The organism is Xanthomonas sp. NCPPB 3174 (genome assembly GCF_056725205.1).
The window spans coordinates 1,466,851-1,524,521 of sequence record NZ_CM161517.1; the positions used below are offsets into that span (position 1 = coordinate 1,466,851).

The following is a 57,671-nucleotide window of genomic DNA, read 5'->3' on the forward strand; positions in this document are numbered from 1 at the left end:
ACTATCGATAATGCTCTTGTCTAGCCCCTTGCCATACCCCGGTTGTTCTTGCGCAAGATCGACGCTATCACTTGTTGACGTGCGTCACAAGTTAAAGGCCGCTCGGCGAACCGCCGGCGGCCTTAATTTGTAGACAAGTTGTTTGATTCCGCGCCATCCGGATTTACCGGACGGCACGCTTCTTGGAGAAGTCAGTTACTGGGCGTACTCCAAACCTGTCCCGTAACTCCCCGCACGCTCGCATCAGGCGCACTATCCAAATCAAACACAATCACACTATTCCCGCCCTTCTGCTGCCAAGGCGCCGGAAAATACAAAGCCCGCTGCGGCCCGATTTTCCAGTGCCTTCCCAGGTTATGGCCGTTTGCCCAGGCGAAGCCTTTGCCGAAGGCCTGCATGTCCAGGAACGTATCGGCAGGCGTGCCGATCTTCACCGTGCCTCGGTGGAAGGCGGGGCCGTCGACCTTGGCGGTGGTCCAGCCGGTGAGCTTGCTCGGGTCGTCCATCGGCAGGGGGAAGGTCTGCCAGCCGGTGAGTTGCTTGCCGTCGAGCAGCACGGGGTCGACCAGGCCGGCGTGGCCGTCGGGGAGGTGGGCGCCGTAGTTGATGCGGCCGGTGTTCTCCACCAGCACGTCGAGGGTGTGGGGGCCGGCGGGGATGTCCACGTCCACCGCCACTTGCTGCAGGCGGCGCTCGGCGCTGCCGGCCAGTGTCCGGTCGACGTAGACGCGGGCGTAGTCGCGTACCTCGCCCAGGTACAGGCTGCCCTTGCGCGGGCCGGTGACGGTGGTGCGGTAGAGGATGTAGCCGTAGGCCTGGCCGTAGCGCTCCATCGGCTGCGGGGTGTCGGTGGTGGCGGCCGGGGCGGGCAGGTTGTCCCAGAGCGAGGCAGATTCGCGCAGCGGCGTGGCGGGGAGTTCGGCGAAGCGGATCGGCTTGGGCAGGGTCGGCGGGGCGATGCCGGTGACGCGCTGGATGGCGTCGCGGAACAGGGTGAACTTGGGGGTGGGGCGGCCGGCTTCGTCGAGCACGGCGTCGTAGTCGTAGCTGGTGGTCTGCGGGGCGTAGTGGTCGCTGGGGTTCTTCTGGAAGTTGGCGCCATTCATGAACCCGAAACTGGTGCCGCCGACGAACATGTAGAGGTTCGCGGAGTGGCCCTGGCGCAGGATCCATTCGAATTCGCTGGCCTGCTTGGTGGCATCGGTGGCCGCGTGCTTCTCGCCCCATTGGTCGAACCAGCCGGCCCAGTATTCGCCGACCATCTGCGGTTGCCCGGGGCGGAACTTGGCCAGGGTCGCGAAGGCGTTCTTGGCGTCGCCGGGGGCGAAGTTCACCACGGCCAGGGTGTCGGGCAGGGTGCCGTTGGCGAGCACGTCGGGGCCGTCGGCGGTGAACAGCAGGGCCTTGTCGAAGCCGGCCTGCACGAACATGGCGCGGTTGCGGCGCATGTAGGCGTGGTCGTCGCCGTAGGAGCCGTATTCGTTCTCCACCTGCACGGCGACGATCGGGCCGCCGTTGCCGTTGAGCCGCGGTTTGACCTGGGCGGCGAGCGCGTCGAGGTAGGCCTGGCTGGCGGCGAGGAAGCGCGGATCCTGGCTGCGCACGCGCATGCCGGGTTCGGCAAACAGCCAGGCGGGATAGCCGCCGGCTTCCCATTCGGCGCACACGTACGGGCCGGGGCGCAGGATCACGTTGAGGCCTTGCGCGGCGGCTTCGTCGACGAAGGCGGCGATGTCGTTGTTGCCGCTGAAGTCGAACTGGCCCGGCCGCGGTTCCACCAGGTTCCAGAACACGTAGGTCTCCACCGTGTTCAGGCCCATCGCGCGCGCCTTCTGCAGGCGGTCCTTCCAGTAGGCGCGGGGAATGCGCTGGAAGTGGATGGCGCCGGAAATGACCTGGTACGGCTTGCCGTCGCGGATGAAGTGATCGCCCTGGGTGGCGAAGGCGGGCCAGGCGGTGGCGCTGTCGGCAGCGCGCACGTGGATGGCGGGCAGGGCGAACGCCAGGGCGAGGGCAAGGGCGGCGAGGGTCTTACGCGGCATGGGGGATTCTCAAAAAAAGCGATGCGATTGCGACAGTAGGACGACCGGAGCGCGCGCCAAATTGCATCGGGTCACGCACAGGCGCGGATGTGGGGAACCACCAATCCCGATTCCCCAATCCCCATTCCCGGCCGTCAGCTAAACGACGGCGGCAGATCGTCCTTGCCCGCACCGAACGCGGTGTTGGGCTTGGGCCCCATCTCCAGTTCCAGCGTGCCGCCGGCGGCGAGGTCGGCGTGGCGCAGCCAGCTGCGGGTGTAGGGCTTGCCGTTCCAGCGGGCGCTCTGGATGTAGACGTTGGCCGCGCTGTTGCCGTGGGCGACGATGCGCAGGGTGCGGCCGTTGCCCACGTCCAGTTCGGCGCGCTTGAACAGCGGGCTGCCCAGCACATAGTTGGCGCTGACCGGGTCCACCGCATACAGGCCCAGTGCGCTGAGCACGAACCAGGCGCTCATTTGCCCGCAGTCCTCGTTGCCGGACAGGCCGTTGCGCGCGTCGTGGTATTGCTCGCGCAGCAGCCGCCGCACCATCGCCTGGGTCTTGTACGGCTGCCCGGCGTAGGCGTAGAGATAGGCGACGTGGTGGCTGGGTTCGTTGCCGTGCGCGTACTGGCCGACCATGCCGTCGATGTCCGGCGGCGCGTCCGCCGGCAGTTCGGAGCTGGTGGTGAACAGTTCGTCGAGCTTGGCGACGAAGTTGTCGCGGCCGCCGAACAGGTCCATGTAGCCGTACAGGTCGTGCTGGTTGAGGAAGGTGGCCTGCCAGGCGTTGGACTCGGTGAAGTCGCGCCACTGCGCGCTGTGGCCCATCGCGCGCGGATCGAACGGGGTGGCCCACTGGCCGTCGCTCAGCCGCGGCTGCACGAAGGTGCTCTCGCGGTTGAACACGTTGCGGTACTGGCGCGAGCGTTCGCGCAGGTGCTTGGCATCGTCGTCGGCGCCGACCGCCTGCGCCAGGTGCGCCACCGCCCAGTCGTCGTAGGCGAATTCCAGGGTGCGGCTGACCGATTCGTCGACCTTGTCGCAGGGGATGTAGCCCATCTGCCGGTACAGCGCCAGGCCGTGCACGTCGTCGTCCATCGCGCGCTTGCGCCACGCCGGGTAGGCGGCTTTCCAGTCGATGCCGGTGAAGCCCTTGGCATGCGCCTCGGCCAGCACCACCGCGGAGTGGTAGCCGATCATGCAATCGGTCTCCACGCCCTGCAGCGGCCAGATGCCGACGCCCTGCGGCGATTCGTGGGCGCCGCGCACCAGGCACTGCACCAGGTCGGGCACGCGCTCGGGCTGCACCAGGGTCAGCAAGGGATGCAGGGCGCGGTAGGTGTCCCACAGCGAGTAGGTGCTGTAGTTGTGGTAACCGGCGGGCGCCTGGTGCACCTGCAGGTCCATGCCGCGGTAGCGGCCGTCGGTGTCGCTGAACAGGGTCGGCGCGATCAGGCTGTGGTACAGCGCGGTGTAGAAGATGCGGCGCTGCGCTTCGTCGTCGCTGTCGATGCGCACCCGCCCCAGTTCCTTCTCCCATTCGGCCACGGCGGCGGCGTGCACGCGGGCGAAGTCGAAGTCGGGCAGTTCCGCGTCGAGGTTGGCCAGGGCGTTCTCGGCGCTGACCGCGGAAATGCCGACCTTGACCAGCAGCGGCGCCTGCGCGGCATCGGGGTAGTGCAGGGCCAGTTTCAGCCGGTTGCCGTCGGCGCTGCGCGCGCTCGCGGCCAGCGGTTGGTCGTCGGCATACAGCTGCGCGCTGGCGAACGGCCGCGACAGGCGCATGGCGAAGTAGATGTAGCGGCCCTTGGCCCACTGGTAGACGCGGCGGCCGCCGGTGACGGTCTGCGCGTCGACCAGGCGCAGGCTCGCGTCTTCGACGCGGGCGGGGATCTCCGGCTTGTCCTGCATGCCGTGGCACAGGTCCAGCAGCAGGTGCGCCGGCTTGCCCTTGGGGAAGTGGTAGCGGTGCAGGCCGGCGCGCGCGGTGGCGGTGAGTTCGGCATGCACGCCGCTGTCCTTCAAGCGCACGCGGTAATAGCCGGGCGAGGCGGCTTCGTCTGCGTGGTCGTAGCGCGAGCGGTAGCCGGCCTCGGGGTTCTCGCGCGTGCCGGGCTGCAGCTTCACCTGGCCGGTGGCCGGCACCACCAGAAAATCGAGCATGTCGCCGATGCCGGTGCCGGACAGATGGGTGTGCGAGAAGCCCATGATCGAGCCGTCGTCGGCGTGGTAGCCGGAGCAGGCGTCCCAGTCGGCGTTGTAGGTGTCCGGGCTCAGTTGCACCATGCCGAACGGCAGCGTGGCGCCGGGGAAGGTGTGGCCGTGGCCGCCGGTGCCGATGAACACGTCGACGTTGCGGGTGAGCTCGGCCTTGGCGCGCGCATCGGCCGGCAGCGCGTAGCTGCCGGCGCGTGCCTGCGCCAGGCGCGCGATGCCGCTGCTGCCGAACAGGGCCAGGGCGATGGCGCCCTGCAGGAAACCGCGTCGTGTGGCCATGGTGCTGTCCTCGGGGTGTGCGGCGGTGCGGTGGGGTTTGGTTTTTCTGTAGGAGCGGCTCCAGCCGCGATGGGCGTTACCGGTAAAGCCCGGTCGCGGCTGAAGCCGCTCCTACGACAGCAAATGCGGCTTGCGCTGATGCAGGTCGATGATCAACTCGCCGAACAAGGTGTTGGCCCAGGCGAACCAGGGGCGAGTGAAGGTGCTCGGGTTGTCCTTGTCGAAGGCCTCGTGCATGAAGCCGCTGCCGGCGTCGGTGGTCTTGAGCCACTGCAGGCACTGGCGGATCTGCGCGTCGTCGTCGCTGGCCAGCGCGTACTGCATCAGCGACATCGGCCAGATCGTGCCGAGGCCGCTGTGCGGGCTGCCCACGCCCTCGGCGGCGCGGCCGCGATAGAAGTACGGGTTGCGCTCGCTCCAGGCCAGTTGCCGGGTGCGCAGGAACACGGGGTCGCGGCGATCGCAGCAGCCCAGGTAGGCCAGGCTCAGCAGGCCGGGCGCGTTGGCGTCGTCGATGAACAACTGGTTGCCGTAGCCGTCCACCTCGTAGGCCCAGAACGGCTGGCCGTCGGCATCGCGCATCTGCCCGAACTGGCGGGTGGCGGTCTCGACCTGGTCGGCCAGGGCGCGGCATTCGCCGGCGAAGGCGGCGTCGTGGTGCAGCGCCTCGCTTATCGTCGCCAGTTGCCGCAGCGAGGTCACTGCGAACAGGTTGGCGGGGACGAACAGCGGGTACAGGCAGGCGTCGTCAGACGGGCGGAACATCGAGTGGATCATGCCGTTGGGCCGGGTCGGCTGCCCGTAGCCGTCCAGCACCAGGGTTTCGGTGGCCAGCGGCGAGGGCCGCTGGAAACTGTACGGGCCGCGGCCGTGCAGGCGCTGCTGTTCGCGGAAGGTGCGCACCACCACGTGCATGGCCTCGCGCCAGTCGTCGTCGAACGGCGCGGCATCGCCGCTGGCGCGCCAGTACTCGTGCGCCAGGCGGATCGGGTAGCACAGCGAATCCACTTCCCATTTGCGCTCGCCGACGCCGGGCTTCATCTCGGTGATGTCGGCCACCGACCACTTCAGGCGCTGGCTGGTGCCGTCGGGCAGGAACGCGTTGGCGTAGGGATCCAGGCGGATGCAGGCGGCCTGGCGCTGGATCAGCCCATGGAACATGCGCCGCAGCGCCGGGTCGCGCTTGGCCAGCGGCACGTAGGGATGCACCTGCGCGGAGGAGTCGCGCAGCCACATCGCCTCGATGTCGCCGGTGATGACGAAGGTGTCCGGCTTGCCGTTGCGGGTGCCGGTCTCGACGGTGGTGTCGAGGGTGTTGGGGTAGCAGTTCTCGAACAGCCAGGCCAGGCGCGGATCGGCGATGCCCGCCTTGACCGTGCGCAACTGGCGCTCGACCGCAGCGCTGACGAAGCGGCGCTTGCCCGGCGGCGGCCGCTTGCTGGGCAGGGCGTCGGAGGCCGATGCCGCGGCGGCGGCCGGCAGCGCCCCGCTCAGCAGCGCGGCGCCGGCGCTGGCGCCGAGGAAGTGGAGGATGTCGCGGCGGGTGGGCATGGCCTGGGAACGCTCCGTGGAATCGACAAACGCGCCCCGCGCGGGGCCGGCACCGGGGGAGGTGCCGGCCGCGGCCGGGAGGGCAGGTTGATGGTACCTATAACGGACCAATTTGCGACGACCTTACAACGTGTGGCCGTCCGATGCATCCTGCGACTGCACAACCGGCCCGCTCACGGATGGTGATGCGGGCCGTGCCAGTGCATCGGTCCCGAGCACACGCACTCGCCGTCGTCGTCGCCGTTGCCGGCATGGCCGAACAAGGCCTCCAGCAGCCGCCGCGACGGGCTCCACTCGCCGATGGCCGGATGGATCAGCATCGCCTTGCAGGCGTCCAGGTGGCTACCGCTGAGCGCGGCGTCGATGGCGGCGTGCTCGTAGGCCTTCACCGTGCGCACCAGGCCCTGGATCGCCTCGGGCAGCGGCCGTGCCGGCAGCGGGGTGATGCGGTCGCGCTCGATGGTGGAGGAGATCTCCACGATGTCGTCGTCGGCCAGTTCCGGCATGCAGCCCTGGTTGCGTACGTTGACCACGTGCCGGCCCGGCAGCGCACCGGTCAGCGCGCTCATCACGTCCACGGCGATGCGGTGATAGCCGGTGCTGGCGCGGAACGGGTCCGGCTGCGGCGCGAGGTCGTCGGCGAAGGCCGAGCCGGCCTCGGCCTCCAGCCGCATGTACGAGCCGGAGCGCTGCTGCAGGTAGGCGGCGTAGGTCTGCACCGCGCCGCTGCCGTCGCCGGCGTTGAGGCGGCTGCGCAGGTTGGCGATCAGGGTGTGGTTGAGCTGTTCGATCTCGCTGCCGCGGCTGGCGCCGCTGGCGCGCTGGTTCTCCAGGGCGCGACTGCGCTCGTAGTAGAAGTACAGGTACTCGGTGGGGATCAGCCGCAGCGTGCGCAGCATGTCGAAGTCGAACAGCGGCGCCAGGTACAGCTGGCGCAGGATCGCGTCGTCGGCCAGGATGCGGTCGAGCACGTCCTCGCCGCGCACCCGCACCGCGCGGATCCAGCCCAGGTGGTTGAGGCCGACGTACTCGCAGTCCACGTCCGCCGGCGGCTCGCCGAGCGCGCGGGCGATGTTGTGGAACAGCTCCACCGGCGTGTCGCAGATGCCGACCACGCGCGCGCGGGTGTGGCGGCTGATGGCCTGGGTGATCAGCCCGGCCGGGTTGGTGAAGCTGACCAGCCAGGCGTCGGGGCTGAGCCGCTCCACCATCCGCGCCTGCTCGATCGCCACCGGCACCGTGCGCAGCGCCTTGGCGACGCCGCCGGGGCCGGTGGTCTCCTGCCCGGCGTAGCCATGGCGGATGATGGTGTGCTCGTCGGTGGCGCGCTGGCGGATGCCGCCGATGCGGATGCTGTTGAGCACGAAGTGCGCGCCGTCGATCGCCGCTTCCGCCGAACTGGCCGCGTTGACCTGCAGCTCGCCGCCGAACTCGGCGACCACCGCGCGGCCCAGCGCGACCATCAGCGCCAGCCGCTCCTGGTCGGGATCGTAGAGCACGATCTCGCGCGCGCCGAGCGCTTCGGCGGCGTCGTTGACGCCGTACACCACCAGCGGCGCGCGCACACCGCCGCCGCCGATCAGGGCGAGCTTACGGTTGGGAAAGGAACTGCTCATGGAGACTCCTGAGACGTGGGGGATCGGGAAGGCCGTCGAGCGCGCCGAGCGCGGTGCAGCAGGCGGCGCCGCACAGGCAGCCGCGCTGCGCGCAGGCATCGAGGGATAGGTGGTCCAGCAGCGCATCGATGAAGCCGGCATCGAAGGCGTCGCCGGCGCCGGTGGTGTCCTGCACGGCGACCGTGGGTGCGACGACTCGCCGCGCGCCGGCCGCATCCACCACGCAGGCGCCGGCGCCGCCGAGCTTGATCGTGACCTGCGCCAGGCCCAGCGCCTGCGCCCAGGCGGCGCAGGACGCGGCATCGTCGCCCGTGCAACCGGCCAGCGCGGCCTCTTTCTGGTTGGGCAGGAAGTGATCGACCGCGCGGCAGGTGGCGTGGTTGTCCGGATCGGCCAGCCACACCGGGTTGAAGCCCACGTCCAGCGAGGTGCTGCAACCGGCCGCGCGCAACGCTGGCAGCAGCGTGCGCGCCAGCGTCGCCGGCAGCGGCAGCGCGAAGTGCACGTGGCGTGCGGCGCACATCGCCTCCAGCGCGGTCGCACTGCCCAACAGCGGTTCCAGCGCGGCATTGGCGCCGGGATAGGTGAAGAACGAGCGGTCGTCGTGCAGCGACACGCTGGCGGTGACGCCGGTGCCGGCGGGATGGTCGACCAGGCCTTCTGTGCCGACGCCGAACGCGCCCAGGCGCTGCGCGAACCAGGCGCGGTCGCCGGCGCCGATCGCGCCGATCAGCGTGACTGTGCGTCCGAGCCGCGCCAGCCCGCAGGCGGTGTTGACGGTGCCGCCGCCGAGATCGCGATGGTAGTGCCGCGCCATCGCTTCCTCGCCCGGCCCGGGCCAGGTGCTGAAGCCGCTGAAGATGTGGTCGAGGTAGACCTCGCCGACCACTGCGACGTCGTGGGTTTTCATTGCTGGAAGGGCCATGCTGCCTCGCGTTTGGCCTGGATGAGATAGAGCGCGGTGCCCGCGCACAGCGCCAGCACCGCCGCCAGCAGCCGCGGCAGCGGGCTGGTGGCCAGCAGCGCCAGCCAGCCGCAGACGCTGATCAGCAGCGGCCACGGATACAGCGGCATGGCGAAACTGGCGCGGCGCCGCGGCTGCCGCCGCAGCAGCACCACCGCCAGGCATTGCGCCAGGAACTGGAACAGGATCTGGATGATCATCAGCGTGGCGATCAGGTCGTCCAGCGACAGCGGACAGGCCAGCGCCGAGGTGATGCCGACGAACAGCAGCGACACCGTGGGGAAGCGCCCGCGCGGGTGCAGCCGCGCGAACACGCCGAAGAACTGGCCGGACGCCGCCGCGGCATACGGCACCCGCGAATAGCCCAGCAGCACCACCAGCGCCGAGCCCCAACTGGCGAGCACGATCAGCGCCACCGCCACGGTGCCGCCCACCGGGCCGTAGATGGCCTGCATGAAGTCGGCGACCACCGCCTTGGACTGCGCCGCCTGCTGCCACGGCAGCACGCCGAGCAGGGTCACGTTCAAGCCCAGGTACAGCACCGCCACGATCGGGATCGACCACAGCACCGCACGCGGAATCGTGCGGCGCGGCTTGCGGATCTCGCCGCCGAGCATGCACACGTTGTTGTAGCCGCCGTAGTCGTACACCGCGATCAGTGCCACCGCGCCGAAGCCCAGCCAGAAGCCGTGCGGCGAGGCCGGCCGCGCCTGCAGGAAGTCGCGCGCCAGCGCCATGTCGAAATGCAGCGCGCCGCTGAGTACGATCCACACGCAGGCGGCGATCACCACCGCACTGACCAGCAGCGACAGCAACTGCACCGAGCGCACCTGCCGGTACAGCAGCGCGGTGTTGAACAAGCACAGTGCCATGGCGATGCCGGTGAGCGCGGTGTGGCTCAGCCCCGGCATCAGGTAGGCCAGGTATTGTGCGCAGCCGACTGCCGCCGCCGCTACCGACAGCGGCGCGGTCAGCAACGTCTGCCACAGATACAGGAAGCCGAACAGGCGCCCGGCGCGATCGCGGCCATAGGCCTCGCGCAGGTAGTGATAGGGACCGCCCGAGCGCGGAATCGCCGAACCCAGTTCGGCCCACACCAGGCCGTCGCACAGGCACAGCAGCGCGCCGACCACCCAGCCCAGCAGCACCGCCGGCCCGGCCAGCGCCGACAGCGCCAGCGGGATGGTGATGAACGGACCGATCCCGATCATGTTGAGCAGGTTGGCCGACAGCGCGCTCCAGAATCCCAGCGTGCGCGGCGGCGCGCCCTGGTCCGCGGCGGGCGAAGAGGACGCGACGGGGGCGGCGAGCGACGTCATGTGCATGCGCGATCCTGCGGGGAGGGAAGGGAAGCGACGGGCTGCATTGCAGGCGTGGGGACGAGAGCGTCGGCGCAGCGCACCAGGCCCGGTTGCAGGCGATGCAGATCGAGGATCAGCACCTGGTTGGCGCCGGCGCGCAGCCAGGCGCCCGGGCAGTACAGGCATTGCTGCGGGCCGATGTCCCAATAGCGCCCGAGCAGGCGCCCGTTGACCCACAGATAGCCCTTGCGCCAGTCGCGCATGTCCAGGTGCACGTCGCCGGGCTGGTCGAGGGTGAATTCGGTGGCGAAGAACAGACCCGGGCGCTGCGGCGGCGCCTGCAGCGGGCGCAGCGACGGCGTCGGGTCTGCGTCCAGCGCCAGCCCGCGCACTTCCCAGCCATGCAGCTCCTGCCCATCGAGCCGCACCGGACCGAGCAGACCCTTGCGATCGCCCAGCGCCGGGCCGAAGTTGATGTGGCCGAAACTGTCGACCAGCACGTCCAGATCGCGGGTGTCCTTCGCTGCATCGGGCAGGCGCAGCTGCAGCGCGCTGTGCAGGTGCGGATGCCGCACCCGCGACACGTGGTCCACTTCGCGCCCGTCCAGATGCACCACCGCGTAGTCGTGGACCTGCCCCAGGTGCAGCGCCTGGCCCGCGCCGATCCGCCGCCGATACAGCACCAGCCCCTGGTCCTGGCCGAGCAGGCGCTGGTTGTCGATCGGGGAGTCGGTCTGCAGCGCGGGGCCGAGGTTGTCCCACAGCGCGGCTACGGGCTTGGCCTCGATCGCGTCGAAGTGTGCGCGGCGCGGTGCGGCGGGCACCGGTGGCGCGGGCGTGTCGGCCTGCGTGGCGATGATCTTGCGCAGCGCGAAGTACGCCGGTGTGGCGCGGCCGGCCTCGTCGATCGGCGCGCCGTAGTCGTAGCTGGTCAGCGCCGGCTGAAACTGCGAGCCGTCGTCCTCGGCGTTTGCGCCAGCGCTGAGGCCGAAGTTGGTGCCGCCGTGCACTACGTACAGATTGAACGAATAACCGGCGGCGGCGATGCGGCGCAGCAGCGGCGCATAGTCGCGGCGCGCGAACTGCGGCTCGCCCCAATGCGTGAGCCAGCCGGGGTAGCCCTCGGACACCCACACCGGCGCCTGCCCGGCGAAGGCGGTGGCCGCCTGCAGATCGTGCAGATCGGGACCATCGAGCCCTAGCGCTGCGCCTGGCAGCATCGCCTGGCGCCGCCGCAGATCCTTGAGCCCTTCGGCCAGCGAGAACGGCCCCTCGACCCCATGCGCCCGCCACAGCGCGGCCAGCGCCTGCAGATAGCCGACGTCGCTGCCATGCATCGCGTATTCGTTCTCGATCTGCAGCATCAGCACCGGCCCACCGGCACTAGCCATCAACGGCGCGATGCGTGGCGCGATCGCCCCGATGTAGCGCTCCACCGCCGTCATGTACCGCGCATCGTGGCGATCGCGCAGACGGATGTTCGCCTCGCGCAGCAGATACGGCGGCAACCCGCCCAGCGTCCACTCCGCGCACACATACGGACCCGGGCGCAGATACACCCACAGCCCTTCCTGCTGGCACAGCCGGACGAAGCCGACGAAATCGCGCTCGCCGCTGTCCAGATCGAACTGTCCCGGCGCCGTTTCCAGCGCATTCCACATCAGATACAGCGCGATGGTGTTCAACCCCATCGCCTTGGCCATGCGGATGCGATGCAGCCAATCCGCTTTCGCGATCCGCAGCGGATGCAGTTCCCCGCTGCGGATCTGCCATGGTTGCCCGTCAAGCGTGAAGCGGCCCTGTTCGAAACCGAAGGTGTGTGGTTTGCCATCAGGGATGGGAGCTAGCCTTGGTGCAGCTGCGCGCAACACCGGCATCGCGGCCAACCCCAATGGCGCCAGCAACCCGAACCGGCAGAAGGCGCGGCGTTTCATTGCAGGCTCCAACAGGATTTTTGCTGTTGCTGTTGCTGCTTCAGGTGTTGCTGTTGCTCTTCAGCTTTTGCCTTTCCCGGGTCCCCTCCGCAGCGGCGGAGCTGGCTGGCAAAACCCCCCGTAGGGGGGCGGCGCACAAGGATGTGCGCCGTTTTCGGCCGGGGCAGGGCTCGCCGGGAAAAGGCGAAGCACTGCTTCGCCCCGGCGGGCGGGCTGGCGCCGTGAGGCGACTGCCCCGGACTTGGCTGCGAAGCAGACAAGCCCCGTCCGAAAATCCCGTCAGCGGAGCGGACCCGCGTAGCGGGCGCGAAGGCGGGGTGTGCTTGATCAGCCATTCGGCTGCTGTAAAGCGGCTTCTTTTGGTTACTTTTCTTTGCACAAGCAAAGAAAAGTGACTCGCCGCCAGGCGAAAGCTTTTGCTTTTTATAGCTAACCCAGGCGATACCGGTAAAGCCCGTCGGGACTGGAGTCCCTCCCACAAGAAGCGTTTTTCCAGCTGAGTCGGGAAAGCCCGTCGCGGCTGAAGCCGCTCCTACGACAGCCGAAGCGCGCGCTGCTTGAGTGGATCCCTGATGCAGCCTGATCCAGGCCGCACCGGTAAAGCCCGTCAGGACTGAAGTCCCTCCCACAAAAAGCGTTGTTCCAGCCGAATCGGGAAAGCCTGTCGCGGCTGAAGCCGCTCCTACGACAAGCGGGGTGCGCGCTGCGCGAGCGGGCTGCCGATGCAGCTTGCTCCAGGCCGCACCAGGAAAGCCCGTCGGGACTGAAGTCCCTCCCACAAAAAGCGTGGCCAAAGCGAAGTCGATAAGGCCCGTCGGGACTGAAGAAGCTCCCGCAGAGACCCTGGCACCGCTCCGCCATGGCATCCCAGTGCGCACGCCGCCGCGCCCTAGAACGCGTACTTGACGGTCAACAACGTCATCATGCCGGCATCCACGATGTCCGACACCGCCAGATTGTGCCGGCCCACATGCCCCCAGTAACTGTATTCCTTGGTGAGATTGGAGATCGACAGATCCACATTCACCCCGTTGTCGAACCGATAGCCCGCATGCAGATCCACCCGCCGCGTCGGCCGCGCCCACAGATCGTCCCACGGCGCGTTCTGGTGCAGGAAATCGTAGTTCAGCAGATACGAACTGCTGAAGTGATAGCTCAGGTTCACCGAGAACTTCGAACGCTCGTAGAACAGCTCCAGATTGGCCATCGCATTCGGCGCCGACTGCATCTGCTCGTCTTCGAAGCCGACCATGCCCAGATCCGCGTGCGCATGCTGGCGCGTGGCGTTGGCGCTGACGCCCAGCCCGTCGAACGGCGCCGGCAGATCCTGGAAGCGCTGCCGCGCGCTGACTTCCACACCGTAGACGCGGCCGTCGCCGCCGTTGGTCGGCATCTGGTAGAACACCGTGCCGCTGCCGCTGGTGCCGGAATTGGCCTGGCCGGAACCGGCGTCGTAGATGTAGTGGTGCAGGCGCTTGTAGAAGCCGGCCACCGAGAAGAACCCGCCATGGTCGGTTGCCCACTCGCCGGACAGATCCAGGTTGGTCGAGGTGATCGCCTTCAGGTCCGGGTTGCCCTGGGTGATGGTGGTGATGCCGTTGGAGATGTTGATCTGGGTGCCGCCGCCCAACTGCACGAACGCCGGCCGCGTATAGCTGGTCCACAGCGCCGCGCGGTAGGTGGTGGCGCTGTCCGGGCGCCAGGTCAGGAACACGCTCGGCAGCGGCTGGTCGTAGTGCGTGCTGTTGGCGGCGAAGTAGCCCACCTGCTGGTTACCGTCGCTGTCGGTGGGCGTGGTCCAGAAGGTGTTGTGGATGCTGGTGTGCTCGAAGCGCACGCCCGGCACCACCTCCAGGCTGCCGAAGGAGAAGGTCGCCATCGCGTAGGCGGCGCTGACCGCCTCGGTACCGCGCATGGTGTTGCAGTTGTAGTTGTTGACGTAGAACGCGCTGCCGCAGGTGTCCAGGTCGTCGTCGGTGAGGTGGTTGGCGATGACCTGCGCCACCGCGCCTTCGCTGACCCGCGGCGTGGCCCAGTGGTACTTGCCCGGGAAGATCGCCGCGTAGCCGCCGTTGAAGATGCCCAGGTCGCCCAGCGTGCTGGTGTCGGGCACCGGGCCGGTCCACCAGTCGCGGTTGCTGTAGTGGCGGCTGCTCTTGCTGTACTTCACGCCGAACTGCAGCGCGGTCAGCGCACCGTCGGCGAAGTCGTAGCGCGCGTCGAACTTGGCGCCGCCCTTCTTCTGCCCGGAGTAGATCTTGGTCGATTCGCCGTAGCTGCTGGCGTACAGCGAGGGGATGTTGTTGACCTGCGCCAGCAGCGCCGGGGTTAGCTGCGGATAGGGGAAGGCGCCGCTGCCGTACTGCATGAGGCTGCTGCCGGAGTAGGCGAAGTTGGCCTGGCTGAACTTGTCCTCGCGCCCGTCGATCTCGATGTGGTCGGGGCGGTCATTGTCGCCGAAGCTGTAGAACAGGTTCGGCGACAGCGTCCAGTTGCCGACGGTCTTACGCGCGCCCACCTGGAAGGTGGCCAGGTCGGCGATTTCCGGGTTGGTCTCGTACCAGAAGCGCGCGGCGATGCGGTTGATGTTGGGCGAATACACGCCCGGCGTGGCGCTCGGCACGAAGCTGACGTCCTGCGGCAGCAACTGCACGAAGGTGGTGCCCTGGTCGGTCTTGGCGTAGGCGTAGGTGGCGCGCGCGTACAGGGACAGGGTCTCGTCCACGTTCCAGTCGAAGGCGGCATTGCCGCCGTAGCGGCGCTCCCAGCCGGCGACCACGCCGACGTTCATGCCGGTGCTGGTCAGATTGTCCTGCGGTGCGTAACCGGCGGCGTTGCTGCCGTCGGCGTTGGCGTGCAGGAATTTCCAGGAGCCGTCGTTGAGCGCGCTGGTGGCCGCGGCCACCTCGCTGTTGGTCGAGGTGCGGTAGTCGTAGTAGGCGCTGGCGTAGAAGCCGAATTGCTGCTCGTCGCCGAACTTGTGCTGGAACTCGCCGGCCAGGCCGCCACCGAGGCCGTCGCCGCCGTAGTCGCGGGCGCGGCTCTCGACGCGGCCGCTGACGGTGACGCTGCCGCTGGTGGTGTCCTTGTAGTCGTAGGCGGTGGGCGTGCGGAAATCCAGGGTGCCGCCGATGGCGTCGCCGTCCATGTCGGCGGTGGAGGTCTTGTTGGCGACGATGGTCTGCAGGCCCGAGGGCGGCAGCAGGCTCAGCTGCACGCTACGGCTGTACGGCATGCCCTGGGCGACGGTGACGCCGTCGATCAGGTTGACGTTGTATTCGGAGGGCAGGCCACGCACCGAGGCGAACATGCCTTCGCCGCGCGCGGCGCCGTCGACACCGCCGAAGTAGCCCGAGCCGCTGTAGGTGATGTTGATGCCGGCGATCAGGCCCAGCGCCTCGGCGACGTTGTGCACGGCGGTGTGTTCGAGGTCGTTGGCCGAGAGCACGTCCACCGTGTTCGAGGAATTCATCTTCAGCGTGCTGGCGTCGTAGCGGTTGGCCGCCACGCTGATGGTCTGCAACTGCTTGGCCTCGTCCAGCGCGATCGACACCGTGGCGGCGCCGCTGTCGGCGACCTGCACGGTGGTTTCCGGGGCGCTGAAGCCGGGGTAGTCCAGTTGCAGCGCGTACTGCCCGGCCGGCACGTCGGCGATGACGAAGCGGCCCTGCGCGTCGGTGACGGCGCTGAGTGCGGTACCGGCGATGGCGACCTTGGCGTGCGCGGCGGGCTTGCCGCTGCTGCGCTCCTTGAGTTCGCCCTGCACGGTGCCGGCCAGCGCAGGTGCGGTGGCGGCGAGGCCGGTGATGGCCAGAATGGCGGCGCACAGCGCCTTGCGCTTGCAATGGGGATGGGTTGCCACGTGACACCTCGCTGATCGTGATCGGTGCGGGCACGCGCCGAAGGCGACGCGCCGCTGCGTTCCTGGATGGCAGACACGGTGGACGGAAGACGCGCGCGCTCGAACCGCACGCCGGGCGGTGTGCGAACAGGACAGAGCGAGCGGCGACCGACGCGAGGCGTCTGCCGGCTGGGCGGACCGTTAGATGGCGATCAGTGGCGTGGCGGCGAGTAGCCGGCGATGCACTTGGAGCGCGAACGCAGCGCGCTCAGCTTGTAGCGACGGGTCATGCGCAGCGGCCCCCATGCGTGCCCGCGCGGAACGCGGACGACAGGCAGGGCGCCGGAGTTCCGGCGAGGCATCGATCCTGGCTGCGACGACTGCATGACATGGCACATCACCCCTGGAACTGCCCTGGAAAACGCCGCAAGTGCTGCGGCGTTCGGCGCGTCTGGCATCGTCGGCGCGTGGCACCGACGTGTTATCGATACCTCTGTCCCGGAAGACTGTCAATAGGTCGTGAAAAATAAATTAGCAGGGCGCTGAAACGCAGGGAGTTGGAGCCCGGCGGTGGGAGCGCGCCGGGCCGTTACGCTGCACCGCCGCATGCGCTGGCGCATTTTGTAGACAGGGGCCGCGGGCGGCGGCCCCCGTCGCTCACTTCGGCAGGGCCATGCGTCCGCTGATCGAGAACGCGGCGTCCTCGCCGGGCGCGCCGGTACCGGGCTGGCCGCCGCCGACGAACAGGCGGTAGTCGCCGGCCTCGACCGCGCGCTGGCCGCTGCGGTCGACGTCGCTGAGCTGGCGCGCATCCAATGCGAAGCTCAGCGTGCGCGCCTCGCCCGGTTGCAGGTGCACGCGCTGGAAGCCGACCAGGCTGCGCAGCGGCGACTGCGCGCGCTGCGGGTACTGCAGGTAGACCTGCACCACCTCGTCGCCGGCGCGCGCGCCGGTATTGCGCACGGTGGTGCTCACCTGCAGCGGCTGGCCGGCCTGCAGCGTCGCGGCCGACAGTTGCGGTGCGTCGTAGGCGAACTGGGTGTAGCTCAGCCCGTAGCCGAACGGGAACAGCGGCTCGCCCTTGAAGTAGCGGTAGGTGCGGCCCTTCATGTCGTAGCTGACGTAGGGCGGCAGGTCCTTGGTCGAGCGATAGAAGGTCACCGGCAGGCGGCCGCCGGGGTTGATGTCGCCGGCCAGCGCCTGGGCGATGGCGGTGCCGCCGGACTGGCCCGGATACCACGCAGCGATGATCGCGTCGGCATGCTGCTTGGCCCAGTTCAACGCCACCGCGCTGCCGCTCATCAGCACCACCACCAGCGGCTTGCCGCTGGCCTTGGCCCGTTCCAGCAAGGCCTGCTGCGCCGCCGGCAGGGCCAGGTCGTTGCGGTCGCCGCCGTCGAAACCGGGCACGTCGATGCGCAGTTCCTCGCCTTCCACGTCCGGCGACAGGCCGACGAAGGCCACCACCGCGTCGGCCTGCGCCACCGCACGTTCGGCCTCGGCCAGCTGCAGCGCCGGCGGCGCCAGCCACTCCAGGCGCAGCCCCTGGTCCTGGCCGCGGTGCTCCAGCTCCAGGCGGACGCGGCGCGGTTGCGCGTCGTCGAAATGCAGCACGGCCTCGACGTTGCGGCCGTCGGCGTTGTGCATGCCGGCCGGCAGGTGCTTGTCCTCGGCGTTGCCGGCGATCACCAACTGGTCGTCGACGTACAGGCGCACCGGGTCGTGGCCGGTGCAGTCGAAGCAGCGCGCCACCCGCACCGCCAGGGTGTAGTCGCCAGGGCCGGGCGGCAGCAGTTCGCCGCTCCAGCGCACCGAGTAGCGGTCCTTGTCCACGCCCTTGGCCGGGGCCACGTGGTCCCAGTTGAAGCCGACCACGCGGTCCTGGCGCTGCACGCGCGGCGTGCCGGCCAGGTCCAGGTTGTCGAAGTACTCGCCGCGCAGCCCGGGCTTGCCGTCGCTGCGCAGCGCGGTCTCGGGGATCATGCCGGGCACGCCGGCGGCCAGCGGCGCGCCCTGCGCATAGGTGACCTGGGCGGCGCCGAAGCGCGTGCGCAGGCCCTGCAGCGGCGTCACCGGTTGCACGGAGGTGCCCTGGTAGTTGGCTTCCAGCGCGGCCAGCGCATCGGCGTTGGGGCCGAGCACGGCCAGGCGCAGGCCCGGGCGCAGCGGCAGGGTGGCGTTGGCGTTCTTCAGCAGCACCAGCGATTGCTGCGCGGCCTGCAGCGCCAGCGCGCGGTGCGCGGCGCTGTCGATGTCCTTGGCGCCCAGCCGCGCATACGGATCCTTGCGCCGCGGCTGCAGTTCGCCGAGCCGGTAGCGCGCGGCGAACAGGCGCACCAGCGAGCGGTCGAGCAAGGCTTCGTCGGCTTCGCCGCGGTCGAAGGCGATGCCGAGGTCGCGGTAGGCGGTGCCGCAGTTCAGATCGTGCCCGGCCTTGAGCGCGGCCGCAGACGAGCCGGCGTTGTCGGGGCGGTAGTAGTGGAACTGGGTCATGTCGTCGATCGCATCGCAATCGGACACGACGAAGCCCTTGAAGCCCCAGTCGCCGCGCACGCGGCCGTTGATCAGCCAGTCGGCGGCGCAGGCCGGCGTGCCGTGTAGCGAGTTATACGCGCACATCACCGAGCCGGCCTGGCCGTCGACGATGGCGGCGCGGAACGCCGGCGAGTAGGTCGCCTCGAAATCGTGCGGCGACACGTCCACGTCGAAACCGTGGCGGCCCGGTTCCGGCCCGCTGTGCACGGCCAGGTGCTTGGGCGTGGCGATGGTGCGCGGATGCGCCAAATCGTCGCCCTGCAGGCCGTGGATGAAGCCGACCGCCAGCCGCCCGGTGAGGTAGGGATCCTCGCCGTAGGTCTCCATGCCGCGGCCCCAGCGTGGGTCGCGGAAGATGTTGATGTTGGGCGACCAGATGGTCAGCCCGGCGTAGCGCGGGTGATCCTTGCCGGGGCCACCGGCGAGGTTGAACTTGGCCCGCGCCTCGGTGGAGGTGACGGTGCCGACGTCGTGCAGTAGTTCGGCGTTCCAGGTCGCGGCCAGGCCGATCGCCTGTGGGAACACCGTGGCCTCGCCGTTGCGGGCGATGCCGTGCAGGCCCTCGCTCCACCATTCGTAGGCGGGCACGCCCAGGCGCGGGATCGCCGGCGCAGCGTTCATCGCCTGCGCGATCTTCTCGGCGCGGGTCATCTTCGCCACCAGCGCGGCGGCGCGGTCTTCCGCGTCGTCGGCATGGGCGAGCGGGGCGGCGAGCAGGCCGATCGCGCACAGCGCCTGTGCCAGCGGCTGTAGGAGCGGCTTCAGCCGCGACCGAGTCACTCCCGGTACCGTCGTCGCGCCCATCACTTCGCCTCCGCCGGCTCGGCCGGCGCACCGGCCAGGGTCCCGCCCAGGTCGCGCACCTGCAGCGCCGCGCGCACCTGCTCCAGCGTCGCGCTGCTGTGCACGCGCACGGTCAGCGGCTCGCCCGGCAGCAGGTCGAAGGCGTTGTCGGACAGGGTCACGTCGAGGTCGCCGAAGCTCAGCCACACCTGCGCCGCAAGCGTGGCACTGCTCAGGGTCAGCGCGTAGCCGTCGCCGTCGGCGCGCAGGTCGCTGCGGATGTCGGCCTGCGGCCACTGCAGGCGCTTGGCCGCGTCGAAGTACACCAGGGTGCGCGACAGCACGCGCTCGCCGTCGAGCAGCTCGAACACCGCCACGCTGCGGCGTGGATCGGCGCGGCGCAGCAACTGCGCATCGCTGAAGCTGCCCACGCGCACGCTGGACAGCGGCGCCAGGGTCACCGGCTTCTCGGTCTTGCTCAGCACTTTGCCGGACAGGTCCATCACCCGCATGCGCCAGCGCGCGGCCAGCGGCGTGGTGCGGTCGGAAACCAGCGACACGGTGGTCTGGCCCTTGTCGTCGCGCAGTGCGGCGATCAGTTCCGGCGCATAGAAGCGGCGCGCATGGTACTGCAGCGCCTTCCAGCGGCCGAAGTAGTCCACGCTCGACCACGAAGCGCCGGGCCATACGTCGTTGAGCTGCCAGTACAGCGAGCCCATCGCCTGCGGCCGCGACGCGCGCAGGTGTTCGGCGGCCAGGGTGATGCCCTCGGCCTGCATGATCTGGCTCAGGTAGACGAAGCTGGCGAAGTCCTTGGGTTCGCCGAACGCACGGCGGATGTACAGCAGCAGGCGCTGGTTGCCGTTGCCCTTGTCGAACTTCTGGTGCGCGCGCATCACCGGCGATTCCGGCTTCAGGTCGCCGGGTTCGGCGAAGGCGCGGATCGTGCGCAGTTCCGGGAACGACTGCAGGCCGTATTCGGACATGAAGCGCGGGGTCACGTTGAGATATTCGGTGACCGGCAGCGCCGGGCCGCCCCAGACCTTCCAGTAGTGCATGTCGCCGTCGTCGGGCTGGTCGGCGGCGCCGTCGAAATCGGTGCCCGGCGAGGTCGCCCAGTACGGGGTGTCGCTGTCGTACTTCTGCACCGCCTCGCGCAGCACCGTGCCGAACAGCGTGGTCATGCCGCGGACGATGCGCTCGCGCTCTTCCGGGTCGATCGACTGCTTGAACTTGACCCGGTCGCCCCAGTTCTCCCAGCCGGTCTGCACTTCGTTGTTGCCGCACCAGATGACGATGCTGGGGTGATCGCCGAGGCGCCGCACCTGCTCCTCGGCCTCGGCGCGGGTGTTCTCGCGGAAGGCGACGTCGTAGGGCGGGATCGCGCCGCCGAACATGAAGTCCTGCCAGATCATGATGCCCAGGCGGTCGGCGTCCTCGTAGAAGCTGTCCGGCTGGTAGTGGCCGCCGCCCCACATGCGCAGCATGTTCATGTTGGCCTCGCGCGCGGACTGCAGGAAGCCGCGCATGCGCGCGGCGTCGACGCGGGTGGGGAAACTGTCGAACGGAATCAGGTTGGCGCCCTTGGCGAACACCGGGATGCCGTTGACCACCAGGGCGAAGCTCTTGCCCCATTGGTCCTTCTCGCGGCGCAGCTCGACGCTGCGCAGGCCGGTGACGCGCTGCGCCTCGAAGCGCTCGCCCGCGGCATCGCGCAGGTGCGCCTTGAACGTGTACAGGTCCTGGCGGCCGTAGCCGGCCGGGAACCAGCGCTGCGGCTTGGCGATGCGCACCGGCACGGTCAGGGTGTTGGCGCCCGGGTCGACGACCGCGCGCTGGCTGAACTGGCCCACGCGCTGGCCGTCGGGGCCGAGCACCTCCAGGTCCAGTTGCACCTCGCCGCTGCGGCCGGCCTGCACCTGCAGCTGTGCCAGCAATTGCGCCGCGTCGGCGTCGACGCGCTGCTGGGCGATGCGCAGGCCGTCCACGCGCAGGTCGTCCCAGGCCTCCAGGCGCACGCCCTGCCAGATGCCGGCGGTGACGATGCGCGGGCCCCAGTCCCAGCCGAAGTTGTAAGGCGCCTTGCGCACGTAGGTGGAGCTGTGCCGTGCCACCGGCTCGTCGCCGAACGCCGAATCGTAGGCGCCGGGCAGCGCGTAGGGCTGCTTGGACAGCCACGGCTGGATCTTCTTGATCGGCGAGGCGATGCGCACTTCCAGCACGTTGTCGCCGCGCTTGAGCAGCGGTTTGGCGTCGACCCGCCACTGCCGGAACATGTTGTCGGCGGCGAGCAGCTTCTTGCCGTTGAGATAGACCTCGGCGAAGGTGTCCAGCCCGTCGAACACCAGTTCCAGGTGCGGGCGCGCCAGCAGGGCCGCGTCGACCTGGAACCGGGTCTGGTACTGCCAGTCGCTCAAACCCGCCCACTGGATCTGCGCTTCGTTGTCGCGATAGAACGGATCCGGCACCACCCCGGCGGCGATCAGGTCGGTCTGCACCGTGCCCGGCACCTGCGCCGGCAGCCATTGCGCCGCCTTCGGGTGCGCCTTGGCATTGGCGTCGCCCGGCGCCAGCCGCACCTGCCAGCCCTGTTGCAGCGACAGCGTCGTCGGCGCCGCCGCCTGGCCCAGCGCCGGCAAGGCCAGCGCCAGCAGCAACCCGAGGCGGGCAGGAAGGCGCGTGCGCGACGCGGAACGGGGGCGGCGGGGCGGCTGGGTCATGCGAGGGTCTCCGTGGTCAGTGCGCGGCGGCGGGGGGCGCCTGCGCCGCGGTGTCGATCAGATGGACGGCGCCGATGGCGTAGTACGGCCCGGCGATGGGCGCGGTGGAGCGCAGGCACAGGTCGTGCACGCCGGTCTGCCTGGGCAGCCGCGCTTCCAGTGCGAACTGGTCGCCCAGGGTCTTGCCGGCCGGCAGCGGCAGCCGCGCCAGCAGCTTGCCCTTGCAGTCGCCCAGCCGCACTTCGAACTCGCCGCGCGCGCTGTGCGCCGGGTAGCGCTTGACCTTGGCCTGGTCGTGCGCCAGCCCGTAGTTGCGCGCCAGGCGGGCGGCGTCGATGCGGATGCGGTCGATGCCGTCCAGGCGCGCGTCGGCGTAGCGCCAGCAACTGGTGAACAGGTCGATGTTGAACACCGGCGTGTCCCGCTCCGCCAGGTCCGGCAGCAGCGGCACGCGCAGGCCCAGCTCGCCGCCTTCGCACGAGGCCAGGCCCTGGGTGTCGCGGCTGAGCAGGTTGGCGCGGTCGAGGATGCGGCTGCGCGGCGCGGCCAGCAGGCGGCCGTCGTCGGCGTAGGTGGCCGCGCGCACGGTCACCGGCAGGGTCACCGCGAACGGCGCGGTGTAGCGCGGCGAGTCGGCCTTGGGCTCGCTGCCGTCGGTGGTGTAGCGGAAATTGCCGAACTTGGCCTGGTTGCCCAGCACCACGGTGGCCTGGCCGCTGTCCAGCGCGGCGTTGTCGCCGCCCTGCACGGCGATGTCCGGGGCGAAGGCGCCGTCGCCGTAGGCGATACCTTGCAGGCGGTAGCGGTCCAGCTGCGCCGGCATGCGCTGCAGGAAGCCGTTCCAGTCGCGCGCGGCCATCGGCGACCAGCCGGCCTCGGCGACCGCGCTCAACCGCGGGAACAGCGCATGGTCGATATGCCAGGTGGAGGGGATGTACTCGCTCCACAGCGCCGCCTGCACGCCGAGCACGTGCTTGCTCTCCTCGGCGCTGAGCGCCGCCGGCACCGGGTCGAAGCCATAGACCTTCTGCAGCGGCAGCGTCGCCAGGCGGCCGTTGGGCTCGTCGTTGCGCGCGCTCTGCAGGTTGTCCAGGTACATCCAGCCGGCCGGCGCCAGCACCACGTCGTGGCCCTGCTTGGCGGCGGCGACCGCGCCGTCCACGCCGCGCCAGGACATCACCGAGGCGCTGGCCGGCAACCCGCCTTCCAGGATCTCGTCCCAGCCGATCAGGCGCCGCTGGTGCTGGGTGAGGTAGTCGGCCAGTTGCTGGTTGAACCAGCCCTGCAGCGCATGCGCGTCCTTGATGCCGAGCTTGCGCATCTGCGCGCGCACCGCCGGCGAGCGTTCCCACTGGTCCTTGACCGCTTCGTCGCCGCCGATGTGGATGTACGGCGAGGGGAACAGCTGCAGCACTTCATCCAGCACACCGCGGATGAAGGTCATGCTCTTGTCGTTGGTGTTGAACAGGTAGGGATTGACGCCCCAGTCCACCGACACCTTGGGCCGCTGCCGAGTCACCCCGACCAGTTCCGGATACGCCGCCACCGCCGCCTGGGCGTGCCCGGGCATGTCCAGCTCCGGCACGATGGTGATGTGGCGTTCGGCGGCGTAGGCCACCAGGTCGCGGATCTGGTCCTGGGTGTAGAAGCCGCCGTAGCGATCGGGCAGGCCGTGGGTGCCCGCGCCGGGCGGGGTGCGCCAGGCGCCGATCTCGGTGAGCTTGGGATAGCGCTTGATCTCGATGCGCCAGCCCTGGTCGTCGGTCAGATGCAGGTGCAGCACGTTGAGCTTGTGCTGGGCCATGGCGTCGAGCAGGCGCTTGACCGTGTCCGGGCCATGGAAGTGCCGCGCCACGTCGAGCAGCACGCCGCGCCAGCCGAAGCGCGGCCAGTCGCGGATGTGCACCTGCGGCACGTCCACCTCGCCCTTGCCGGCGTCGGGGGTCATCAACTGCCAGGCGCTGATCGCGCCGTAGAACAGGCCGCGCTCCTCGCGCGCCTGGATCAGCATGGTGCGCGGGTCCACGTCCAGTGTGTAGCCCTCGGCCTGCGCGACCTCGGTATTGGGATTGAGCTGCAGGCGGATGCTGCCGTCGGCGGGGATGGTCTCCGCTCGCACCTCCAGCGACAGGCCGCGGGTCTTGCTCAGCAATTGCGACAGTTGCTGCGCCACGCGCTGCGCGCCGGCGTCGTCGAGAGGCACCGACAGCACGGCGCCGGTGCCGATGGTCAGGGTGCCGCCGTCGCGCTCGGCCTTGGCCGGCGCCGGGATCAGCGGCAGCGGCGTCTTGTCGTCGTCGTCATCGTGTTTCGGGGCCGGCGGCGGCGCTGCGGCAGGCTTGGCCGCGGGCGTCGGTGCCGGCGGCGGAGCGCGGTCGCAGCCGCCGAGCAGGCCGCCACAGGCGAGCAGGGACAACCCCAGCCAGGCGTTGCGGGAGGCCGCCGCGATGCGCGCGGCGGCGGGCATCGGGCGGTGCGGCAATCGGGGGTGTGCACCCACTGCAGTCATCGGTCTACCTCAAGCGATCGAGATGCATATCGTAGAGGCTGCGGGGTCGCCTGAGGTGAGCGCGGCGCGTTCGCCGCGCGCCGCATGCCTCCTGTGTCGCATCGCGATCGTGCGGCCGCTCAGCGCGCCGCGGTCGGCAGTTCGTCCCAGACCTTGGGATCTTCGGCGCCCAGCACCCAGCAGCTGAAGCCTTCCAGGCCGTACTGCTTGGTCAGTTCGTAGCGGGCGCGGAAGCTGCGCGCATCCGGACGGAACACCCATTCGCGCATGTCGTCGCGATAGAAGTAGAACCACGATTCCTGCTCCACCGGGTCCCATTGCACGGTGGCGTTCTGCTCCACTGCCAGCGGGAACGACTCGTCGGCGTCGATGTAGTCGGCGGTGATGTTGGAGGCTTCGGTGCCGTCGGGCTTGACCGGATTGCCGGTGTACCAGCGGTAGCCATAGGTGGCGATGCCCAGCGACAGCTTGTCCTTCGGCACCTGGGTCAGCGCGTAGTCCAGGTGCTTCTTCATCCACACCATGCCGTCCACCGGGCCGGGCGTGGTCCAGCGGGTGTGCTGGTCGTAGGTCATCAGGCTGATCAGGTCGGCCGAGGCGCTCAGCGCCTTGAGGTCGTAGGCGCCGCGCCAGTACTCCCACATCCACTTGGCGAACGCGCCGCCTTCGGCATAGCCGGGCGCGTTCGGCACCACCGCCACCGACAGCTTGAAGCCGGCCTTGTGCAGCGCCTCGGCGGTCTGCTTGACCATCAGCGAGTAGGCGTCGCGGTCGGTCCAGGCGATGCTCTCGAAATCGAACTGGAAGCCGTAGTAGCCGTGCTTGCGGCCGTGGATCAGCAGCGCCTGGATCATGCGCTGCTTGGCGTCCTCGTCGTGCAGCAGCTTGTGGAAGCCCTCGCGCCCGGCGGTCATCGACAGGATCGGCATCACCCGCAGCTTGTGCTGCTTGGCGATCTCGTACAGGTACATGTTCGGGGTGCCGTTGACCAGGCCGCTCTGGTCAACGCCGTACCAGGTCGGCACCACCACGTCGATCTTGTCGACGTGCGCCAGGAACGAATTGGTCGATTTCTGCGTGTTCATCAGATAGAACAGCGCGGTCGGGTTCTTGGCCATGGCCGGCCCGCAGGCCAGGGCGAGGGCGAACAGCAGCCCTGCGAAACGCTTCATCATCGGGAGGGATCCGTTGGCGGAGTGGGGGAGGTCAGGTCGATGCGGAACACGTAGGCGTGATCGCCTGCCGGCTTGGCCGGCAGGCGCAGGTGCAAGCCGTCGGCACGCTGCTCGAACGGCACCGGCTTGCCGCTGGCGAGCAGGGTGACGCCGCGCACGCCATCGGCCGGTTTCAGTGAGCGGATCAGCGCCTGGCCATCGGCCGGCCAGCCCAGCTCGATCGCATACAGCGCGCCGTGGCCGGTGGTGAAGCGGAAATCCTCGGGCGTGTACGGCTTGGTCTTGGTGTCCTGGAAGGTGCCGCCGACCACCTCCGTCGGGCCTTCGCCGTAGGTGCGCCACGGCGTGCTGTCGTAGATCGCCTCGCCGTTGGTCTTGAGCCACTTGCCGATCGACAGCAGGATCGCGCGTTCGGTGTCCGGGATCGAACCATCGGCGCGCGGGCCGATGTTGAGCATCAGGTTGCCGTTCTTGCTGACCACGTCCACCAGCATGTGGATGATGAAGGTCGGGGTCTTGTAGGTGTCGTTCTCGACATAGCCCCACGAGGCGTTGCTGACCGAGGTGTCGGTCTGCCAGTGCGTGGGATGGATGCCGGTGAGCTGGCCACGCTCGATATCGAGCGTGCCCGCACCCTCGGGTAAGGCGCCGAGCTTGTAGTTCACCACCACGCCGCCCTTGGCCGCGCCGTGGTTGTAGTAGTACGAGAGCATCGTCGGCAGGGTGCCGCGGAAGGTCGGGTGCGCGATCCACCAGTCGAAATAGATCAGGTCCGGGTCGTAGCGGTCTATCAGTTCGGTGGTGCGCGCCAGCCAGTCGTCCAGCCAGGCCTGCGACACCGGGGTCCAGTCGTTGGTGACGTCGGCGTCGTCCTTGCCCGGAAGGCGCACCTGCGCCGGGCCGTACAGGCCGGCGTAGCGCGGGTCGTTGACGTCCGAGTCGAACTGGCGGCCGCCGTCGAAGAACCAGTCGTGCTCGGCGCGGTGCGAGGACAGGCCGAAATGCAGGCCCTGCGCGCGGATCGCCTTGGATAGCTCGCCGATCACGTCGCGCTTGGGACCCATCTTCACCGCGGTCCAGTCCGACAGCTGCGAGTCGTACATCGCGAAGCCGTCGTGGTGTTCGGCCACCGGCACCACGTAGCGTGCGCCAGCGTCGCGGAACAGCGCGGCCCAGGCCTGCGGATCGAACTTGGGCGCGGTGAACAGCGGGATCAGGTCCTTGTAGCCGAAACGCGACTGCGGACCGTAGGTCTCGCGGTGGTGCAGGTAATCCTTGCTGCCCTGCTGATACATGTTGCGCGAATACCACTCGTTGCCGAAGGCCGGCACCGAGAACACGCCCCAATGGATGAAGATGCCGAACTTGGCGTTGTCGTACCAGGACGGCGAGCGGTACTGCTTGAGCGAGGTCCAGTCGGGCCGGAACGGACCGCCGCGCGCGCCATCGTTGGCTTCGCGCACCAGTCGCGCGCGTTCGGGCGCGTACTTGGCGGTGGCCTGCAGCCACTGCTGGTCGATCTGTTCCGGACTGAGGGTGGTGGCGGTGGGCGCTGTCGGCGACGGCGCGTCCGCGGCGCCGGCGGGCAGGGCCGTCAGCGCGAGCATGAGGGCCAGTGCGCTGGCCAGGGTCTGGCGTGCGGCTCCGGCGTGGCGGGATCGGTCCGCACGGGGGCGGGTCTCGGTCGTCATGGAACGGCACTCCTTTGTTGCAGGAAACGATGCCGGCGCCGCCGCGCCGTACACGAAAAAGCGCGCCACCGTGGAGGGACGGTGGCGCGCCGGTGCTACATCAGAACTTGAAGTTCAGCTGCGCCTGGTAGCCGCGGCCGTTCTTGTACATGCCGATCGGCGCGTACTTGACCTCGTTGTACCAGTAGTAGGTCGAGTCGAGCAGGTTGGTCGCGCTGAAGCTCACGCTCATCCAGTCGTTGACCTCGTACGAGGCGGTCAGGTCCAACTGCTTGTACTCGTCGGTGAACACCTGCGAGTTCAGGCGGCCGACCTGGGTGAAGTACTTGGAACGGTAGCTGTAGTTCAGGCGCACCATCCACGGACCGTTTTCCCAGTAGGGGATCACGTTGTAGGTGTTCTTCGACAGGTACGGCAGGTTCAGGCCGGTGCTGGCGTCGGCGGTGGCGTAGGTGTAGTTCGCCTGCAGACCGAAGCCGTAGCCGAAGGCCTGCTGGTAGTTCAGCGAGGCGCCCTTGACCTTGGCGTCGGACACGTTCATCGGCCGGGTCACGCTGTACGGCTGATTGAAGATGTTCTTCTGCGGATCGCTCAGGATCTCGGTCGTCGTATTCGAGACGATGTAAGAGCTGATGTCGCGGTAGAACACTTCAGCGGACAGCATGCTGGACGGCGCGAAATACCACTCGGCAGCCAAATCGTAGTTGGTGGATTCATAGGGCTTCAGATCCGGGTTGCCACCGCTCGCGGTCAAGTTGGAGCCGTTGCTGTTGATCTGGAAGGAGCCGGCCAGGTCGCCGTAGCGCGGACGTGCGATGACCTTGGCGACCGAGAAACGCAGCACCTTATCTTCGTCCAGATCGTACGCAATGTTGAAGCTCGGCAGCGGCTTGTAGTACTGCTTGGAGACCTGGATCGGAGTGTAGGTGGTCACGTCGTTTGTATTGGTATTGCTCTGCCAATACGAGGACTTGTCCTTGGTGTCCACATAGCGAACACCCAGGTTGCCGCGCCACTTGCCCGACTCGAAGTTCAACTGCGCATACAGATCGCTGGTGATCTCCTTGACGTTGAATTCCTGGCCGTACTTCTCTTCATAGGCGCCCTGCGGGAGGCCCTTCAGATAGTTTAGGACCGAGTTCAAATTGGCGGTCGACCAATTGACCAGGTCGCCGCTGGCACCCAGGCCGTCATAAAGTCCGTTCGGCGTGGTGCCAGGATTGAAGGCGGTGAGCAGCACGTCCTGGTTGGCAAACAGCGAGTTGCCGCGGGACTGCTGGCCGTTGTCGTGGTTGATGTACTTGTAGCCGACCTGCAGCTTGTTCAGCGGGCCCCAGTCCAGGTCGCGCGCTGCGTCGAACTGGAAGTACTTTTCCTTGTCCTTGGTGGTGGTGTATTCGACGCCACCCGCCTGCTGGCCAGTCTTCAGGCCCCAGTTCGAGGCGCTGTTGTTGTCATAATTGACGCCGGTGTGGCTGCCGTCGTAATTGAAGTTGTAGCCGCCGTCCTGCAGCAGGAACTTCATCAGGTACTCGGGGTTCTTGCCGCCGGTGGCCTCGGTGGTGCCGGCCTGGGTGGTGAATACCCACTTGTCGCCATAGAAGTCGTGGCGCAGGTTCAGGCTCTTGGTGGTGACGGTGCTTTCGCGGTAGTTGGTGTCCAGCTGCGCATACGGCTGGTTGCCGTTGCCGGCGCCGTCGGTGACCGTGGCCTGGGTGATGTAGCCGTTCTGCACCGTGGCGCTGGTGATCTTGTCCTGGTCGCCGCAGCCCGGGCAGACGTAGCGCGATTCGCTGAAGTTGTTGTACTTGCCCTTGATGTAGAGGCCGGTCAGGTTGAACTCGTTCTGATCGTTCGGCTTCCACTGCAGCGCGCCCTGCAGGCCGTTGCGCTCGCGGGTCTGCTGGAAGAAGGAACTGTTGATGCCCACCGGGATCTTGGCGGTCGCGACGTTACCACCGTCGCCGGAGATGCTGGCGGTCGGCGGGATGTTGGCGCCGGTGTTGTAGCCGAAGAACTCGATGCCAGCGCGCGACAGGTCTTCCTTGTCGTGGGTGGCGGAGATCAATGCACCGAAGGTCTCGTCGTCGTTCTTCCAGCTCCACAGCGCCGAGCCGCGCGGATTGCCTTCTTCCGAACGGTCGTTGTAGTTGTAGCCGATCGAACCGCGGATGGTGTTCTTCGGCAGGTCCAGCGGCTTGCGGGTGTGCACGATCACGGTGCCGCCGATCGAGCCTTCGTCGATACGCGCTTCCGGAGTCTTGTAGACCTCCATCAGGCCGATGATTTCCGGCGACAGCAGGGTGTAGTTGAAGGTGCGGCCGCTGGTGTCGGTCGGGTTGCCGCCCCAGTCGCCCGAGGCGATGGTCTGGCCATTGAGCAGCACGCGGTTCAGCGCCGGGTCGGTGCCGTTGATGCTGACCTTCTCGCCCTCGCCGAACTGGCGGTCCACGCTGATGCCCGGCAGGTGCGCCAGCGACTCGGCGGCGTTGGTGTCCGGGAACTTGCCGATGTCCTCGGCGCTAATCGCATCGACGATGGAGTTGGCCGAGCGCTTCACCGACTGGCTCTTCTCCAGCGACGCGCGGTAGCCGGTGACGGTGATGGCGTCCAGCTGCTGGACGTTCTTGGAATCCGCGCTGGCGGAAGCGGGCGCTTCCTGCGCGGCGGCGTTACCGGACAGGTACAGCGCGGCCATGATGCTGATGGCTAGGGTAGTGGTGCGGCTATTCATTGGCTAAACCTCTGGGTGAGTACTTGGGCATGAGGTGCCAACCGATGTTCCGGTGTGCTGGCCGCTGCCCGGCCTTGTGGATGGCGCCGCGCCTGGTGGCGCTGCGCGGATCGCATCTCGATGCGCGTCGTCCGGTCGCTGACGCGGAAGTTAGCCAACCGGCGGCATCGAGGGCGCCGGTCCTTCCTGTGTTCCTGCAGGTAACAACCAAGTCCAGCAATACAGCAGTGCACCTTGTGGCCTGATCCGCACGCCGCTGCGTTCGGGCCCGGCTTGGGGCGTGGTCTCGTCGGTTCGGGGATGCCGGTCGCAGCGTCAGCGTGCGTCCTGCCACTTGGCGCGGGAGGAGCGGCAATGCGTCGCTGTTTCTGAATCCCCTGAACGTGGCATGTCTTGAAGTTGTAAAACTTGTGTGAGCCGAGTCTGTCGTAGCGCTGACAGCGTTGTCAACACCCGTTTCACACACTTTTGACGATTGCCGTCAAGCCTTGCCTGGGCATCTTTCCGGAGCCTTTCCGGTCCCGCCGCAGGCCCGCGCTAGGTGCTTGTCTACAAAAGAAAACATGGTGGAGGAGGGTGGCGGCGTGGGCATGGCGGCCGGGAAGCCCTGGTGCGGCAGGCGCTTCCGGCGTGACAGGCGTGCGGCAAAAATTTGTGCGATGCGGCGAAATTTTGCGACGGGTGTTCACCAATGCAACGCGCCCTCGCGATCGACTCTCTGCGCAGACAGGCGATCCGCTCATAACGTCGGGGTGGTGAAGACAAAACGACAAACGGATGAAATTCATCTTGACAACGTTGTCAAGGTGGTCCGACACTCGATCGATCAATCTGCCGAATCGGCGTGCGCCTGCTCTGGCGCAACGGGAGAAGATGTGTCCGCAAGCAGTTCATCAGTGGCAGCGGCCGTGCCGCGCGCCGAGCCCTTCATTGCTGCCGATGTCGGCGGAACCCATGTCCGGATCGGCCTGGTCGCGCGCGCTGCCGATGTCGGCCCGGCGCCGTCGGTCGACGTGCTGGACTATCGCAAGTATCGCTGCGCCGACTATCCCGGCCTGGCCGAGATCATTGGCGAATTCCTCGAGCAGGTGCAGGGGCCGAAGCCGACCCGCGGGGTAATCGCCAGTGCCGGCTACGCGCTCGAGGATGGCCGCGTCATCACCACCAATCTGCCGTGGACGCTGTCGCCGCCGGAGATTCGCGAGCGCCTGGGCCTGAAGGCGCTGCATCTGGTCAACGATTTCGAAGCGGTGGCGTATGCGGCCGCGTCGATGGACGCCAGCGAAGTGCTGCATCTGACCGGGCCGCGCAAGGCGCAGCGCGGGCCGGCGCTGGTGATCGGTCCCGGCACCGGCCTGGGTGCGGCGGTGTGGATTCCGACCCACGGCGGCGCGGTGGTGTTGGCGACCGAGGCCGGCCATGCCGCCTTGCCGGTCGGCAACGAGCTGGAACTGGCGCTGGCGCAGCGCCTGTTGCGCGACCGTCCGTATGTGCCGATGGAACATTTCCTGTCCGGCCCGGGGCTGCTCAATCTCTATCGCGCGTTGTGCGACCTGCGTGGCGCCACGCCCGCGCTTGCCGCGCCGAGCGACATCACCGCGGCCGCGCTGGCCGGCGGCGACCCGCTGGCGCACGAAGCGCTGTCCGCCTTCTGCGGTCTGCTCGGCAGCGTGATTGGCGACATGGCGCTGCTGTACGGCGTGCAGGGCGGCGTCTATCTGGCCGGCGGCTTCCTGCCGCAGATCGGCGCGTTCCTGTCCGCCAGCAGTTTCGTCGAGCGCTACTTGAACAAGGGCGCGATGCGTCCGGCGCTGGAGCAGATCCCGGTGAAGCTGGTCGAGCACGGCCAGCTCGGGGTGATCGGCGCGGCGAACTGGTTCCTGCAGCAGCGCCACTGAGCGGTCCGGCGCGGCGATGGGCGGCGCGCCTGGCATGCCGAGCGCGTCGACACATATATATGTCTTATGCCAGCGGCGCCTGCGTGGTGGCGTCGCTGTCTACAGCGTCATCGCGTGCGCGAACTCACAGGTCGCCGTGATGCGCCTGCAGCGCCGCGATCGCGGCCAGGCCGGCGGTTTCGGTGCGCAGGATGCGTGGCCCCAGGCGCAGGCCGACGAAGCCGGCCGCCTCCAGCGTGGCGCGGTCGCGCGGCGACCAGCCGCCTTCCGGGCCGATCGCGATCGTCGCCGCATCGCCGCCGATGGCCAGCGAACGCAGGCGCTGTTCGCCCTGCGGATCGAGGATCAGCCGGCAGGGGCTGTCCGCCGCGGCGCCTGCCGCATCGGCCAGCGCCAGCGGCGCGCTCAGTTGCGGCACGCGCGCGCGACCGGACTGTTCGCAGGCCGCGATCACCACGCTGCGCCAATGCGCCACGCGTTTGTCCACCCGCGCCGCATCCAGCTTCACTTCGGTGCGCTCGGCCCACACCGGCACGATCGCGGCGACGCCGAGTTCGGTGGCCTTCTGCAGGATCAGGTCCATCTTCTCGCCGCGCGCCACGCCCTGCAGCAGGGTGATCGCCAGCGGCGATTCGTTGTCCGCTGGCCGCGCCGCACCGATGCGCACGCTGGCGTTGCGCTTGCCGGCCTGCAGCAGTTCGGCGTCGTAGTCGCAGCCGTCGCCGTTGAACAGCACGCACGGGTCGCCTTCGCGCAGCCGCAGCACGCGCAGCAGGTGGTTGGCCACATCGTCCGGTAGCGCCACTTCGGCACCGGCATGCAGCGGCAGCTCCACGTGGCAGCGGGTCAGGCGCATGCCACGGCCTCGTCGATCGCCGCCAGCGTGGTCTCGGCCAGCAGCGCCAACTGCGCGGCGTCCACGCAGTACGGCGGCATCCAGTACAGCACGTCGCCCAGCGGACGCAGCACCACCCCGCGTTGCAGCGCGGCACGATAGGCATGCAGGCCGACGCGCGCGGACGCAGGGAAGGGCGTGCGCTTGTCGCCGTTGCGGGTCAGTTCGAACGCGACCACCATGCCGGCCTGACGTACATCGGCCACGTGGGCATGCTCGGCGAACGGCGCCGACAGCGCGCGCATGGTTTCGGCGGTGCTGCGGTTGCGCGCGATCACGTCGTCTTCCTGCAGGATCCGCAGCGACGCCAGTGCCGCCGCGCAGGCCAGCGGGTTGCCGGTGTAGCTGTGCGAATGCAGGAAGGCGCGCTCGCGGCTGTCGTCGAGGAAGGCGTCGTACAGATGCTGGCTGGCCAGCACCGCCGACAGCGGCAGGAAGCCACCGGTCAGGCCCTTGGACAGGCACAGCAGGTCCGGCATCACCCCGGCCTGTTCGCAGGCGAACAGGGTGCCGGTGCGGCCGAAGCCAGTGGCGATCTCGTCGGCGATCAGGAAGGCGCCGTTGGCGTCGCACAGCTCGCGCGCCCGGCGCAGATAGGCCGGATCGTGCATGCGCATGCCGCCGGCGCATTGCAGGCGCGGCTCCAGGATCACCGCGCAGATCTCGCCGGGATGGCGGTCGAACAGGTCGGCCAGCGCATCGGCGGCGGCATCGGCGCGTTCGCGCGCGCTCTGTCCCGGCTCGGCCTGGTAGGCGTCGGGCGAGGGCGCGAACAGCGCCTCGGCCAGCAGCGGCGCGTACACCCGTCGATACAGCGGAATGTCGCCGACCGCCAGCGCGCCGATGGTCTCGCCGTGGTAGCCGTTCTCCAGCGCGACGAAACGGGTGCGCCCGGGCTCGCCGCGGTTCTGGAAATAATGGAAGGCCATCTTCAGCGCCACTTCCACGCCGGCCGAGCCGTTGTCGGCATAGAACACCTTGGCCAGCGGCGCGCGGCCGTCCTGGCGCGGGGCCAGCGCCAGCAGTTGTTCGGCCAACAGCACTGCCGGTTCGTGGCTGAAGCCGGCCAGCATCACTTGTTCCAACTGGGTGGCCTGGGCGGCGATGGCCGCGGCGATGCGCGGCTCGCCGTGGCCGAACAGGTTGGTCCACCAACTGCTCACCGCATCCAGGTAGCGGCGGCCGCCGTGGTCGATCAGCCAGGCGCCTTCGCCGCGTGCGATCGGGACCAGGGGCAGGGTGTCGGGGTGCTCGCGCATCTGCGTGCACGGGTGCCAGAGCACGGCGAGGTCGCGCTGGCGCCACGCGTCGGCCATCTGTGCTGCGGTCAGGTCTGATAGCATTTCGCGCTCATGAACAGGTTCTTCGCTCCGCGCATTCTATCGACCGACGCCGCCCGGCGCCGCAGGGTGCCGGCGTGACCCGTCCGTTGCCGATCATCCACGCCGTGCGCGAGCGCAGCGAATCGGCCGCCGAGCGCCGGGTCGAGGAACTGGACCTGGAGTTCAGCAACGGCGAACGCCGCGTGTTCCACCGGCTCAAGGCCCCCGGCCACGGCGCGGTGGTGGTGGTGCCGATGCTGGATGCGCAGACCGTGCTGCTGGTGCGCGAATACGCCGCTGGCGTGCACCGCTACGAGTTGGGCCTGGTCAAGGGCCGCATCGACGCCGGCGAGACCCCGCTGCAGGCGGCCGACCGCGAACTCAAGGAGGAGGCAGGCTACGGCGCGCGGCAATTGCGCATGCTGCGCGCGATGACCCTGGCGCCGACCTACATGAGTCACCAGTCGTGGCTGGTGCTGGCGCAAGATCTCTATCCCGAACGACTAGCCGGCGACGAGCCGGAGGAATTGGAAGTGGTGCCCTGGAAACTGGCTGAACTGGATCAACTGATGTTGCGTGAAGATTTTTCCGAGGGGCGTTCGCTGGCGGCGCTGTTCATTGCCCGCGAGTGGCTGGGTCGCGCCGAATGATCCGTCTCACCAGTGATTTGCGCGAAACCGTGATCGCCATCGCCATCGATGCCGCCGCGGCGATCATGTCCGTCTACGCCACCGGCTTCGAGGTGGAGCACAAGGCCGATACCAGTCCGTTGACCCAGGCCGACCTGGCGGCGCACCAGATCATCGTCGAAGGCCTGGAACGGCTGACTCCGGACCTGCCGGTGCTGTCCGAGGAATCGGCGCAGATTCCGTGGGAAGTACGCGAGCACTGGACCACCTATTGGCTGGTCGACCCACTCGACGGCACCCGCGAGTTCGTCAAGCGCAACGGCGAATTCAGCGTCAACATCGCGCTGATCCACCAGGGCGCGCCGGTGTTCGGCGTGGTCCAGGCGCCGGTGGACGGCCGCGTCTGGCACGCGGTGCGTGGCGAGCAGGCGTACCGCCGCGAAGGCTTTCGCGATACCGCGTTGAACACCCGGCGGCCGGCCACCGCGCCGTTGCGGGTGGCGGCGAGCCGCTCGCACCGCGATGCGCGCACCGACGCGCTGCTGCAACGCATGGGCGAGATCGAACTGGTCGCGCAGGGCTCCTCGCTGAAGTTCTGCCGCATCGCCGACGGCGACCTGGACGTCTACCCGCGCTTCGGCCCGACCTCCGAGTGGGACACCGCCGCCGGGCAGTGCGTGCTGCAGGCCGCCGGCGGCGCGCTGCTGGCCGCCGCGACCGGCAAGCCGTTCCGCTACAACCGCCGCGAATCGCTGCTCAACGGCGACTTCGTGGCGCTGGGCGATGCGGCGCTGCCCTGGCGCGACTGGCTGGGCTGAGCCGCGCCGCGAGCGCGCGCCGCACGGCGCGCGCTCTGCCACACTAGGCGGTGGCGGCAGCGGTGCCGTCGCACCGGAACCCGCCCGTGACCCCCACTCGCTACGATCTTCCCGCCCTGCTCGACATCATGGCGCGCCTGCGCGATCCCGCGCAGGGGTGTCCCTGGGACCTGGAGCAGGATTTCGCCAGCATCGCCGCGTACACGATCGAGGAGGCCTACGAAGTGGCCGACGCGATCGACCGCCAGGACCTGGCCGGATTGAAGGACGAGCTCGGCGATCTGCTGCTGCAGGTGGTGTTCCATGCGCAGATGGCACGCGAGCAGGGCGCGTTCGGCTTCGACGACGTGGTCGCGGCGATCTGCGACAAGATGGTGCGCCGCCATCCGCACGTGTTCGGCGACAGCCAGGTGGCCGATGCCGAGCAGCAGACGCTGAAGTGGGAAGAGATCAAGCGCGCCGAGCGTGCCGCCGCCGGCGAGCGCGATGCCTCGGCGCTGGCCGGCATCGCGCGCGGCCTGCCCGAATGGCAGCGCGCGCTGAAGCTGCAGTCGCGCGCGGCGCGGGTCGGCTTCGACTGGCCCGGCCCCGCGCCGGTGCTGGACAAGGTGCAGGAAGAGCTGGAGGAAGTGCGCGCGGAACTGGCGCATGGCGCCGCAGTCGATCCGGCACGCCTGCAGGACGAGATCGGCGACCTGCTGTTCGTCTGCGCCAACCTGGCGCGGCATGCCAAGGTCGATGTCGGTGCGGCGCTGCGCCACGCCAACCTCAAGTTCGAGCGTCGCTTCCGCGCGGTGGAACGGCTGGCGCAGCAGGACGGCGGCGCGCTCGACGGCCTGTCGCTGGTGCAGCAGGAGGCGTACTGGCAGCGCGCCAAGGACGAAGAGCGCGCCGCGGCCGGATGAAGACCCTGCTGCTGTTCGTGCTGACCGCCATCGCGGAAATCGTCGGCTGCTACCTGCCTTATCTGTGGCTGCGCGAACAGCGCAGCGCCTGGCTGCTGTTGCCCGCCGCGGGCAGCCTGGCGGCCTTCGTCTGGCTGCTGACCGTGCATCCCGCCGCCAGCGGCCGCGTCTATGCCGCCTACGGCGGCGTCTATGTCGCGGTCGCGTTGCTGTGGCTGTGGACGGTGCAGGGCATGCGCCCCACGCGCTGGGACCTGCTCGGCGCCGGTCTGTGCCTGACCGGCATGGCGGTCATCATGTTCGCACCGCGACAGGGCTGAGGTCGCTCCCACGGGAGCTTGAGACGAACTTGCCGGGTGCACTGTGGGAGGGACTTCAGTCCCGACGCATTGCGTCATCGGAAAGCACGCCACGTGCGCGTCGTGGTCGCATGACACCTGCGCGTCGCATCCGTGCGCAGCGCGCCACGTCCGCGCTGCCGGCGTATGCTGGACGCCTGCGTCGCCTCGGGAGGGCCATCGCATGCGCCGCTTCGCCAATTTCCGCGAGTTCTATCCGTTCTATCTGAGCGAGCACCGCCATCCGCTGTCGCGGCGGCTGCATTTCGTCGGCAGCCTCGGCGTGCTGGCGAGCCTGCTGCTGGCGCTGGGCACCGGCCAGCCGCGTTGGCTGTGGGCCGCGCCGGTCTGCGGCTACGGCTGCGCCTGGATCGGCCATTTCGTGTTCGAGAAGAACCGTCCCGCCACCTTCAAGCACCCGCTGTACTCGCTTGCCGGCGACTGGGTGATGTTCAAGGACATGCTGCTGGGCCGCATCCGCTGGTGACCGGCGCCCGCGCCGGCGCTCGCTATACTGCGGATTCGATTTCTTTCTGGTTAATGGAGCAACCTGATGCCGTCCACGTTCTTCTTCGCGGTGGTGCTGCTGGCCGCCGGCGTGATCATTCTGTTCAAGACTGTGCGCATGGTGCCGCAGGGATTTCAGTGGACGGTGGAGCGCTTCGGCCGCTACACCCACACCCTGTCGCCCGGCCTGCATTTCCTGATTCCGGTGGTGTACGGGGTAGGCCGCAAGGTCAACATGATGGAACAGGTGCTGGACGTGCCCAGCCAGGACGTCATCACCAAGGACAACGCGGTGGTACGCGTGGACGGGGTGGTGTTCTTCCAGGTGCTGGATGCGGCCAAGGCCGCGTATGAGGTGTCGAATCTGGAGATCGCCACCATCGCGCTGGTGCAGACCAACATCCGTACCGTGATCGGCTCGATGGACCTGGACGAATCGCTGAGCCAGCGCGAGACCATCAACGCGCAGCTGCTGAACGTGGTCGACCATGCCACCAATCCGTGGGGCATCAAGGTCACCCGCATCGAAATCCGCGATATCCAGCCGCCGCGCGACCTGGTTGATGCGATGGCCCGGCAGATGAAGGCCGAGCGCGAGAAGCGCGCGCAGATCCTCGAGGCGGAGGGCTCGCGGCAGTCGGAGATCCTGCGCGCCGATGGCGAGAAGCAGGCCGCGGTGCTGGAGGCCGAAGGCCGCAAGGAGGCCGCGTTCCGCGACGCCGAGGCGCGCGAGCGCCTGGCCGAGGCCGAAGCGCGGGCGACGGCGATGGTGTCCAAGGCCATCGCCGAAGGCGACGTGCAGGCGATCAACTACTTCATTGCGCAGAAGTACGTGGAGGCGTTCAAGGAACTGGCCACGGCGCCGAACCAGAAGTTCGTGCTGATGCCGATGGAATCCAGCGGCATCATCGGCTCGATCGCCGGCATCGCCGAACTGGCGCGCGAGGCGCTGAACAAGCAGGGCACGCCGCCGGCAGTGCCGCGCGTCCCGCCGCGCAGCGGAGTCTGAGTCCATGCGTATCGAGGTGATGGCCTGGGGTGCCCTGACCTTGTTGCTGTTCGCGGCCGAAGCGCTGGCACCGGGCGCCTTCATGCTGTGGATGGGCTTCGCTGCCGCGGCGGTCTTCCTGGCCGTGCTGGTGGTTCCGGGCATGCCATTGCTGTTGCAGGTCGGTGCGTTCGTGGTGTTGAGCTTCGTCTCGATCCAGGTGTACCGCACTTGGTTCCGCAACCGCGCCCGCGCCAGCGACCAGCCGCTGTTGAACCGTCGCGCCGAGCAACTGATCGGCCGCGTGGTGACGCTCGACCAGCCGATCCAGGGTGGCCGCGGCCGCGCCAAGGTCGACGACGCCTTCTGGGTGGTCGGCGGCCCCGACCTGCCGGTCGGCAGTACGGTGCGCATCGTCGGCGTGGACGGGATGACGCTGCTGGTCCAGGCGGCTTGAAAGAGCCGGGATTGGGGATTGGGGATTGGGGATTGGTGTCGCGAGTGCGCAGCACCTCGACTTTCCCGATCTCCCCGCGTAGGAGCGGCTTCAGCCGCGACCTGGGACCGATGACGGGTCGCGGCTGAAGCCGCTCCTACGACACCGCGTGATCAAGCGGTGCCCTTCGGCTCAGGACGGCCGCTCCTGCGAATCCCCAATCCCGATTTCCTAATCCCGGCTCCTCAATCCCGACTCCCCAATCCCGGCCCCCAGCCAGCGATAATGGGGGACTTTTCTCACGGACCCGCGCCATGACCCAGAAGACCATCCTCAACGACAGCCACCGCGCCCTCGGCGCCAAGATGGTCGACTTCGGCGGCTGGGACATGCCGATCCACTACGGCTCGCAGATCGATGAGCACCACCAGGTGCGTCGCGACGCCGGCATGTTCGACGTCAGCCACATGACCGTGGTCGATCTGCACGGCGAGCAGGTCCGCGCGTTCCTGCGCCACCTGCTGGCCAATTCGGTGGACAAGCTGAAGGCGCCGGGCAAGGCGCTGTATACCTGCATGCTCAACCCGCAGGGTGGGGTGATCGACGATCTCATCGTCTATTACATGTCCGAGACGTTCTTCCGCCTGGTGGTCAACGCCGCCACCCGCGCCAAGGACCTGGCCTGGATCGGCGAGCAGGCGCAGGCCTTCGGCGTGCAGGTGCGCGAGCGCGACGACTTCGCGATGATCGCGGTGCAGGGACCGAACGCGCGCACCAAGGCGATCGGCCTGCTGCGCGAGGAAGACCGCGCCGCCGCCCAGAAGCTCGGCCGCTTCGCCGCGATCGAGGCGACCTCGATCGACGGCGTGCCGCTGTTCGTCGCGCGCACCGGCTACACCGGCGAGGACGGCTTCGAGATCGTGCTGCCGCAGCAGCAGGCGCCGGCGTTCTGGGAGGCGTTGATCGGCGCCGGAGTCAAGCCGGCCGGCCTGGGCGCGCGCGACACGCTGCGCCTTGAGGCGGGCATGAACCTGTATGGCCAGGACATGGACGACAGCGTCTCGCCTTACGAGGCCGCGCTGGCCTGGACCGTCACCCTCGACGAGGGCCGCGACTTCATCGGCCGCGCCGTGCTGGAAGCGCAGAAATCCGGCGGCGCGCCGCGGCAGATGATCGGCCTGGTCATGGACGAGAAGGGCGTGCTGCGCCACGGGCAGAAGGTGCTGACCGCGAACGGCGATGGCGAGATCCTGTCCGGTACCTTCTCGCCGACGCTGGGCAAGGCGATCGCCTTCGCGCGGGTGCCGGCCGGCGAACCGGGCGCGGTGCGCGTGGACATCCGCGGCAAGGAAGTGCCGGTGCGCGTGGTCAAGTTCCCGTTCGTGCGCGAAGGCCAGGTCCAGCCCGGCGTGCTCGGCTGAGCCCCATCCGCGCGCGACTTCTTCCCCACGCGCGCGGTTCGCTACACTAGCCTCCCATCCTCGATACCGTCTTCTTCCGGAGCAGCCCCATGAGCGAGATCCCTGGCGACCTCAAATTCCTCAAGTCCCACGAGTGGGCCCGCGTCGAGGGCAACGGTCGCGTGACCATCGGCATCTCCGACCACGCCCAGGGCCTGCTCGGCGACCTGGTCTACGTCGAGCTGCCGAACGTCGGCGATCATGTCGAAGCCGGCAACGGCGTGGCGGTGGTCGAGTCGGTCAAGGCCGCCTCGGACGTGTACAGCCCGCTGAGCGGCAAGGTGGTCGAGGTCAACACCGCGCTGAGCGACAAGCCGGAAACGATCAACGAAGACGCCTACGGCGAAGGCTGGATCCTGGTGCTGGAAGCGGACGACGCCGAGCAGTTGAACGAACTGCTCTCGCCGGACGAGTACGCCGAACTGCTCGAGGACGACGGCCACTGAGCCGACCGCCCCGTCGCGACACCCGAACCGGCCGCCCAGTGCGGCCGGTTTCTTTTTGGGCGCCACGCAGCGCCACCGTCGTCCGCCTCGGCGCCACCCTCCTCGCATGGCCGTTGCGACAACCCGTGTCGCTGGCGTCGTGGCGTGCGTTGATGCGAAGACGGCGTGAGGTTGTCGCCGGGCTGCACCGCGAGCGCAGCGTGGTTGCCGCGCGTGGCGGCATCCGATGCATGCGCCCGCACGCCGGGCGCCGCCGGTTTTCCGACGCGGCGCAGGTGCGGTGCGGTGTGGGGCGCGAGGAACAGGCAGCGGCGACGCGGCATGCGTCGCGCACGTCGTCGCAGCGCGCCGGAGCGGTGCGTGCCGGCGCCAGCCGGCGACCTGTGCGATCCGTGTCGGTCGATGCACGCGCGCGAAGCTGTCGGTGGCGGCATGGCGTGGAGGTGGGCGAGGTGGTCGCCTGCGTTTTGGCGTGGCGACGACGTGAGTGCAGGTCGCGTCGCAGTGGCGCGATGCGCCTCGTCGCGGCGACGCCTAGCGCGACGCATCGCGTGCGTCGCGACCGGCGCACGACGCAAAAAAGTTTGCGCACTTTTGCGCATTTGCACTTGTGCGATGCCGGAACCGCACGCGGTCGCGAAATTTTTTTTCAGCTAGCGGACAGCCTGGCGTGTGCTCCCGCGATTGCTGCCGACGCGTCGTCGCTGCCTGTCCGCAATGCGATGGCGGCGTCATGTCGTTACAGAAAACACGGAAATTTCCCTGCTTTTTTTGCGCGCGCCGTTTTCTTTGTGGTGCCGGCATCGGCGATCGGCGGCGTCGGCAAGGCGGTTGGCGCGGCATGCGGCGGTCGTGGCGCGCGCGCCAGCGAAAAAAAAATTGCGCGGAAGTGTTGACAGTAAAAAAAACCGTGATTAGGTTTCGCCCAGCAGACGTTGCTGCGCAAGCGAGTGAATCGGATCGACATCAAAACGCGAAGCACAACTTGGACATCCGCCAGGAACCCGAAGATGGTGGAGTTGGAGTCGCTTCCCTCCGAGAAACGCAACGTCTCCCCTGGCATCGCACCCGTATCGCTATCCGGTACGGGTGTTTCTGTATCCGATCCGGCCCGCAGCGCGCGCCGGCGGTTCCCGCAGGCGGAGCATCGCCGCGAGGTTGCTTTAACTGGGCATTTTCAATCCATAGTTCACTGACGAGGAGCCATCCCATGGCCACGAAAAAAGCTGCGAAAAAGCCGGCCGCTAAGAAGGCGGTCAAGAAGACTGCCGCCAAGAAGCCGGCAGCGAAGAAGGTTTCGGTAAAGAAGGCGGTCAAGAAGGTCGCCAAGAAGGTGGCCAAGAAGGTCGCCAAGGTGAAGAAGGCGGTCAAGAAGGCCGTTGCCAAGAAGGCAGTGAAGAAGACGGCGAAGAAGGCCGCCACCAAGAAGACCGCGAAGAAGGCCGTCGCCAAGAAGGCCGTAAAGAAGACCGCAAAGAAGGCTGCGACCAAGAAGACCGCTGCCAAGAAGACGGTGAAGAAGTCGGCTGCCAAGAAGCCGGCCGCGAAGAAGGCAACTGCGAAGAAGGCCACCGCCAAGAAGACCGTGGCGAAGAAGAAGCCGGCCGCTCGCAAGAAGAAGGCCGCTCCGGTCGCGCTGCCGGCCACGCCCGCGCCGCTGATCTGATCCATCCCGATCGCTGTTCCTAGACTCTCTCCCCGGTGCCCAGCGGGGAGGGAGTTTTTTATGTGCGGCGTCCCGCCACGCGCGAACGCAGCGCGCCTCTCTGCTTGACGATGCCGATGGCGTTCGTCGTCTCCATCCTCGAAGACTGCTCGCTGCGTCCAGCGTGCCAGGTCGCGACGTGCACATCGTGCCGGTGTGTCTCTCGCCACTGACTGGCGGCTGCCCGCGACGCCGCCTGTTTCCAACCCACGTCGACTGTCCTCTTTGCCCCGACCGTCAGGTCGGCACCCAGGGATCTGCCTGTGTGTCTCGCATTGGAGCCGCCGGGACCACCGCTCCGCGATCGGGTGCCTGCGGCGATGGCCGCGCATCCATCCGGTCTTCCCGACTGCGTTTGTCGCCCTGCCGATCACGCGCGCAGCACCCCTTGCCCGACGATCCACACCGCATCGCTGTCTCCGCGCATTGCGTGGGCCGTAGGGAATTTCGGATCACCTGCTTGGCCCCACTCGAGCCGGCTGCCGCATGCGCCGTAGGAGCGGCTTCAGCCGCGACGGGCTTTACCCGGACTGCGCGTCGCGGCTGACCCCGAAAAGGGGACAAGAGCCGCTCCTACAGGATCTGTCTTGCCCTGCAGGTGCGGCTGCGTGCTGCCCAGCGCTCTTGTGCGACAGCGCGTCGCGTTGCCAGCACGCCAGTCCCGGCGTGCGGCGACGTGTCCACCGGGAGATCGTGGACGGCGGCGAGAACGCGCGCTGCGCGCCTTGTGCGCGATCCGTGGACGCGACGGTGCGCGCCATCGGCGGGCGCTCGGAGCGTGCGCTGCCGTCGGGGCGAGGTGGGCGCTGAATTCCCTTGTGGCGTCAGCTCGGCCATTGCGGCGGCACTCGGGCGAGGCGATCGCGCCGCCGCATCGTCACGCGGTCGCAACCGCGACAGGGCTGCATCGCCGCGACAGGTCAGCGGGACTGCACACGCGGCGCAAGTCAGCGCCGCAGACAGCAGAAAGGCGGCTTGCGCCGCCTTCTGCGAGGGTGCTGCTCGGAGACCGCGCTCAGTGCGGCGAGGCCACCGACTTGGACGAGGACGCGCCCTTCTTGTCCTTCGGGTCCGGACGCTCGGCCATCAGGTTGTCGCTGCCGAAGTCGGTGTCCACGTCCAGCCAGCGCTGCGCGGGCAGGCCGATGGCGCGGTCGAGCACGGTCGGCAGCAGGCCCGAGGGCAGGCCGCTTTCGCCGTTCCACAGGATCGCCACGGCGAAGTCGCGTTCCGGCACCAGCGCGATCAGGCCGCGGTAGCCCTGCACCGCGCCGGCGTGGAAGATCACCTGGTGGCCGGAGTAGTCGAACACGCGCCAGCCCAGCGCGTAGCTGGCCGAGTTGACGCGGGCGCGGCGCCAGCCCGAGCGCATCTCGCCCGGGGTGAGGATCAGCGGCGCGTGCAGGGTCGCCAGCAACGGCTCCGGCAGCACGTCCGGGCGATGCCCGGTCTGCGCGATCAGCCACTGCGCCATGTCGCTGATGCTGGCATTGACGCCGGCGGCGGGCGCCAGGCGGTAGTAGGTCGGCTTGGGCGTCAGCGAGACCCAGCCGTTGCGGCTGCGCACGTGCGGGCGCGCCCAGCGCGGGCTGGCCTGGATGCCGGCCAGGCCCATGCTGGCGTCGTTCATGCCCAGCGGCTTGAAGATGCGCCGTTCCACCGACTGCTCGTAGAAGCTGCCGGACGCGGCGAACACCACATCGCCGATCAGGCTGAAGGCGACGTTCTGGTAGGCGTAGCACTCGCCCGGCGCGCACTTCAGTGGCGCATAGGCCAGCTTGTGGCTGAGCGTGTAGTAGTCGAGGTTGGATTCGACGTCGCGGTCGTAGGCGTTGTAGGTCAGGCCGACGCGGTGGCTGAGCAGGTCGGCGACATTCAACTGGCGCGTGGCCACCGGATCGCTGAGCTGGAAGCCCGGCACGTAGTCGACGACCTTGCTGTCCCAGCGCAGGGTGCCGTCGGTGACCAGCAGGCCGGCCATGGTGCCGGCGAAGGCCTTGGACAGCGAGGCCAGGCGGAACACGGTGTGCGCATCGACCGGCTCCGGGCGGTTGACGTCGGTGACGCCGTAGCCGCGCGCGCTGAGCACCTGGCCGTTGTGCACGATGGCCATGGCCAGGCCCGGCACGCGCTCGCCGTAGGTCAGCTGTTCGGCGGCCGACTCCAGCGCGGCCACGTCGAAGTCCCTGGCCAGCGGCAGCACCTGGCTCTGGGTCAGCGAGGCGCGGTAGGGCAGCGGCTGGGTCGGCGAGGTGTAGCGCGTGGCTTCGGTGTGCAGCGGCGGCGGCAGCGGTTGTGCGGGCGCCGGCGTCTGTGCGGTGGAGGACATCGCAAAGGGCAACAATGCCCCGAGCAACCCGGTTGCCACCGGTCGAAGGAGCCGGTGCCTGCTGTTCTGTGTCATTGCGCCTGAGGCCTGTGAGGTGCTGCCGGCAACGATTCTAGCGCCGGATTTCTCGAATGCACAAACTGGGAGAAGATGAATAGGCATCGCCTTGATCCTGCTGGGGATTTCCCGCGTCGAGCGGGGGTGTGCAGGCCTGCCGGCGGAGCGGTGGCGGGGACTGCGGCGGATGCCCACGGACATGCAATCGCCGTGCCGCGCACGGCTGCTTCAGCCCCTCTCCCCCCGGGAGAGGGGTTGGGGTGAGGGTAGGTCGCGCAGCAGCGGATCTACCGCCGCGATACTCGTGCGCTCGCCCCTCCGCGCAGCGTCGCGCATCCCCCGCAACCGCCGCCTCACCCCTCCCGCAGCACAGCCCGCCCACGGATCAGATCCGCAGCACGCTCGGCGATCATCATCGTCGGCCCGTTGGTATTGCCGCTGACCAGGCGCGGCATCACCGAAGCGTCGACCACGCGCAGGCCGTCGAGGCCGCGCAGGCGCAGTTGCGGGTCGACCACCGCCTGCGCGTCGCTGCCCATCCGGCAGGTGCCGATCGGGTGATAGATGGTTTCGGCCTTGGCGCGGATGAAGGCGACCAGCCCGGCCTCGTCCAGGTCCTCGCGTGCCGGCAGCAGCGGCGCGCCGCGCCATGCATCGAACGCCGGCTGCCGCAGGATGTGCCGCGCCAGTCGCGCGCATTCCACCAGCATGCGCAGGTCGAAGCCGTCGGGATCGCTGAGGTAGTTGGCCTGGATCCGCGCCGGCGTGCGCGGGTCGGCGTCGTTGAGCGCGATGCGGCCACGGCTGCGCGGCTGCAGGTGGCAGGCGTGCAGGGTGAAACCGTCGCCGGGCAGGCGATTGCGGCCGTGGTCGTCGAGCATGGCCGGTACGAAGTGCAACTGGATGTCGGCACGCGCGTCCGGTGCCAGCGGCGAGCGGATGAAGCCGCCGGCCTCGGCGATGTTGCTGCTGCCGGCGCCGCGGTGCCCGCGCAGGAAATAATCGAAGGCGATCTTGGCCTGGTTGCGGCGGTCGTAGCTGATGCCGGGGCGGGTGCGGTACAGCGTGCACACGTCCAGGTGATCCTGCAGGTTGGCGCCGACCTGCGGCTGGTCGAGCTGCACCGCGATGCCGTGGCGGCGCAGCGCATCGGCCGGGCCGATGCCCGAGAGCATCAGCAGCTGCGGCGAGTTCACCGCGCCGGCGCTGAGCAGCACCTCGCGCGCGGCGCGCGCCTTTACCTCGCGGCCGTCCTGCGCATAGGCGACGCCGACCACGCGTCCGCCCTCGATCAACAGGCGCAGCACCAGCGCGTCGGTGACCACCTGCAGGTTCTCCCGCGCGCGCGCCGGCGCCAGGTAGGCGACTGCGGCCGAACAGCGTGCACCGTCCTTCTGGGTGACCTGGTACAGCCCCACGCCTTGTTGCTGCGGGCCGTTGAAATCGGGGTTGTGCGGGAAGCCCGCTTCCTGCGCGGCGGCGACGAACACGTCCGAGAGCGGGTTGTGGTAGCGCAGGTCGGAGACGTGCAGCGGGCCGTCGCCGCCGTGCAGCGCATCGCCGCCGCGGCTGTTGCATTCGCTGCGGCGGAAGTAGGGCAGCACGCCGCGCCAGTCCCAGCCGTCGGCGCCATCGGCCGACCAATCGTCGTAGTCGGCGGGCACGCCGCGCACGTAGCACATCGCGTTGATCGAGCTGGAGCCGCCCAGCACCTTGCCGCGCGGCCACCATAGGCGGCGGTCGTTCAAGGCCGGCTCGGCCTCGGTCAGGTAGTTCCAGTTGATGCGGCGGTTGGTGGCCAGGCGCGCCAGGCCCGCGGGCATGTGGATGAAGGGATTGCGGTCGCGTGGCCCGGCCTCGATCAGCAGCACCTTGCAGTCGCGGTCCTCGCTCAGGCGGTTGGCGAGCACGCAGCCGGCCGAGCCTGCGCCGATGATGATGTAGTCGTACACCCGCGGTGTCCCCTGAGTTCCTGGCGCCGACGCTAGTCGCCGAGGATAGAGCATATGCTCGGCGCGGCCGCCGCCGGACACGAGGCGCGTATGGCGCGGGCTGCGGATCGCGCACGCGCTGGCGGTGTTGCGGTGCATCAGCTACCGTGCGCGTTTTCCGCCCCCCGAAAATCGCCATGTCCCGTTTTTGCGCCAGGGTCCGCCGCCAATGAGCGCCACCCCGCATGCCCCCGGCGCGCTGGCGCGGCTGCGCGGCGCCCTACGCGATTCGCCGCCGCTGGCGTGGGCGTTCCTGTACTTCTTCTCGCTGCTCAGCGGCTACTACGTGCTGCGGCCGGTGCGCGAGGCGATGGGCGCCTCCGCCGACGTGGCCGCGGTGTTCCCGCCAGCGATGATCGCGTTCTTCGCGGCGCACGGCATGCCGCTGAAGGAGTTCGCGCTGCAGGTGCTGTTCACCTGCACCTTCCTGATCATGCTGTTGCTGCAGCCGATCTACGGCGCGCTGGTCAGCCGCTATCCGCGGCGGGTGTTCCTGCCGGTGGTGTACGGTTTCTTCATCGCCACGCTGTTGCTGTTCTACGTGCTGTTCGACAGCGGCGTGCCCGGGCGCGGCATGGCCTTCTTCCTGTGGATCTCGGTGTTCAACCTGTTCGCGGTGGCGGTGTTCTGGAGCTTCATGGCCGATGTCTTCAGCAACGCCGAAGCGCGCGCCTGCTACGGCTACATCGGCGCCGCCGGCACGCTCGGCGCGTTCCTGGGGCCGGTGATCGCCAGCAGCCTGGTCGAGCGTGTCGGCATCGCCAACCTGATGCTGGTGTCGGCCGGCTTCCTGGTGGTCAGTGTGGTGTGCCTGCTGCGCCTGCGGCTGTGGGCGGTCGCCCGCGAACGCGAGCGCGGCGTGGTCGGCGGCGAGGCGCCGATGGGCGGCGACGTGCTGGCCGGGCTGAAGCTGATCGCGCGCGAACCGCTGTTGCGCTGGCTGGCGCTGATGTCGGTGTTCGGCGTGGGCGTGGGCACCCTGCTGTACAACGAGCAGGCGGCGATCGTGCGCCGCCTGTACACCGATGCGGCGGCCAGTACCGCCTTCTACGCCAACATCGACCTGGCGGTGAACGCGGTGACCCTGGTGATGCAGTTGCTGGTCACCCGCGCGCTGCTGTCGCGCTTCGGCATCGGACCGGCGCTGCTGATCCCCGGCTGCGCGATCCTGCTCGGCTATTCGGTGCTGGCGGTGTCGCCGCTGCCGATGCTGGTGGCCGTGGTGCAGGTGGTGACCCGCGCCGGCGAGTTCTCCCTGGCCAAGCCGGCGCGCGAGACCCTGTACACCCGGGTCGGCCGCGAATGGCGCTACAAGGCCGGCGCGGCGATCGATACGGTGATCTACCGTGGCAGCGACCTCAGCTTCGCCTGGCTGTACAAGCTGCTGTCGGGGTTCGGCTCGCAGGTGGTGTTCGTCGCGGGCCTGCTGGCCGCCTCCGGCATGACCCTGGGCGCGTGGCGGCTGCTGCGCGAGGCGGCCAAGCTACCGCCGGAACGCACGCCGCCGCCGCGCTGAGCCGTCGCCGCGCGGCCGAGGACTGGCCGCCCATCGGCACGCTGGCTATGCTGGCGCCCTGTCTCCTGTGCCGGATAGCACGATGATCCTGTTGGCTTCGATCCTGGTCGGTGCGGTCGCGCTGCTGCACCTGTACATCCTGGTGCTGGAAATGGTCCTGTGGACGCGTCCGCTGGGCATGAAGGTGTTCCGCAACAGCCCGGAGAAGGCCCAGGCCACGCGCGTGCTGGCGGCCAACCAGGGGCTGTACAACGGCTTCCTCGCCGCCGGCCTGGCCTGGGGCCTGGTCGCGCAGCGGGTCGACGTGATGCTGTTCTTCCTCGGCTGCGTGGTCGTGGCCGGCCTGTATGGCGGCTGGAGCGTCAGCCGCCGCATCGTGTTCGTGCAGGCGCTGCCGGCGGCGCTGGCGATCGCGACGGTGCTGCTGGCGTACTGAGACGCACCCGCGCTGCAGACACGCAGCGCAGCGGTCAGGCGGTGCTCGGCGTGCGTGGCGACACCCACATGGCGATGCGCGCGACGCACACCACTTGCCCGCGCGTATCGCGGATCTCCACGCTGACCGGCAGGTCGTAGCCGCGCTCGGCGGCGACGATCGCCACGTCCGGCGTGGCCACCGCATGCATCGGACCCACCGCCTTGCTGCGGTATTCCACCTGCATGCCCTTGGGAATCCAGCGCATCGATGGCGGCAGGCTGGCGTCGACCATGAGGCCGCCAGCCAGTTCCGCCAGGTTGCACAGGGCGATCGCATGTACGGTGCCGATGTGGTTGCTGACGCGCCGCCGGTGCGCGATGCGCGCCTCGCAACGGCCCGGTTCCAGGACGGTGATGCGCGGGGCGATGCTGGCGAAGTAGGGCGCCTTGAAACACACCGCGCGCGCGAACAGCCAGGAGCCGGCCGGCCAGCGTTGCATGCGGCGATAGAGCGAAAGCAGGTGGCTCATGGCTGTCTCCTCAAACGCACGACGGCGGACCGAAGTCCGCCGTCGTGGGTGTCGCATGACCAGAAGGATCAGGCCGCTTCGCGCGAATGCCCGTCATCGGCCGCGGCCGCTGCGCGCTGGTAGTAGCTGGCAGAGCGCAGTTCGTCGGTATCGAAGTCGTCGACGCTGATCGTGTCCATGGTGATCTCGCGCAACTCCTCCAGCTGACGGCGCTCGTCGGCCGACAGCACGCCTTGGCGCACCGCCTCGTCCAGCTGCGAGGCGAAGTCCAGCGCCTCGATGCCCTTGCTCTTGAGCGCCTTCAGGAACTTGCGCTCCACCGGCTCGGCGAGCACCGCCTTGGTCAGATAGCTGGCGATGCGGCCGCCGGGGTTGTTCTCGCACGGGGTCAGGAACACGCCCTGGCCCAGGCGATCACGGGCTTCGTTGGGGGTCATCAGCAGTGCGGCGACGCGATGGCCCAGGCGGTCGCCCGGCGCCTCGGCACGGCGGCCCCACGGGAAGATCAGTGCCCACATCAACCAGCCGACCGGACGGATCGGGAAGTTGCGCAGCGCGGCCGACAGCGCCAGCTCGATCTTGTGCACGCTGTCGTGGAAGGCCCAGGCCAGCAGCGGTTGATCGGTGGCCGGCGCGCCGTCGTCGTGGTAGCGCTTGAGCATGGCGCTGGTCATGTAGATGTGGCTCAGCACGTCGCCCAGGCGCCCGGACAGCGACTCCTTGAACTTCAGCTTGCCGCCGAGCATCAGCATCGACACGTCGGCCATCAGCGCCAAGTTCGCCGAGTAGCGGTCCAGCTTGCGGAAGTAGCGGCGGGTGTAGGCATCGCCCGGCGCGGCGCCGATGCGTGCGGCGGTCAGGCCGAACCACAGCGAACGCACCGCGTTGGAGATGGCGAAGCCGATGTGGCCGAACAGGTTGCGGTCGAACTCGTCGACGCCGGCCTTGTGGTCCGGATTGCCGGCGGCCTTCATCTCCTTCATCACCCACGGATGGCACAGGATCGCGCCCTGGCCGAAGATCAGCAGGCTGCGGGTCATGATGTTGGCGCCTTCCACGGTGATCGCGATCGGCGCGGCCTGCCAGCTGCGGCCGGCGAAGTTGCGCGGGCCGAGGATGATGCCCTTGCCGCCGACCACGTCCATCACGTCGCTGATGACCTCGCGGCTCATCGTGGTGCAGTGGTACTTGGCGATCGCCGACGGCACCGACGGCACGTCGCCACGGTCCACCGCCGCAGCGGTGGCCTGCGACAGCGCACTGATCGCATAGGCCTTGCCGCCGATGCGCGCCAGCGCCTCTTCCACGCCTTCGAAGCGGCCGACCGACAGGCCGAACTGCTTGCGGATGCGCGCATACGCGCCGGTGACGACCGCGCCGAACTTGGCGCCGCCGCTGGCGGTGGAGGGCAGGGTGATCGAACGGCCCACGGCCAGGCACTCGTTGAGCATGTTCCAGCCCTTGCCGACCATCTCCACGCCGCCGATCAACTGGCTCAGCGGGATGAACACCTCGCGGCCATGGATCGGGCCGTTCTGGAACGGCGAGTTCAGCGGGAAGTGGCGGCGACCGATCTCGACCCCCGAGGTCTCGCGCGGCAACAGCGCCAGGGTGATGCCGATGTCCTTGGTGTCGCCGATCAGGCCGTCCGGGTCGTACATGCGGAACGCCAGGCCGACCAGGGTCGCCACCGGGGCCAGGGTGATGTAGCGCTTGTCGAAGGTCAGCTTGACGCCGAGCACGTTGGCGCCGTTCCACTCGCCCTTGCAGACGATGCCGTAGTCGGGGATCGAGGTGGCATCGGAGCCGGCGAACGGACCGGTCAGGCCGAAGCAGGGCACTTCCTGGCCCACCGCCAGGCGCGGCAGGTAGTAGTCCTTCTGCTCCTTGGAGCCGTAGTGCAGCAGCAGTTCGCCCGGGCCCAGCGAGTTGGGCACGCCGACGGTGGAGCTGACCACGCTCGACACCGAAGCGATCTTCTGGATCACCTTGTGGTGGGCCAGCGCGGAGAAGCCGAGGCCGCCGTATTCCTTCGGAATGATCATGCCGAAGAACTTGTTCTTCTTGATGAAGCTCCACAGTTCCGGCGGCAGGTCGGCGTGGACGTGGGTGATGTCCCAGTCGTTGGTCATCCGGCACAGTTCTTCCACCGGGCCATCGAGGAAGGCCTGCTCTTCGGCGGTCAGCTGCGGCTTGGGATAGTTCAGCAGCTTCTGCCAGTCCGGATCGCCGGTGAACAGCTCGCCTTCGAAGCCGACCGAGCCGGTTTCCAGGGCGATGCGCTCGGTCTGCGACAGCGGCGGCAGCACCTTGCGGAACACCTTCAGCATCGGCGCGGTGAGCAGCGGCTTGCGCACGAACGGCAACAGCAGCGGCACCGCGACCACCGCCAGCACGACGGCCGCGACGATGGTGGCGACGTGGTTGGCGCCGAGCAGCCAGCACGCGACCAGCAGCGTGGCGCTCAACGCGGCCCAGACGGCGAGCCGCATGCGGTGATAGGCGGCGAACGCGCCGGCCAGCAACAACACGAGGAAGGGGGCAATGATGCTCATGGGCGTGCTCCGGGGAGGTACTCGGTGACGGCGGACGGTGCGCCGGCGCAGGCCGGTGGCAGGGCGTCCAGGTAGTGCAACACAGTGGCGGTAAATGCGGCGTTGTCGTCGCCGGCCAGCATATGCGTGGCCTCGGGCAGATGCGCATGCTGCGCATGCGGCACCAGCGACAGGAATTCTTCGATGGTCTGCGGCGTGACCAGGTCGCTGCGGCCGCCGCTGATCAGCAGCAGCGGACACCGCACGTGCGCGGCGGCCTGCGCGATCGCGCCCTGGTGCTGGTCGCTGTCGCGCGCCAGCTCTTCGACCAGGCGCGGATCCCAGTGCCAGTACCAGCGGCCATCGGCGTGCTGGCGCAGGACGCTGCGCAACGCCTCGGGCGACTTGCGCGCGCGCTGCGGCAGGTAGGCGGCGATCGCGTCGCCGGCGTCGTCCAGGCTGGCGAAGCCCTGCGGGTGCGCGGTCATGAAGGCGAGGATGCGCTCGACCCCGGCCGGCTGCCAGCGCGGGGTGATATCCACCAGCACCATCGCGCGGAACAGGCCCGGCCAGCGCGACTCGGCGATCAGCCCGAACAGTCCGCCCATCGACGCGGCGACCAGCACCGGCGGTGGCGACATCTCGCCGGCGACCACGATCAGGTCGTCGGTGAACTGCTCGCCGCGATAGGGCAGGTCCGCCGGGTTGCGCGCGGAATCGCCATGGCCGCGGGCGTCGTAGGCGACGCTGCGGTACCCATGCGCCTGCAGCGCCGCGGCGGTTGCCGACCACGCGTGCCGGGTCTGGCCGAAGCCATGCGCGAATAGCACCGAGCCGGCCTCGCCGGGACCGGTAACGGTCGCAGCCAGCGCCAGCTCGCCAGCGCCCGAGAGGGTGGCCGGGACGGCATGCGCGACAGTGGCGGAAGCAGAAACCATACGAGATAGTATGGTCGCCCGGCGCGGCATGTCAATACGATGCAGTATGGGTGCGAAAAGCCAATGCTGCCGGGCGTTTGCGCCCACCGCGCGAAGGCCACATACTGCAACCGACGTCCCCGTATGGTTAAATCCACGGATGAATACCGCGCCCGCTTCTTCCTCCGACGACGGCGCCGCTTCCGGCGGTGGCCGCAACAACCGGCTCAGTGCCGAAGACTGGGCGCAGGCCGCCCTGGACTTGATCGCCGAACAGGGCGTGAGCGCGGTGGCGGTGGAGCCGCTGGCGCGGCGCCTTGGCGTCACCAAGGGCAGCTTCTACTGGCATTTCCCCTCGCGCGATGCGCTGCTGCAGGCCGCGCTGGAGCGCTGGGAACTGGTCGAGCAGCAACAGGTGTTCGGCAGCCTGGAAGAAGTGCCGGATCCGCGCACGCGGCTGCGCGCGCTGTTCCAACTGGTCGCGCACGAGGTCAAGCCGCACGTCATCTACAGCGAGCTGCTGAAGGCGCTCGACCATCCCGCGGTGCGGCCGGTGATCGACCGGGTCTCGCAGCGGCGCATGGAGTACCTGATCGCCTCGTTCCGCCAGGCCGGGCTCAGCCGCACCGACGCCCAGCATCGCGCACGCCTGGCCTATGCCGCCTATGTCGGCTTCCTGCAGCTGTCGTTGCAACTGCACCAGCCCAAGCAGGCGCGCGAGGACTTCGAGGCCTACGTCGAACACGTCATCGTGACCTTGATTCCCGGCTGATGGCGCAGGTGTCGGCCGCTGCCGAGGCGCTGGAAGCCGTGCAGCGGCACGTGGCCGACGGCGACTACCGCGCGGCCGATGCGCTGTGCGAGCGGGCCCTGGACGCGGCGCCTGCCGATCTGGCGTTGCGCCGCGCGCATGCGATGCTGCTGATGGACAGCGGCGCGTTCGCGCGCGCCGCCCAGGCTTGGGCGCTGGTGTCCGCCGCCGAGCCCAGCGTGGAGGCATGGAGCCGCAGCGCGATCTGCCTGGCCCGGCTCGGCGAGCATGCGCAGGCGCTGCCTGCGTTCGAACATGCCCTGCAGTTGGCCGCCGACGCGTTCCTGGTGCGGTTGTGGTACGCCGAAAGCCTCGATGCGCTGGGCCGCCACGACGACGCGCTGCCGATGTACTTTGCGGCAGTGCGCACGGCGCAGGCCAAGGGACGCTGGCTCGATCAGGACACGACCGCGCCCGAGTTGCGGGCGCGCGTGGTCGCTGCGATGCGGCGGATCGATCAGGGGCGGCACGCGGTGTTCGTCGCCGCGATCCAGCCGTTGCTCGATCGTTTCGGCGAGGCCGCGTTGCGCAGGGTGATGGCGGCATTGCGCATCTATCTCGGGCTGCAGCCACGGCCGGCGGACGATGGCCAGCATCCGACCTTCCTGTACATCCCGGAGCTGGACCCGTCGCCCTATCTGGGCGCCGCGCGGTTCCCCTGGTACGACCACTTGCAGGACGCTGCCGCCGGGATCGTCGAAGAGGCGCACCAGGTGCTGGCGTCGCGGCAGTCGGTGCAACCGTTCCTGGATTTCAGCAATGGCGCGTCGCCGCAGGACTATCTCGTCGGCCAGCGGGGCGACGGCGCCTGGGATGCCTATTTCTTCTTCCGGCACGGGCAAGCCTACCCGGAGAACCTGCAGCGCTGCCCGCGCACGGCAGCCGCGTTGGCGCAGGTGCCGCTGACCCGGATCGAGGGGCATGCGCCGGAAGTGTTGTTCTCGATCCTGGCGCCCGGCACCACGATCAAGCCGCATTACGGCGTGACCAACGCGCGCGTCGTGACCCACTTGCCCTTGATCGTGCCGCCGGACTGCGCGCTCGAAGTCGCCGGCATTGCCCATGCCTGGGAGGTCGGTCGCCTGGTGACGTTCAACGACACCTGCCTGCACCAGGCCTGGAACCACAGCGACCGGGTACGGGTGGTGACGATCCTGGACACCTGGCACCCGGATCTGGACGAGGCCGAGACGCTGGCGCTGCGGCAACTGGTGGAGACGATCGGCGCGTTCAATCTGCGCGCCGGCGTCTGAGCCGCGCCTGCCGCGACCTGCGCCCTGCAGTTCGCGGCGACGCTCAGCGCTTGAACATCAGGTAGGTCGACAGGATGTACTTGTCGTTGGACACCGGCGGCTCGCCGACGTGCTGGTACATCCAGTAAGGCGGGAACATCAGCAGCCGGCCGGCGCGTGGCGCGGTTTCCACGTCGAGGTCGCAGAAGCGCGTGGTCCCGCCTTCGCCGACGTCGTTGAGATACCACAGGAACACCATGTAACGTTCGGAGACCGCATCGACCGCGTCGAAGTGCGGCTGGAAGCGATCGACGCCGCCGACCTGGTATTTCTTCAGGATCAGCCGGTCGATGGTCGGTCGGTACGGAATGGGCAGGGTCAGGCCCAGTTCCTGGTTGTAGCGGGCCAGGTAGTGTTCGATCCTGTCCAGGAAGAAGCCCAGGAACGCCGGATCGGCCAGTTTGCCGATGTCCAGTTCGGTCCAGTTGCTCTCGCTCAGCGCGGCGTGCAGCGTGCTGCCGTTGCGCAGGTGATGCGCGCGGGACGCTTCGAATCCTTCGATCAACTGCTGGCAGAACGCGGCGGGCAGGGCGTCGTCGTAGGTGCGGATGTAGTCGCTCAGCGCTTTCATGGTGTAGTGGCATCCAGGTCGTAGCCCCAGTGCGCGGCCACCGGCTGCAGGATCGGCAGCGCATCGGCCAGCCAGGGCGCGTAGGGATGCCAGCGTCCCACGGCGCGCTGGTTCACCGGTTCCACCACTTGCGCGTAGCTGGGGGTGCTGATGTAGCCCTTGCGTGCGGCATGCTGCGCGAAATCGGCCAGGAATCCGGCCTGGTCGATGCCCAGGAAGTCGCCGATGCGTTGCACTTGCGTGGGGAAATCGCGCACCGTTTCCTCGTACTTGAGGATCAGCAACCGCGGTTGCAGCAGCGCCTGGTGGTGGATCCAGAAGCGCATCGCGTTCACGTAACTCTTTGCAAGGCGCTCGAGCGTGGAGCACAGCACCATGAAGGCCGGCGAGCGGAAGTTCTGCATGTAGCAGCTCAGCAGCACGTCGCAGGGATGGCGCAGTGCGAGGATGATCTTGGCGTCGGGGAACATGCGCATGATCACCGGCAGGCGCAGCATGTTCAGCGGGTTCTTGTCGACCAGTTGCTGGCCTGGGGCCAGGGCCACGACCTTGGCGACCTCCGCCCAGTACACCTGGCGCATCGCCTCGACCTGGGCGTGGTCCAGCGCGTCCAGGTCGTACGGATAACGCTTGCCCTGTGCTTCCATCCATTCGATGCAACGCTGCAGGATCGCGCGCTCGTCCATCGACGCGTAGCGCGGATGCGCATCGAGCATCTGTTCCAGCATGGTGGTGCCCGAGCGTGGAAAGCCGACGATGAACACCGGCGACGCGTCGCTGTCCGGCGCCGTGGCGTGCGGGTCCACCGCGAACGGGGTTTCCAGCCACAGGCTGGAGATCTGCAGCGGTTCTTCGCCGGAGTGGGCGATGTCCGGCATGGTCTCTGCGGCGAGCTTGAACTGCAGGGCGTGCGCCTTTGCCAGCATGGCCATCGCCGCGGCAGGCTCGCCTTGCTTGTCGTCGATGCCGGCCAGCGCAAAATAGGCGTTGGCTTCGATCTGCATCTGCGGCCGCAGGGCCAATAGTTCGGTGTTGGCGCCGCGTGCAGCGGTGTAGTCCTTGCGGCGCAGTGCCAGCGCCGACTGCAATTGCAGCAGGTCGATGCGGGTCTGTCGGTCGTCCTGCACGGCGATGGCCCGCGCCTGCTGCCACAGCGCCTCGGCTTCGGGGATGCGATTGGTGCGTTCGTGCAGTTGCGCCAGGCGGATCAGGTTGGAGAGCGACGGCGCCTGGCCGTGCGGGGTCTGCGACAGCAACGCCTCGGCTTCGTCGGTTCTGCCGACCTGGATCAGTGCGCCTGCCAGGTCCTCGCGCAGATCCTCGGGCAGGTGCGGCCACACGGCGGGTGGTGGGAGCAGGGCGGCGGCGCGTTGCGCATCGCCGCACTCGAAGCAGGCGATGGCGGCATGGATGCGCGCTTCCGGTTGCGCCGGATCCAGGTCGACCGCGTCGAGCAGGCGGTGCCGCGCGCGCGCGATGTCGCCCATGTCCAGCAACAGCAGGCCATGGTCGACGAGATAGTGGTAGGTCTGCGGCGCCAGGGCGAGCGCCTGGCGGTAGGCCTGGTCGGCGTCGGCATGCTCGCCCAGAGTACGCAGCGTCATGCCCAGATTGGCCCAGTGCGCCGACTCCTGCGGCTGCAGACGGGTCAGGGTGTGGTAGTGCGTGGCGGCGCCGGCCACGTCGCCGCGCTGCTGCAGCGCCATCGCCAGCAGCGTGTGCCAGTTGGGATCGTGCGGCGTGGCGGCCAGTGCCTGCTGGCACAGCTCGGCGGCGGTTTCCGCGTTGCCTTGTTCGATGAGATGGATTGCGTGTTGCAGCTGTGGTGCGTTCATTCCGGTCTGCCAAAAAAGAGGGCCGCGCGAATGCGTCGCGCGGCCCTCGTCGTCACGTCAGGAGCAGACTGAGCGAACTCAGAAGCTCATGCTGTAGCGAGCCCACAGGTAGCGGCCAACGGTGTCGAAGCTGTTCACGTCCGTGTTGGCGTTCAGCACGTTGTTCTGATACAGCATGGGCGGCTGCTTGTCGAACACGTTGTCCAGGCCCACTTCCACCTTCGAATTGAACCACGGCAGCGCGTAGTTCACGCTGACGCTGTGCAGGAAGTAGGAACCGTAGCTCTTGACGATACCGCAGTACTGAGGCGCGTTAACCGGGTCGCAAGCAGCATCCGCGCTGACCTTCTGGCTGAGATCGGCACTGCCGACGTCAAACGGACCAATATAGCGGATACGCCAGCTGGCGCCGAAGTCACCCTTCTGCCAGTTCACGAACAGGCGGCCGCGGACGCGCGAGTACAGGCCGTAGCTCTTGTTGTACGTGCCGGCGATATGGTTCACCACGCCCGCCGGATCGTCCGGGTTGGTCTTGTTGTCGTAGCGCGCAATGTAGGTGCCGTCCAGGCCGAAGGTGTAGCTACCCCAGGCGGTGTCCGGCAGGCGATAGCGCAGCGCCAGGTCCCAGCCCTTGGTGTCCAGGCGGCCCAG

General features: G+C 68.6%; 40 protein-coding genes (1 of these 40 running past the window's edge). 16 read left to right on the forward strand and 24 right to left on the reverse strand.

Going from position 1 to position 57,671, the window contains the following annotated elements:
* Window positions 1-191 precede the first annotated feature (191 nt).
* The 14 genes from AC1PK7_RS06530 to AC1PK7_RS06595 form a co-directional block, all read right to left on the reverse strand.
* Window positions 192-2,042, reverse strand: coding sequence for a glycoside hydrolase family 35 protein (locus AC1PK7_RS06530; RefSeq protein WP_481100244.1), 1,851 nt, complete (start codon window positions 2,040-2,042; stop codon window positions 192-194).
* A gap of 134 nt (window positions 2,043-2,176) precedes the next feature.
* Window positions 2,177-4,519, reverse strand: coding sequence for a GH92 family glycosyl hydrolase (locus AC1PK7_RS06535; protein ID WP_481100245.1), 2,343 nt, complete (start codon window positions 4,517-4,519; stop codon window positions 2,177-2,179).
* 111 nt (window positions 4,520-4,630) lie between these two features.
* Window positions 4,631-6,070: a glycoside hydrolase family 125 protein gene (locus AC1PK7_RS06540; protein WP_481100246.1), complete on the reverse strand. Its 1,440-nt coding sequence runs from the start codon at window positions 6,068-6,070 to the stop codon at window positions 4,631-4,633.
* A 173-nt stretch (window positions 6,071-6,243) separates the two neighbouring features.
* A complete protein-coding gene (locus AC1PK7_RS06545; RefSeq protein WP_481100247.1) occupies window positions 6,244-7,686 on the reverse strand; it encodes a 6-phospho-beta-glucosidase in 1,443 nt (480 codons plus the stop codon).
* Entirely contained in the window at window positions 7,661-8,596 is a 936-nt protein-coding gene (locus AC1PK7_RS06550) for a carbohydrate kinase family protein (RefSeq protein ID WP_481100248.1), read from the reverse strand. Before AC1PK7_RS06550 ends, AC1PK7_RS06545 begins: the two co-directional genes overlap by 26 nt.
* Window positions 8,593-9,969: an APC family permease gene (locus AC1PK7_RS06555; protein ID WP_481100249.1), complete on the reverse strand. Its 1,377-nt coding sequence runs from the start codon at window positions 9,967-9,969 to the stop codon at window positions 8,593-8,595. Before AC1PK7_RS06555 ends, AC1PK7_RS06550 begins: the two co-directional genes overlap by 4 nt.
* Window positions 9,966-11,885 carry a beta-galactosidase gene (locus tag AC1PK7_RS06560; protein WP_481100250.1) on the reverse strand — a complete coding sequence of 640 codons (1,920 nt, stop codon included), beginning with the start codon at window positions 11,883-11,885 and terminating at the stop codon, window positions 9,966-9,968. Before AC1PK7_RS06560 ends, AC1PK7_RS06555 begins: the two co-directional genes overlap by 4 nt.
* 889 nt (window positions 11,886-12,774) lie before the next feature.
* Complete coding sequence (locus AC1PK7_RS06565) at window positions 12,775-15,747, reverse strand: TonB-dependent receptor (RefSeq protein WP_481100251.1); 2,973 nt, start codon at window positions 15,745-15,747, stop codon at window positions 12,775-12,777.
* 636 nt (window positions 15,748-16,383) lie between these two features.
* On the reverse strand, window positions 16,384-19,065 hold the full coding sequence (locus AC1PK7_RS06570) for a glycoside hydrolase family 3 C-terminal domain-containing protein (protein WP_481100252.1): 2,682 nt from the start codon (window positions 19,063-19,065) through the stop codon (window positions 16,384-16,386).
* Window positions 19,065-21,764, reverse strand: a complete 2,700-nt coding sequence (locus tag AC1PK7_RS06575) for a beta-mannosidase (protein ID WP_481100253.1) — start codon at window positions 21,762-21,764, stop codon at window positions 19,065-19,067. Before AC1PK7_RS06575 ends, AC1PK7_RS06570 begins: the two co-directional genes overlap by 1 nt.
* A 16-nt stretch (window positions 21,765-21,780) precedes the next feature.
* Complete coding sequence (locus AC1PK7_RS06580; RefSeq protein ID WP_481100254.1) at window positions 21,781-24,273, reverse strand: family 20 glycosylhydrolase; 2,493 nt, start codon at window positions 24,271-24,273, stop codon at window positions 21,781-21,783.
* A gap of 119 nt (window positions 24,274-24,392) precedes the next feature.
* Entirely contained in the window at window positions 24,393-25,445 is a 1,053-nt protein-coding gene (locus AC1PK7_RS06585) for a glycosyl hydrolase family 18 protein (protein WP_481100851.1), read from the reverse strand.
* Window positions 25,445-27,139 carry an alpha-L-fucosidase gene (locus AC1PK7_RS06590; protein ID WP_481100255.1) on the reverse strand — a complete coding sequence of 565 codons (1,695 nt, stop codon included), beginning with the start codon at window positions 27,137-27,139 and terminating at the stop codon, window positions 25,445-25,447. Before AC1PK7_RS06590 ends, AC1PK7_RS06585 begins: the two co-directional genes overlap by 1 nt.
* 100 nt (window positions 27,140-27,239) lie before the next feature.
* Entirely contained in the window at window positions 27,240-29,873 is a 2,634-nt protein-coding gene (locus AC1PK7_RS06595) for a TonB-dependent receptor (protein ID WP_481100256.1), read from the reverse strand.
* Between the two features lie 875 nt (window positions 29,874-30,748).
* On the opposite strand from AC1PK7_RS06595, the gene AC1PK7_RS06600 reads away from it, so the two are divergent.
* Window positions 30,749-31,771: a glucokinase family protein gene (locus AC1PK7_RS06600; RefSeq protein WP_481100257.1), complete on the forward strand. Its 1,023-nt coding sequence runs from the start codon at window positions 30,749-30,751 to the stop codon at window positions 31,769-31,771.
* A 124-nt stretch (window positions 31,772-31,895) separates the two neighbouring features.
* On the opposite strand, the gene AC1PK7_RS06605 is transcribed toward AC1PK7_RS06600, so the two are convergent.
* Both AC1PK7_RS06605 and bioA read right to left on the reverse strand, forming a co-directional pair.
* On the reverse strand, window positions 31,896-32,627 hold the full coding sequence (locus AC1PK7_RS06605; protein ID WP_420009321.1) for a 16S rRNA (uracil(1498)-N(3))-methyltransferase: 732 nt from the start codon (window positions 32,625-32,627) through the stop codon (window positions 31,896-31,898).
* Window positions 32,618-34,009 (reverse strand): adenosylmethionine--8-amino-7-oxononanoate transaminase, encoded by a 1,392-nt coding sequence (gene bioA, locus AC1PK7_RS06610; protein ID WP_481100258.1) that lies wholly within the window; start codon window positions 34,007-34,009, stop codon window positions 32,618-32,620. The genes AC1PK7_RS06605 and bioA overlap by 10 nt, the downstream gene beginning before the upstream one ends.
* Window positions 34,010-34,083: 74 nt before the next feature.
* Here bioA and nudE point away from each other — a divergent pair, with 74 nt between their 5' ends.
* The 11 genes from nudE (at window position 34,084) to AC1PK7_RS06665 (ending at window position 42,181) form a co-directional block, all read left to right on the forward strand.
* Window positions 34,084-34,638: an ADP compounds hydrolase NudE gene (gene nudE, locus AC1PK7_RS06615; RefSeq protein ID WP_481100259.1), complete on the forward strand. Its 555-nt coding sequence runs from the start codon at window positions 34,084-34,086 to the stop codon at window positions 34,636-34,638.
* The gene (gene cysQ / locus AC1PK7_RS06620; RefSeq protein WP_017912917.1) at window positions 34,635-35,435 is read left to right on the forward strand and encodes a 3'(2'),5'-bisphosphate nucleotidase CysQ; all 801 of its coding nucleotides are present in this window, start codon (window positions 34,635-34,637) and stop codon (window positions 35,433-35,435) included. Before nudE ends, cysQ begins: the two co-directional genes overlap by 4 nt.
* A 128-nt stretch (window positions 35,436-35,563) precedes the next feature.
* On the forward strand, window positions 35,564-36,340 hold the full coding sequence (gene mazG, locus AC1PK7_RS06625; RefSeq protein ID WP_481100852.1) for a nucleoside triphosphate pyrophosphohydrolase: 777 nt from the start codon (window positions 35,564-35,566) through the stop codon (window positions 36,338-36,340).
* Window positions 36,337-36,660 (forward strand): YnfA family protein, encoded by a 324-nt coding sequence (locus AC1PK7_RS06630; RefSeq protein WP_481100260.1) that lies wholly within the window; start codon window positions 36,337-36,339, stop codon window positions 36,658-36,660. The genes mazG and AC1PK7_RS06630 overlap by 4 nt, the downstream gene beginning before the upstream one ends.
* A 202-nt stretch (window positions 36,661-36,862) precedes the next feature.
* Window positions 36,863-37,165 (forward strand): Mpo1-like protein, encoded by a 303-nt coding sequence (locus AC1PK7_RS06635; protein WP_481100261.1) that lies wholly within the window; start codon window positions 36,863-36,865, stop codon window positions 37,163-37,165.
* A 66-nt stretch (window positions 37,166-37,231) separates the two neighbouring features.
* Window positions 37,232-38,194, forward strand: a complete 963-nt coding sequence (locus tag AC1PK7_RS06640) for an SPFH domain-containing protein (RefSeq protein WP_010343188.1) — start codon at window positions 37,232-37,234, stop codon at window positions 38,192-38,194.
* A gap of 4 nt (window positions 38,195-38,198) precedes the next feature.
* On the forward strand, window positions 38,199-38,630 hold the full coding sequence (locus AC1PK7_RS06645) for an NfeD family protein (protein WP_481100262.1): 432 nt from the start codon (window positions 38,199-38,201) through the stop codon (window positions 38,628-38,630).
* A 293-nt stretch (window positions 38,631-38,923) separates the two neighbouring features.
* A complete protein-coding gene (gcvT, locus tag AC1PK7_RS06650; RefSeq protein WP_481100263.1) occupies window positions 38,924-40,030 on the forward strand; it encodes a glycine cleavage system aminomethyltransferase GcvT in 1,107 nt (368 codons plus the stop codon).
* Window positions 40,031-40,119: 89 nt separating this feature from the next.
* On the forward strand, window positions 40,120-40,515 hold the full coding sequence (gcvH, locus tag AC1PK7_RS06655; protein ID WP_017910465.1) for a glycine cleavage system protein GcvH: 396 nt from the start codon (window positions 40,120-40,122) through the stop codon (window positions 40,513-40,515).
* A gap of 512 nt (window positions 40,516-41,027) precedes the next feature.
* Window positions 41,028-41,411, forward strand: a complete 384-nt coding sequence (locus tag AC1PK7_RS06660; RefSeq protein WP_481100264.1) for a hypothetical protein — start codon at window positions 41,028-41,030, stop codon at window positions 41,409-41,411.
* Window positions 41,412-41,725: 314 nt separating this feature from the next.
* Window positions 41,726-42,181, forward strand: coding sequence for a hypothetical protein (locus tag AC1PK7_RS06665; protein WP_010344200.1), 456 nt, complete (start codon window positions 41,726-41,728; stop codon window positions 42,179-42,181).
* 1,054 nt (window positions 42,182-43,235) lie between these two features.
* On the opposite strand, the gene AC1PK7_RS06670 is transcribed toward AC1PK7_RS06665, so the two are convergent.
* Window positions 43,236-44,624: a serine hydrolase domain-containing protein gene (locus AC1PK7_RS06670; RefSeq protein ID WP_010344199.1), complete on the reverse strand. Its 1,389-nt coding sequence runs from the start codon at window positions 44,622-44,624 to the stop codon at window positions 43,236-43,238.
* Window positions 44,625-44,959: 335 nt separating this feature from the next.
* The gene (locus AC1PK7_RS06675) at window positions 44,960-46,558 is read right to left on the reverse strand and encodes a GMC family oxidoreductase (protein WP_420009329.1); all 1,599 of its coding nucleotides are present in this window, start codon (window positions 46,556-46,558) and stop codon (window positions 44,960-44,962) included.
* 208 nt (window positions 46,559-46,766) lie between these two features.
* On the opposite strand from AC1PK7_RS06675, the gene AC1PK7_RS06680 reads away from it, so the two are divergent.
* Together AC1PK7_RS06680 and AC1PK7_RS06685 are read left to right on the forward strand one after the other, a co-directional pair.
* Complete coding sequence (locus AC1PK7_RS06680) at window positions 46,767-48,113, forward strand: NTP/NDP exchange transporter (RefSeq protein WP_209244179.1); 1,347 nt, start codon at window positions 46,767-46,769, stop codon at window positions 48,111-48,113.
* An 82-nt stretch (window positions 48,114-48,195) separates the two neighbouring features.
* Window positions 48,196-48,549, forward strand: a complete 354-nt coding sequence (locus AC1PK7_RS06685) for a DUF1304 domain-containing protein (protein ID WP_481100265.1) — start codon at window positions 48,196-48,198, stop codon at window positions 48,547-48,549.
* 34 nt (window positions 48,550-48,583) lie between these two features.
* Here the strand turns inward: AC1PK7_RS06685 and AC1PK7_RS06690 are convergent, their stop codons facing one another.
* The 3 genes from AC1PK7_RS06690 to AC1PK7_RS06700 all read right to left on the reverse strand — a co-directional run bounded on the left by AC1PK7_RS06690 (window position 48,584) and on the right by AC1PK7_RS06700 (window position 52,532).
* Window positions 48,584-49,060 (reverse strand): hotdog fold domain-containing protein, encoded by a 477-nt coding sequence (locus AC1PK7_RS06690; RefSeq protein ID WP_481100266.1) that lies wholly within the window; start codon window positions 49,058-49,060, stop codon window positions 48,584-48,586.
* 68 nt (window positions 49,061-49,128) lie between these two features.
* Window positions 49,129-51,615, reverse strand: coding sequence for an acyl-CoA dehydrogenase (locus tag AC1PK7_RS06695; RefSeq protein WP_481100267.1), 2,487 nt, complete (start codon window positions 51,613-51,615; stop codon window positions 49,129-49,131).
* Complete coding sequence (locus AC1PK7_RS06700) at window positions 51,612-52,532, reverse strand: alpha/beta fold hydrolase (protein WP_481100268.1); 921 nt, start codon at window positions 52,530-52,532, stop codon at window positions 51,612-51,614. The genes AC1PK7_RS06695 and AC1PK7_RS06700 overlap by 4 nt, the downstream gene beginning before the upstream one ends.
* Window positions 52,533-52,671: 139 nt before the next feature.
* Between AC1PK7_RS06700 and AC1PK7_RS06705 the strand changes: the two genes are divergently transcribed.
* Both AC1PK7_RS06705 and AC1PK7_RS06710 read left to right on the forward strand, forming a co-directional pair.
* The gene (locus tag AC1PK7_RS06705) at window positions 52,672-53,283 is read left to right on the forward strand and encodes a TetR/AcrR family transcriptional regulator (RefSeq protein ID WP_010344192.1); all 612 of its coding nucleotides are present in this window, start codon (window positions 52,672-52,674) and stop codon (window positions 53,281-53,283) included.
* Window positions 53,283-54,575, forward strand: coding sequence for an aspartyl/asparaginyl beta-hydroxylase domain-containing protein (locus AC1PK7_RS06710; RefSeq protein ID WP_481100269.1), 1,293 nt, complete (start codon window positions 53,283-53,285; stop codon window positions 54,573-54,575). The genes AC1PK7_RS06705 and AC1PK7_RS06710 overlap by 1 nt, the downstream gene beginning before the upstream one ends.
* Window positions 54,576-54,618: 43 nt before the next feature.
* Here AC1PK7_RS06710 and AC1PK7_RS06715 read toward each other — a convergent pair whose 3' ends face one another.
* The 3 genes from AC1PK7_RS06715 to AC1PK7_RS06725 form a co-directional block, all read right to left on the reverse strand.
* Window positions 54,619-55,185 (reverse strand): 2OG-Fe(II) oxygenase, encoded by a 567-nt coding sequence (locus AC1PK7_RS06715; RefSeq protein WP_481100270.1) that lies wholly within the window; start codon window positions 55,183-55,185, stop codon window positions 54,619-54,621.
* Window positions 55,182-57,020, reverse strand: coding sequence for a sulfotransferase family protein (locus tag AC1PK7_RS06720; protein WP_481100271.1), 1,839 nt, complete (start codon window positions 57,018-57,020; stop codon window positions 55,182-55,184). The genes AC1PK7_RS06715 and AC1PK7_RS06720 overlap by 4 nt, the downstream gene beginning before the upstream one ends.
* 78 nt (window positions 57,021-57,098) lie before the next feature.
* On the reverse strand, window positions 57,099-57,671 hold the 3' end of the coding sequence (locus AC1PK7_RS06725) for a TonB-dependent receptor plug domain-containing protein (protein WP_481100272.1). 2,337 nt of this gene lie beyond the right edge of the window; only the last 573 of its 2,910 coding nucleotides appear in the window; its start codon lies beyond the right edge, outside the window; it ends in the stop codon at window positions 57,099-57,101.

Coding starts and splice junctions, on each gene's coding strand:
- AC1PK7_RS06530 (WP_481100244.1), bottom strand. CDS start 2,042: ATGCCGCGTAAGACCCTCGCCGCCCTTGCCCTCGCCCTGGCGTTCGCC.
- AC1PK7_RS06535 (WP_481100245.1), bottom strand. CDS start 4,519: ATGGCCACACGACGCGGTTTCCTGCAGGGCGCCATCGCCCTGGCCCTG.
- AC1PK7_RS06540 (WP_481100246.1), bottom strand. CDS start 6,070: ATGCCCACCCGCCGCGACATCCTCCACTTCCTCGGCGCCAGCGCCGGC.
- AC1PK7_RS06545 (WP_481100247.1), bottom strand. CDS start 7,686: ATGAGCAGTTCCTTTCCCAACCGTAAGCTCGCCCTGATCGGCGGCGGC.
- AC1PK7_RS06550 (WP_481100248.1), bottom strand. CDS start 8,596: ATGAAAACCCACGACGTCGCAGTGGTCGGCGAGGTCTACCTCGACCAC.
- AC1PK7_RS06555 (WP_481100249.1), bottom strand. CDS start 9,969: ATGACGTCGCTCGCCGCCCCCGTCGCGTCCTCTTCGCCCGCCGCGGAC.
- AC1PK7_RS06560 (WP_481100250.1), bottom strand. CDS start 11,885: ATGAAACGCCGCGCCTTCTGCCGGTTCGGGTTGCTGGCGCCATTGGGG.
- AC1PK7_RS06570 (WP_481100252.1), bottom strand. CDS start 19,065: ATGGGCGCGACGACGGTACCGGGAGTGACTCGGTCGCGGCTGAAGCCG.
- AC1PK7_RS06575 (WP_481100253.1), bottom strand. CDS start 21,764: ATGACCCAGCCGCCCCGCCGCCCCCGTTCCGCGTCGCGCACGCGCCTT.
- AC1PK7_RS06580 (WP_481100254.1), bottom strand. CDS start 24,273: ATGACTGCAGTGGGTGCACACCCCCGATTGCCGCACCGCCCGATGCCC.
- AC1PK7_RS06585 (WP_481100851.1), bottom strand. CDS start 25,445: ATGAAGCGTTTCGCAGGGCTGCTGTTCGCCCTCGCCCTGGCCTGCGGG.
- AC1PK7_RS06590 (WP_481100255.1), bottom strand. CDS start 27,139: ATGACGACCGAGACCCGCCCCCGTGCGGACCGATCCCGCCACGCCGGA.
- AC1PK7_RS06595 (WP_481100256.1), bottom strand. CDS start 29,873: ATGAATAGCCGCACCACTACCCTAGCCATCAGCATCATGGCCGCGCTG.
- AC1PK7_RS06605 (WP_420009321.1), bottom strand. CDS start 32,627: ATGCGCCTGACCCGCTGCCACGTGGAGCTGCCGCTGCATGCCGGTGCC.
- bioA (WP_481100258.1), bottom strand. CDS start 34,009: ATGCTATCAGACCTGACCGCAGCACAGATGGCCGACGCGTGGCGCCAG.
- cysQ (WP_017912917.1), top strand. CDS start 34,635: ATGATCCGTCTCACCAGTGATTTGCGCGAAACCGTGATCGCCATCGCC.
- mazG (WP_481100852.1), top strand. CDS start 35,564: ATGGCGCGCCTGCGCGATCCCGCGCAGGGGTGTCCCTGGGACCTGGAG.
- AC1PK7_RS06630 (WP_481100260.1), top strand. CDS start 36,337: ATGAAGACCCTGCTGCTGTTCGTGCTGACCGCCATCGCGGAAATCGTC.
- AC1PK7_RS06635 (WP_481100261.1), top strand. CDS start 36,863: ATGCGCCGCTTCGCCAATTTCCGCGAGTTCTATCCGTTCTATCTGAGC.
- AC1PK7_RS06640 (WP_010343188.1), top strand. CDS start 37,232: ATGCCGTCCACGTTCTTCTTCGCGGTGGTGCTGCTGGCCGCCGGCGTG.
- AC1PK7_RS06645 (WP_481100262.1), top strand. CDS start 38,199: ATGCGTATCGAGGTGATGGCCTGGGGTGCCCTGACCTTGTTGCTGTTC.
- gcvT (WP_481100263.1), top strand. CDS start 38,924: ATGACCCAGAAGACCATCCTCAACGACAGCCACCGCGCCCTCGGCGCC.
- gcvH (WP_017910465.1), top strand. CDS start 40,120: ATGAGCGAGATCCCTGGCGACCTCAAATTCCTCAAGTCCCACGAGTGG.
- AC1PK7_RS06660 (WP_481100264.1), top strand. CDS start 41,028: ATGCGCCTCGTCGCGGCGACGCCTAGCGCGACGCATCGCGTGCGTCGC.
- AC1PK7_RS06665 (WP_010344200.1), top strand. CDS start 41,726: ATGGCCACGAAAAAAGCTGCGAAAAAGCCGGCCGCTAAGAAGGCGGTC.
- AC1PK7_RS06670 (WP_010344199.1), bottom strand. CDS start 44,624: ATGACACAGAACAGCAGGCACCGGCTCCTTCGACCGGTGGCAACCGGG.
- AC1PK7_RS06680 (WP_209244179.1), top strand. CDS start 46,767: ATGAGCGCCACCCCGCATGCCCCCGGCGCGCTGGCGCGGCTGCGCGGC.
- AC1PK7_RS06685 (WP_481100265.1), top strand. CDS start 48,196: ATGATCCTGTTGGCTTCGATCCTGGTCGGTGCGGTCGCGCTGCTGCAC.
- AC1PK7_RS06690 (WP_481100266.1), bottom strand. CDS start 49,060: ATGAGCCACCTGCTTTCGCTCTATCGCCGCATGCAACGCTGGCCGGCC.
- AC1PK7_RS06695 (WP_481100267.1), bottom strand. CDS start 51,615: ATGAGCATCATTGCCCCCTTCCTCGTGTTGTTGCTGGCCGGCGCGTTC.
- AC1PK7_RS06700 (WP_481100268.1), bottom strand. CDS start 52,532: ATGGTTTCTGCTTCCGCCACTGTCGCGCATGCCGTCCCGGCCACCCTC.
- AC1PK7_RS06705 (WP_010344192.1), top strand. CDS start 52,672: ATGAATACCGCGCCCGCTTCTTCCTCCGACGACGGCGCCGCTTCCGGC.
- AC1PK7_RS06710 (WP_481100269.1), top strand. CDS start 53,283: ATGGCGCAGGTGTCGGCCGCTGCCGAGGCGCTGGAAGCCGTGCAGCGG.
- AC1PK7_RS06715 (WP_481100270.1), bottom strand. CDS start 55,185: ATGAAAGCGCTGAGCGACTACATCCGCACCTACGACGACGCCCTGCCC.
- AC1PK7_RS06720 (WP_481100271.1), bottom strand. CDS start 57,020: ATGAACGCACCACAGCTGCAACACGCAATCCATCTCATCGAACAAGGC.